The sequence below is a fragment of the Arthrobacter sp. 05T423 genome, assembly GCF_056396245.1.
On sequence record NZ_JBFTLC010000002.1, the window covers coordinates 57,672 to 115,342 of the forward strand.

The following is a 57,671-nucleotide window of genomic DNA, read 5'->3' on the forward strand; positions in this document are numbered from 1 at the left end:
AGCCAGTCGGTGGGGATGGTGGTGATGAAGAACTGTGAACCGTTGGTTCCCTTGCCCATCTGGATGCCGGCGTTGGCCATGGCCAGCTTGTACGGCGCGTTGAAGCTCAGTTCGGGGTGGATCTCGTCGTCGAAGCGGTAGCCCGGTCCGCCGGTGCCGCGGCCCAGGGGGTCGCCGGCCTGGATCATGAAGTCTTTGATGATGCGGTGGAAGATGGTGCCGTCGTAGAGCGGCGTACCGGTCTTGTCCTCGCCGGTCTCCGGGTGGGTCCAGGCCTGCTCACCGGTGGCCAGACCGACGAAGTTCTTAACAGTCTTGGGCGCGTGGTTGCCGAAGAGGTTCACAACGATGTCGCCGAGGCTAGTGTGGATGGTTGCTTTTGCAGTTGCTGTGGCAGTCATACGGTCATTCTTTCACGGCGGGTCAACGCGACCCGGGGCGTAAAAGACAGTTCCGCGCTCGGTGAAATCCACCGTGAATCCGCCGGAACGATAGCAGCCCGGCCATTCGTACCCGTAGGCTAACAACAGAACCGTCACATTAATCGGGAGGTAGTTGTGAAGAAATCGGATCGTATTGCCCGCGAACTGGAGTTGTCGGTCAGTTCTGCAGTGGAGAACGCAAAAGACCGCATGGAGGCAGCAGTGGACTGGGCAGTTCCCCGCCTGCAGCAAGGCCTCGACACCGCTTCCCCCAAGATCCAGGAGGGGCTCAAGGTGGCGGCCCACAATCTTGCTGACGGAGTCGCCACGGTTACGCCCCGGATCCAGGACGGCCTTGCCACCCTTGCCCCGAAGATCCACGACGTCGTGGAAGGTGCCACGCCGCGCATGCACGATGCCCTGGACCGGGCCACGCCGGTGATTGCCCAGGCCCGCGACCGCGTGGTGGTGGAGTACCTGCCCCGGCTCTCCGACCAGATCGGAACCGCTTCGGAGGTGGTGCACCGCACGCTCGAGGGCACCCCGGCCCGCGTTGACGCGGTAGCCCAGAAGCTCGGTGACGTCGGCATCATCCACACCATCCAGGAGCAGGCACAGGTGGCTGGTGGCCACCTGAAGTCAGCCGCCAACGAGGCCAGCCGTGCAGTGGCGGGCAAGGCGCTGGTGGTGGAGCCGCAGAAGCCGAAGAGGCGCGGTCTCCTGATTATTGGTGTGATCACTGCGGCCGTGGCCGCGGGCGTCGCGGCGTGGAAGGCTTCAAAGCCGGTCGAGGACCCGTGGAAGACCCCGGCCCCGGTAACGCCGGCACCGTCCACGCCGGCTGCAAGCACCCCGGCAGCGCCCGCCGGTGCTGAATCGGCCGCAATGCCGGCTCCGGTTCCGGCCGCCCCGGCCAGCAGCTCTGCCCCCGCTACCGCTGATACACCGCTGGATGCTGCCTTTGCTCTGGCTGCCGAGGACGAAGCCGACGCTTCCGCTGAAGATTCCGCCGACAAGGCAAAGCACGTTGCCGAGGACTCGGATTCCGACGCCGGTGAAGGTGCCACCGATGCCAAGGCCGGGGTGAAGAACATCGCGTCCGACATCGAGAACGGTGCGGACAAGAAGGCTTAGGCACATGCCCGCAAGGGCTTTGGCAGGAGGGGTTCCGCAACAGCGGGGCCCCTCTTTCCGTCTGAGGGAGGGTTGCATCAGGGGCAGCACACCTCGCCGCCTGGCAGGCGCTGTTCCGCCTTGATGGAAAGCATCGGTGCTAAGTTTGTGGAGATGTCACCCGATAGATCCGACGAGGATGCCTTGACTGACACTGAGCTGCGCGTATCAATTGTTATTCCGGCCTACAACGAGGAAAGCGTCATCCGCCAGTGCCTCATCGCGGCTGTGTACCAGTCAGTTCCGGCACACGAGATCATCGTGGTGGACAACATGTCCAAGGACCGTACGGCGTCGATCGTCACGCAGATGCAGCAGGAGTATCCGGAGAGCCCCATCATTCTGCTCCGCCAGGACCGCGAGCAGGGACTTATCCCCACGCGCAACTTCGGCCTGGACAATGCCACCGGTGACATCCTGGGCCGGATCGATGCAGATTCCGTGGTGGAGCCCGACTGGGTTGAGCAGGTGCAGAAGGCCTTCGAGGAGCCGTCCACGTCCGCCGCCACCGGCCCCGTGGTCTACTACGACATGCCAATGCGCCGCTTCGGCCTCAAGGCGGATGACAAGATGCGCCAGCTGATGCTGAAGCTGGCCAAGCACCAGTACCACTTCCTGTTCGGTTCCAACATGGCTCTGCGCCGGTCCGCCTGGGAGACCATCCGCAGCGAGACCTGCCTGGATGAACGGGATGAGATGCACGAGGACATCGATCTGTCCCTGCATCTGGCAGAGCACGACCTCAAGGTCCAGTACTGGCCGCAGATGGTTTCCGGGATGTCAGCCCGCCGGCTGGAGGACTCGCCCCGCGATTACCGGTACTACGTGACCCGCTTCGACCGGACCTACAAGGCCCACAACGTGAAGAAGATGGCCCTCAAGGCACCGATGGTGGTGTTCTTCTCCGTGTATTTCCCTGCCAAGCTGCTGCGCGCCATCCACACCGTCAATACCAGCCAGCCGGTGCGCCGCGGCGGACAGTAGCTCCTACCGGAAGGGCCCGGACGCGGGGAGCCTGAAGGGCAGTGCCGGCGTCAGTCGGCTCCCAGCTCCGCCAGCGGGCGTTCGTCCCGCGGCTTGCCCCGTCCGGCTTTGCCGTTCCGTTGGCCGGCGACGACGACGACGAGGCCCACGAGAATGAGCATCAGCCCGGCATAGGTGCCGGCAGGCAGGGTCTCGTGCAGGAACACGGCCGCCAGCAGGGCTGCACCGGGTATTTCGAGCAGGATGATCATGGACACCAGCAGCGGGCTCATGGTGGCCAGCAGGTAGTTGAAGGCCGTGTGCCCCACGAGCTGGGCGCACAGCGTGATCGCCAGAATGCCCACCCAACCGCCGGCGTCGAACCCGGTAAGGGGCTGGTTCGTGAAGAGCGCCAGCACCGCCACCAGCACTGCGCACATGCCATAGCAAAGGGTGGTGTAGGTTCCGGTGGTCATCCTCTGGCGGGCCCGGCCTCCGGCCAGGGTGTAGATTCCCGCGAGGAGTCCGCCGGCCATGGCCAGGATGTCGCCCAGCAGAGCGTCGGGGGAGGTACCCATGTCGAAACCGGTGATGGCCACTACGCCGCCGAAGGAGATACCCAGACCCACCAGGACCTGCCAGCGGTGCCGGACGCCGCGGAAAAGCTGGATGATGGCAATCCAGGCCGACTGCAGGCAGACGAGCGCGGTAGCGGCGGCTACGGACGTCAGCTGCAGGGACGTGATGAAGCAGGCGAAGTGCAGGGCCAGGGCCACCGCCGCAACCAGCGACCAGCGGAACTCGTAACGCCCGATGAGACCGAACTGGCGTGGTTCCCTGACCAGTGCGGGTGCGGCCATGACCGCTGCTGCGATGGCGTTGCGCCAGAAGGCGATGGCCAGGGCCGTAACAGTGGTGGCGCCCAGCGTGGCGGCGATGAGGGGACCTGACGAAGCCACGCCCATGACACCCAAGGCGGCAAAGAAGAAGTTCACGCTTCCACAGTAGTGCGCCCGCTTGTTGAGCCTGTCGAAACCAAGGACGGCCGTCTAACACGGAAAGTAAAAGGTCCCGGTCGTTTCCGACCGGGACCTTCTCTTATGGTGGAGGCACGGGGACTCGAACCCCGAACCCCCTGCTTGCAAAGCAGGTGCGCTACCAATTGCGCCATGCCCCCATAAGAAGCAACCCGTCAATCATACCCTAGTTCCGGAGTCCGGCTGACCAGCCTCCGCACCGGGATCCGGGCTATTCAACCTTGTCGGTTGATTCGCTCCAGACTGTTTTCCGGGCTTCGGATTCCTGCACTTTTTTCTTGTACAAGAGGACGCCTGCGACTGCAGCTGCAATAACCAGCAACTTCTTCACACGCATCCCCGTTCCGGCATGATTCCTGGGAATCCCGCCTAAACTCGACTTGAACCTGTGCAGGTTCCGTGGGCGTACCAGGACTTGAACCTGGGACCTCTTCGTTATCAGCGAAGCGCTCTAACCGCCTGAGCTATACGCCCCGATGCCTCATCGGGCCGAGACATGACTCTACAGCACATCCCGGCCCGATCTCAAATCGAGGCATTCCACCGGAGTTTTTCCGCGGAAATACAGGGTTTTAGTCGTCGGTGAGGGTCACGCCGATGCCGCCGACAAGCGTTGCCGAGATGTTGTACAGCACGGCCGACAGCATGGACAGCGCGGTCAGCAGAACCACATTCACGACGGCGATGATGGTCGCGAAGGATGCCACCTGGCCGAGCGACGCGACCTTCTTCAGCTCGAAGCCGCCGCCCTCGGAACCTGCCAGGGTTCCCAGCAGGCTGTCCACCTGGTCGAAGATTCCGGTCAGGTCCAGCACTGTCCACAGCACAATCGCGGCCACCACCGTAACTATGCCGAGTGCGACGGACAGCAAGAACGCCATTTTCAGGACGGACCAAGGGTCGACCTTGCTGACCAGCAGCCGCGCGCGGCGCACCTTGGCCTTCGGCGCCGGCTTGACCAGCCCCGCAGCACCCGGCGCGCCCTGGGGGCGCTGTCCGGGGGCCGGGCGCTGTGCCGGCGCAGCCGGCCGCTGGCCCTGTCCTGCGGGGGCCGGGCGCTGTCCCGGAGCGCCCGACGGCGTGGCCGGGCTCTGCTGGGGACGCACCGGGGCATTCACCCTGGGAGCGGATGCCGGCTGACGCATCCCGCCGGGACCATTACTGCTCGGCTTGGGAAATGAGTCGGAATTGCTCACTCGTTACCTCCGGTGTTGTCTTCGTTCGCCTCAGCATCGCCGGACGTTCCTTCTGCTTCATCGGCCAGTGCTGAAGCCGCTTCTGCGGATTCCTCGCCTGGTCCGGCATCTTCAGCCAACGTTACGTCATCAGCGGCGATAGCCAAGATTTCTGACGCACTCGGTTCATCGGTGTGGTCGGCTTCGGACTCCCGCTCGGCGCTGGCTTCAACTTCCTCTTCGAGGCCGCGCTCGGTGTTGCGGGCCACCTCGATGATGCGGTCATTCTTGTCCGGCTTTGCGAAGATGACGCCCATCGTGTCGCGGCCCTTGGCCGGGACGCCGGTCACGGAGGAACGGACAACCTTGCCGCCGCCCATGACCACCAGCACTTCGTCTTCCTCCTGGACAACCAGGGCGCCCACCAGATCGCCGCGCTCTTCAGCAAGCTTGGCCACCTTGATGCCCAGGCCGCCACGGCCCTGCAGCCGGTATTCCTCGACCGCGGTGCGCTTTGCGTAGCCGCCTTCGGTCACCACGAACACGTAGGAGCCCTCGGCCACTACGTTCATGGCGAGCAGCTCGTCATCCTCCCGGAACTTCATGCCTGTCACACCCGACGTGGCACGGCCCATGGGGCGGAGCGCGTCATCCGTGGCCGTGAAGCGGATTGACTGGCCCTTGCGCGAAACCAGCATGAGGTCGTCCGTCTCGGAAACCAGCTGGGCGGAGACCAGTTCGTCCTCCTCCCGGAGGTTGATGGCAATAACACCGGCGGACCGGTTCGTATCGTAGTCCTCAAGCCGCGTCTTCTTGACCAGGCCGCGCTTGGTGGCGAGCACCAGGTACGGTGCGTGCTGGTAGTCCTTCAGGTCCAGCACCTGGGCGATGTGTTCGTCCGGCTGGAAGGCCAGCAGGTTGGCCACATGCTGGCCCTTGGTGTCGCGGCCGCCCTCGGCAAGTTCGTATGCCTTGGCCCGGTAAACGCGCCCGAAGTTGGTGAAGAAGAGCAGCCAGTGGTGGGTGGTGGTGACAAAGAAGTGCTCCACCACGTCGTCGCCCCGCAGCTGGGCACCCTTGATGCCCTTGCCGCCGCGCTGCTGCGAACGGTAGTTGTCGCTCCGCGTGCGCTTGACGTAACCGCCGCGGGTGATGGTGACCACCACTTCCTCTTCGGGAATGAGGTCTTCCATGGACATGTCGCCGTCGTAGCCCATGAGGATCTGGGTGCGGCGGTCGTCACCGTGCTTGGCCACGATCTCGGCGAGTTCCTCGCTGATGATCGAGCGCTGGCGTTCCTCCGAGGCGAGGATTGCGTTGAATTCGGCAATCATTGCTTCAAGTTCGGTGTGGCGGTCCTGGATCTTCTGGCGTTCCAAGGCAGCGAGCCGGCGGAGCTGCATGTCGAGGATGGCGCGGGCCTGGACCTCATCAATGTCCAGCAACTCCATAAGTCCGTCGCGCGCGGCTTCCGTGGTGCTGGACGCACGGATAAGGGCGATGACCTCATCCAGCATGTCCAGGGCCTTGAGGAGGGCACGCAGGATGTGCGCTTCCTCCTCGGCCTTGCGCAGTCGGTAGCGGGTACGCCGGGCGATGACATCCATCTGGTGCGTGACCCAGTGGCGAATGAAGGCATCGAGGCTGAGGGTGCGCGGCACCCCGTCCACGATGGCCAGCATGTTCGCGCCGAAATTCTCCTGCAGCTGGGTGTGCTTGTAGAGGTTGTTCAGCACCACCTTGGCCACGGCGTCGCGCTTCAGCACGATGACCAGCCGCTGGCCGGTGCGGCCTGAGGTCTCATCACGGAGGTCGGCGATGCCCTGGACTTTGCCGTCCTTGACCAGTTCCGCGATCTTGATGGCCAGGTTGTCCGGGTTGGCCTGGTAGGGCAGCTCGGTGACGACGAGGCAGGTCCGGCCCTGCAGCTCCTCGACGTTGACCACAGCCCGCATGGTGATGGAGCCGCGGCCGGTGCGGTAGGCGTCCTCGATGCCCTTGTGGCCCAGGATGGTGGCGCCGGTGGGGAAATCGGGTCCCTTGATGCGCTTGAGCAGTTCTTCCAGGAGCTGCTCGCGGCTGGCGGTCGGATTGGCCAGGTACCACTGGACACCGTCCGCCACCTCCCGGAGGTTATGCGGCGGGATGTTGGTGGCCATGCCGACGGCGATGCCGGAGGACCCGTTGACCAGCAGGTTGGGGAACCGGGCCGGGAGGATGGTGGGTTCCTGGTTCTTGCCGTCGTAGTTGTCCTGGAAATCGACGGTCTCCTCGTCGATGTCACGGACCATTTCCATGGCCAGCGGTGCCATCTTCGTTTCCGTGTAACGGGGTGCCGCGGCGCCGTCGTTACCGGGTGAACCGAAGTTTCCCTGGCCCAGCGCCAGCGGGTAACGCATGGTCCAGTCCTGGATCAGGCGCACCAGCGCATCGTAGATCGCCGTGTCACCGTGCGGGTGGTACTGGCCCATGACCTCGCCCACCACGCGGGCACACTTGTTGAAGGCACGGTCCGGGCGGTATCCACCGTCGAACATCGCGTACAGCACGCGGCGGTGGACCGGCTTCAGGCCGTCCCGGACGTCGGGCAGCGCACGGCCGACGATGACGGCCATGGCGTAGTCGAGGTAGGAGCGCTGCATCTCCGTCTGGAGGTCCACCTGCTCCACGCGGTCGACCAGAACATCGCCCTCAAGCACCGGCTCGGTGGCGTCCGGAGACTCGGCCGGGACCTCAGGTGTTTCGTCACTCATAGTCTGTATTTTCCGTTTCAGGTATATGTCGGTTCTGGAATATCAGCCGGGGGAACGGCTAGATATCGAGGAACCTGACGTCCTTGGCGTTCTGCTGGATGAAGTTGCGGCGGGACTCGACGTCCTCGCCCATCAGCACGGCGAAAATCTGGTCGGCGGCGGCGGCGTCATCCATGGTCACCTGCAGGAGCGTGCGCCGGTCCGGGTCCATGGTGGTGTCCCAGAGTTCGGTGTAGTCCATTTCGCCCAGACCCTTGTAGCGCTGGATGCCGTTTTCTTTCGGAATGCGGCGGCCGGCGGCCTGTCCGGAGACCAGGACGGCGTCGCGCTCACGGTCGCTGTAGACGTAGTCGTGCGGAGCATTGGACCACTTGATCCGGTATAGCGGCGGCTGCGCGAGATAGACGTAGCCGTTCTCGATCAGCGGGCGCATGTAACGGAACAGCAGGGTCATCAGCAGCGTGGTGATGTGCTGGCCGTCCACGTCGGCATCAGCCATCAGCACGATCTTGTGATACCGCAGCTTGCTGAGGTCGAAGTCCTCGCCAATGCCGGTGCCGAAGGCGGTGATCATGGACTGGACCTCGTTGTTGCCCAGCGCCTTGTCCAGGCGTGCCCGCTCCACGTTCAGGATCTTGCCCCGGAGCGGAAGGATGGCCTGCGTTTCCGGGTTGCGCCCGCGCTTGGCCGAACCGCCTGCCGAGTCACCCTCCACCAGGTAGACCTCGCACTTGGAGGGGTCCTTCGAGGAGCAGTCGGAGAGCTTGCCCGGCATGCCGAAAGACTCCAGCGGGCTCTTTCGGCGCGCATTGTCGCGGGCCTTGCGCGCGGCCATGCGGGCCTGCGCGGCGGAAATGGCCTTGCGGATCACGTCGCGAGCGGGGCCGGGGTTGCGCTCCAGCCAGTCACCGAGCTGGTCGGTCACGACGCGCTGGACGAAGCCTTTGACCTCGGAGTTGCCGAGTTTCGTCTTGGTCTGGCCCTCGAACTGGGGCTCGGACAGTTTCACGGAGATGACGGCCGTCAGGCCTTCGCGAATGTCGTCGCCGGTGAGGTTCTCTTCTTTTTCCTTGATGATGCTCTTGTCCCGCGCGTAGCGGTTGATGAGCGATGTCATCGCGGCACGGAACCCCTCTTCGTGGGTACCGCCCTCGTGGGTGTTGATGGTGTTGGCGTAAGTGTGGACGCTTTCGGAGTAAGCCGTGGTCCACTGCATGGCCATCTCGACGGCGATGTGCCGCTCGGTGTCCTCGGTCTCGAAGGCGATGACGTCCTCGTGGACAACATCCACCTTCTTGCTCGAGTTCAGGTGCTTGACGTAGTCGAGGAGACCGTCATCGTACTGATAGACCACCGTCCGGTGCTCGGCGAGAACCTCGCCCTCGGTCAGCACGCCGTCGAGGTCCAAATCGCCGGCTTCATCAGTGCCGGATGCTGCTTGGCGCTCGTCCGTCAGCGTGATGCGCAGACCCTTATTAAGGAAGGCCATCTGCTGGAACCGGGCCCGGAGTGTTTCGAAGTCGAATTCCACGGATTCGAAGATGCTGGGATCCGGGTAGAAGGTCTGGGTGGTTCCGGTTTCGGTTGTCTCCTCGCCCTCGATCAGGGCGCCCTGGGGCTTGCCGCCGTCGGCAAAGGACATGCGCCAGACGTGGCCCTGCCGGCGGACCTCGGTGTTGACGCGGGAAGAGAGTGCGTTGACCACGGAGATACCTACGCCGTGGAGGCCACCGGACACCGCGTAGCCGCCACCCCCGAACTTTCCGCCAGCGTGCAGGATGGTCATAACGACTTCAACGGTGGGCTTGCCCTCGGTGGGGTGGATATCCACCGGGATACCGCGGCCGTCATCGGTTACCTTGACGCCGCCGTCCGCCTGCAGAACAATTTCGATGTGCGTGCAGTAACCTGCCAGGGCCTCATCAACTGAGTTGTCCACCACTTCGTACACCAGGTGGTGCAGGCCGCGCAGGCCGGTGGAGCCGATGTACATGCCGGGCCGTTTCCGTACGGCCTCGAGGCCTTCAAGAACGGTAATGTCGCTGGCGCCGTACTCCCGCGGTGTGGCAGCCTCAGCCGGGGTCCCGGTGCTCGGGGCATCCTCCGTTGCGGGCTCCACTGCCTCGATATCTGTATTGTCGTTAGCCACAGGCGCTTTCGACTCCTCTATGTTCGATGATGGCCGGCCTCCGCCGTCCGCCGAAGCAAAAGGCGTCCGCCAAAAGGCGCGTCACTGCAGCGCCAGCTACTCGTTTGACCTGCGGACCGCTCACGCGCATGAAAAAGCGCGGGAAAACGGACTCAGTCAACGTTTCACCGGCGCCCAGTTATCTAGGGGAATTCTATCGTGAAACGCGGTTGATTCCCGCATTGGCGGGCCGCGGACGCGGCTCAATGTGCCCCTCGCTGGCCATTGGCCCCGCCTGCAAGGCTCCAGCAGTCCCCGTTTTGGGGTCCTATACGGCGGACGGCGGTTTGAGCGCCCTGCACGCCGTTTCCGCTTTGTTCACGGAAGGCACAATCGCCGGGAGCCGTATCCGACAGATTTGGGCAGGGCGAGGGTAGGTGCAGCTGCTATCCGTAAGTGTCCCGGGGTCCGCGGCCGTTGACGGTGCGTCCGCCCTTGCGCCAGTTCGGTGCCGCCGGGCCCAGCACATGGATGCTGGTGACCACGCCGTCACCGAGCTCGGTGCGGAACTTTTCGAGCAGGCTCATGCTCAGCAGCCTGAGCTGCGTTGCCCAGGCCGTGGAGTCGCACCTGACATGGAGCGTGGTGTCGGTGAAGCTTTCCGGGGTGCAGTGCGCAGCGATTTCCGGTCCCACAAGCGCCGGCCACTCCGCCATGACCGAGCCCACGGCCACCGGAGAGGTCCATCCGCGTTCGGCGACCAGCCGCCCCACGACTTTTCCCAGCCCCAGCGGATCGCGTCCGGTGGAGTGGAACTGGCTGAAGCCCCGTGTTCCCCCCGGTGCAGTCCGCGGTTTTTGTCCGGCGCCTGCCCGCGGAACCTTCCGGCGGACCTCCCCGCGGGCGGCCGCCGCCTCACGCATTCTGTTGAGTGCCGCCTGGGGTGCATCAATTTCATCGGGATCGCGGCCTGGCTGCAGGCCACCGTCCTTATCCCTGTTCATCGATTCCTCCCGGAATTACCTTCACCCGCCGGCCCGCCAGCTCGTCCGGAATATCGGCGTCGACGGCGGCGGTTACCAGCACCTGCTCGGCACCGGCAACTATTGCGGCCAGTTTACGCCGGCGATGGACATCAAGTTCGGCGAAAACGTCGTCCAGGATGAGGATCGGCGCTGAACCTCCGGTGCGGGCGTCATCAAGCATGACGTAGTAGGACGCCAGCCGGAGGGACAGGCACATGGACCAGGTTTCGCCGTGCGACGCGTAACCCTTGGCCGGGACCTGCCCGAGCACGAGTTCCAGCTCGTCCCGGTGCGGGCCCACCAGCGAGATGCCCCGTTCCAGTTCTTTGCGGCGGGACGCCGCGAAGGCCTGCACATAGCGTTCGGCGAGCTCCTCTACGGACAGCAGCCGAAGATCTTCGGGCGACTTTCCCGGCTCTGACGGTGCGGCCGCAGCGCCGGCCGGCTCGCCGTCGTCGTCCATCATGTTCTGCAACGTTGAGCGGTAGACCGCATCCGCGGCCTTTGAGCCATCGGTGAGCTGGGCGTAGGCATTGTTGAGGTGCGGACGCAGGCGCTCAACGAGTTCCAGCCGTGCGTGGAGCAGCTCCGCCCCGGCGCGAGCCATGTGCTGGTCCCAGACATCAAGGGTGGCTTCGTGGCCCGCTGTGAATTTGCCGGCGCGCGCCGACTTGAGCAGCGCATTGCGCTGTTTGAGCACGCGGTCATAGTCGCTGCGGGTGGCGGCGTGCCGCGGAACAAGGCTCACCAGGAGCTCGTCCAGGAACCGGCGCCGGTTCGACGGATCGCCCTTGACCAGTGCCAGGTCTTCCGGAGCGAACAGGACTGTGTGGCAGATGCCCAGAAGATCGCGCGCACGGACCGGGTTGCTGCGGTTGATGCGTCCGCGGTTGGCCCGGCCGCCGTTGATTTCGAGCTCCAGGACCGTGGACTGTTCGCCGCGGACCAGCTTCGCCCGGATTAGGGCACGCTCGGTTCCGAAGCGCAGCAGCGGCCCGTCCGCACTGACCCGGTGCGAACTGAGGGTGGCAAGGTAACCGATGGCTTCCATCAGGTTGGTCTTTCCGATGCCGTTTGAGCCGACCAGGACCGTGACGCCCGGCTCAAACCGGAGATCCACCTGGGCGTAACTCCGGAAATCGGTCAGGGACAGGTGCTCTAGGTACACGCGGACTTCAAATTCTCGGGAACCGTCTCTCCGGAATCCGACCGGACCCCAGACAAAGACTTACTTGGCCGGACGGGTGGCATGTCCGCCGAACTGGTGGCGCAGCGCGGACACCATCTTCATGGCCGGCGAGTTGTCCTCGCGGGAGGCGAAGCGGGCAAATAGCGCCGCGGTGATGGCGGGCGCCGGCACCGCATTTGCGATGGCCTCTTCCACGGTCCAGCGGCCTTCGCCGGAGTCCTCAACGTAGTCGTCGATCGAGGCGAGTCCGGGATCCTCGTCCAGGGCCTTCACCATAAGGTCCAGCAGCCAGGACCGGACCACCGTTCCCTTTTGCCAGGCGCGGAACGTTCCAGGCAGGTCCGTGACGATTTCCTTGGCGGCGAGGAGTTCGTAGCCTTCCGCATAAGCCTGCATCAGGCCGTACTCGATGCCGTTGTGCACCATCTTGGCGTAATGGCCCGCGCCGACGCCGCCCACGTGGACGAAGCTGTCCCCGCGCTCACCTTCCGGACGGAGCGCATCGAAGACCGGCAGGGCGAGTTCGATGTCCGACGCCTCACCGCCGGCCATGAGGCCGTAACCGTTCTGCAGTCCCCAGACGCCGCCGGAGACGCCGCAGTCGGCAAAGCGGATTCCCTTTTCGGTCAGGGCTGCAGCATGCTTCTGGTCCTCGGTGAAGCGGGAGTTGCCGCCGTCGATGACCATGTCGCCGGGCTGGAGCTTTGCACCGAGTTCCGTGATGACGGCGTCGGTGACTTCGCCGGCCGGAACCATGACCCAGATGAGGCGTGGCGAAGGAAGCGCGGCGATGAGTTCGTCCGTGGAGGCGACGTCTGTGACGTCGGGATTGCGGTCAAAGCCGGTGACTTCAATCCCGCCCTTGCGCAGCCGTTCGCGCATGTTGAAACCCATTTTTCCAAGGCCGATCAGTCCGATATGCACCGTGGGAACTCTTTTCTGCGCGAAGGGTTGGGCAAGTTGTTTAGTTGGGCAGGCGCACCGGCATCACGAGGTAGCGGTAGTCGTCCTGGTCCTCACCGTCGATGTCGTTCTGCGCGGTGATCATGGCGGGCTTCGGGGCCGTGGTGAAGGAGAAGCGCACAAATTTGGTTTCGATCACGCTGAGGCCCTCAACCAGGTAATGCGGGTTGAACGCCACCGTGATGTCATCGCCGGACAGCTGCGCTTCAAGCTCTTCGGATGCCTGGGCATCCTCGCCGGTGCCGGCGTCGAGGTGCAGCTGGCCCTGTGTAAACGCGAGCCGGACCGGAGTGTTGCGTTCGGCGACGAGGGAGACGCGGCGGACGGCTTCCACCAATTCCTGGGTCTGAACGGTGGCGTGAATTGGCGTGGAATCCGGGAACAGCGAACGGATCTTGGGGTAGTCGCCGTCGACCAGCAGTGAAGTGGTGGTGCGGCCGCCGCTTTCAAAGCCGATGAGTCGGCTGTCGTCCTCGGCGATGGCCAGGTTGATGTCGCCGCTGCCGCCCAAAGTCTTGGCAACCTCGTTCAGGGTTTTGGCTTTGACCAGGGCGCTGGTGGAAATGCCGGGTGTGACGGGCTTCCAGGGAACCTCGCGCATGGCGAGCCGGTAGCGGTCCGTAGCCAGGAGGGTGATGAGGTCGTCCTCGATCTCCATCCGGACTCCGGTGAGGATGGGAAGGGTGTCGTCCTTGCTGGCCGCGATGATCACCTGGGAGACAGCCTGGGCGAAGGCGTCGCCGGCAACAGTACCGGTGATGGTGGGCAGCGCAGGGAGCGGCGGGTACTCGGCTTCGGGCATGGTGGCCAGGTGGAAGCTGCTTCGGCGGCAGGTAAGCGTGACTTTGTTGCCGTCGGTTTCGATATCCACCGGTGCCGACGGAAGGCTGCGGCAGATGTCTGCGAGGAGGCGGCCGGAAACCAGGATGGTGCCTTCGTCCCTGATATCGGCGGGAATCTCAAGCCTCGCGGAGGTCTCGTAATCGAAGCTGGACAGGCTGACGGTTCCGGATTCGGCCTTGAGGAGGAGGCCGGAAAGTACCGGTACTGGGGGCCGCGGAGACAAGGACCGGGCTGTCCATGTGACGGCTTCTGCCAGGACGTCCCGTTCGACTCTGAACTTCACGGAGGGGTGCCGCCTTTCATTGCTGCTGCCATTTTCTGAACGGGAACCCGCAAGGAGCCCACAAGACCGTTGCCCCCAAAGTCCCGGAACCTGCATGGTCCGCGCATGGCCGACCGCAAACAAACCCAGGGATGGGAGCGCTGCAGACAGCTTAGCTGGAATGACAAGGATTTCCCCATCCCCACCGGCGGGGCCGGCTCTGCCGGTGCCCAGATGATCGGTGCTTGGACGTTGGGGTGGAGGTCCGGGAACGAGATTGTTATTTGAGGGATTTCAATTTTTTGGGATTAGTAGTGTTAATAACTGCTGTGGAAACTGTGGATAACCCGGTTTCACGGCTGGGATCCGCGGTTAAGCCCTGTTCATGGACTGTGGGTTCGGCACGTTTTAAACAGGGTGTGGATGGGGATAAGATTTTGGCCTGTCGTGGTGATCCACAGACGCCTTAAGGGTTTTAAGCCCATTAACCGCGGTTGTCCCCTTAACTGTCCACAGGGTTATCCACACGCCCCTGTTAATAAGGTTGGGAACCTTGGATCAGGAGTCGCGCTGCTGCTGCTTGATCCGGTTGGTGAGCTCGGTGACCTGGTTGTAAATCACACGGCGCTCGGCCATGAGTTCACGGATCTTGCGGTCTGCGTGGATCACGGTGGTGTGGTCCCGGCCGCCGAGCTCCTGGCCGATCTTGGGCAGTGACATGTCGGTCAGCTCCCGGCACAGGTACATGGCGATCTGGCGTGCGGTCACCAGGGTTCGGGTCCGTGACTTGCTGCAGAGCTCCTCCATGCTGAGCTTGAAGTAGTCAGCGGTCTGCTGCAGGATCTGGCCGGATGTGATTTCCTGTGCGCCGTCGTCGGTGATGAGGTCCTTGAGAACCATCTCCGCCAGTGCGACGTCCACCGGCTGGCGATTGAGGCTGGCGAATGCCGTGACACGGATGAGGGCGCCTTCGAGTTCGCGGATGTTGCTGGCGATCTTCGAAGCGATGTACTCCAGTGCATCGTCCGGGGCGGAGAGGCCTTCACTGAGGGCCTTCTTCCGGAGGATGGCGATGCGGGTTTCGAGTTCGGGCGGCTGGATGTCCGTCAGCAGGCCCCACTCGAAGCGGGATTTCATCCGGTCCTCGAAACCTGCCAGCAGCTTGGGAGGCTGGTCCGAGGTGATGACCACCTGCTTGTTGTTGTTGTGCAGCGAGTTGAACGTATGGAAGAACTCCTCCAGCGTCCGGTCTTTGCCGGCCAGGAACTGGATGTCGTCGATCAGCAGGACGTCGACGTTGCGGTACGTCGTCTTGAAGCTGGCGCCTTCGTCGTCGCGGATCGAGTTGATGAAGTCGTTGGTGAATTCCTCGGAGTTGACGTACCGGACGCGGATGCCGCTGTACAGGCGCCGCGCGTAGTGGCCGATGGCGTGCAGCAGGTGCGTCTTGCCCAGGCCCGAGTCGCCGTAGATGAACAGCGGGTTGTAGGCCTTCGCCGGAGCTTCCGCCACAGCGACGGCCGCGGCGTGGGCAAAGCGGTTGGAGGATCCGATCACGAACGTGTCGAAAACGTATTTGGGATTGAGCCGGCCGAACTCATGCGAAGTGCTCGGCAGCATGGGCTGCGGCTTCTGTTCGACGGACAGATCGTTTGCAAGGGAAAGCTCGACGGCGGGTTCCGGCTCTTCGTGGATGGGCACCAGATCGGTGTCCACGTCAATGGCGCAGCGAATGTCGTCCGAGAAAACGTTGCGGAGCGCGTCATCGAGCGCGTCCTTGACCTGTGTCTGCAGCACTTCCCTGGTCAGTTCGTTCGGGACAGCGACGAGAAGAGTGGAACCGATGAGGCCCTGGGCCTGCGCGAGGATGACAAAGCCGCGTTGCCGCGGCGAGACGCGGTCGTCCTGTTCGAGAAGATTCACCACGCGCCGCCAGGAACTTCCGACAGTGTTGGCGTGGTTTGCTTCGTCTACTGTCATCAAATTTGGTTCCTCAAAGCTTGCTGCCTGCATTACATGCAGCCGCAAGCCCGAAACCAGGGTGCTGGCCCGGCTTAATCCACAGGGTTATGCACAGTCCGTGGATAATCGGCTACTGAGACACTCTAGGGGATGAAAAGCCTAGAAGATAGCTGGGAAGTGCCTTGTGGATAATTACACGGTTGTGGTTCGAAAACGATGATTGTGAGCCGCTTCATCCACAGGTGCGGTGCCCGGTTAGCCACAGCTGGGGAAACACGCCAGACAGCCTGCTGGTTTGACTCGCCGCCGCGTTTTGCCCTAACGTTGTGGAGTCCTTTGTGCCTGCTTTCTGAACCCATTTTGGACTTCCGGACGCCCCGCGTTCCGGGAACTCAGGGGAAGCAGACACATACAAAACTTAGCGTCGGCCAGTTCTTCCCCTTACTGATCGGGTGGGCGCACCTTTGATCCACTGGAGTAACTAACGTGAGCAAGCGGACTTTTCAGCCGAATAACCGCCGTCGGGCCAAGAAGCACGGCTTCCGCCTTCGTATGCGCACCCGTGCCGGCCGTGCCATTCTGGCCGCCCGCCGTGGCAAGGGCCGCACCGAACTGTCGGCCTAAATACTGACTTGTCGGTCTTCTTCCTTCTGCGAGATTAGCGGTGCTTGCCACCCGGAACCGCGTGAGGACTTCAACCGATTTTTCAATAACTGTACGTTCCGGCGTCCGCAACGGACGCCGGAACGTAGTGTTATATACGGCAACTATTGGAGCCGATGAGCCCAGCCGCATCGGGTTCATCGTTTCCAAAGCTGTCGGGAACGCTGTTGCCAGGAACCTCGTTAAGAGGAGACTGAGAGAAGCTGGCGCTGTCTCGTTGCGCGAGTACGGCACCGGATTCGCTATTGTGGTGCGTGCTTTGCCCGCCTCCGCAACAGCCAGCTGGGATGAACTCCTGGCGGATTACAACGCCGCCCTGGACAACACCATGAGACGGCTGGCTGGCCGCCTTCCGGCGGCGACCGGAAACCGGCCGGCTGGAACGCAACCGGACGCAACAACACAGGAAGGGACACAGCGTGCTTGACCCGACTGCCGCCGTCGTCCGTTTCCCCAAGCGTTCCTCCAAGTCCGCAGCAGCGGCTGCGGGCAGCTTCATCTGGAACCTGCCCCGCAATATCCTCATTCTTCTGCTTCTGGCCTACCGCAAGGTGGTTTCGCCCTTGTACGGCCAGGTCTGCCGATTCTTTCCCTCCTGCTCGGCCTATGCGCTTGAAGCGATCACCGTCCACGGCGCTGTCAAAGGCAGTTGGCTCGCGGCCAGGCGTCTGGCGCGCTGCCACCCGTGGAACGCCGGTGGCGTGGACCATGTCCCCGCCGGCCACCGGGAATGGCCTGAAAACCAGACCCCCACAATTGTTGTGCTGAACAATCCGGACAAGTACCTGGCTGCTCAGACTGATGGAGAAGGCCGCACTGCGGCCTGACGAATAGGGATAACGTATGGACATCTTTGGAACAGTACTGGCCCCCTTCAAGTGGCTAGTGTCGGCGATCATGATCGGCTTCCATGACGGATTGAGCTTCATTGGCCTGCCGGCGGCGAACGGCTGGACCTGGACGCTGTCCATCATCGGGCTGGTGCTTGTCATCCGCGCCGCCCTGATCCCTGTGTTCGTCAAGCAGATCAAGGCCCAGCGGGGCATGCAGCTGCTGCAGCCGGACCTGAAGAAGATGCAGAACAAGTACAAGGGCAAGACGGACCAGCTTTCCCGCCAGGCCATGGCGCAGGAGCAGATGGCCCTGTACAAGAAGCACGGCACCAACCCGTTCTCTGCATGCCTCCCGATGCTGATCCAGATGCCATTCTTCTTTGCGCTGTTCCAGGTTCTCTCCGGCATTAGCTCGGCCAAGGCGGGCGGCCAGGGCATCGGTGCCATGAGCGTTGAGCAGGTCAAGCAGTTCGACGAGTCGAGCATCTTCGGCGCTCCGCTCTCCGCTACCCTCCTTCACGGCACCCCCGCCGGCGGCAACGTGGTGGCGGTGTGGATCCTCTCGATCGTGATGATCCTCGCCATGACGGCCTCGCAGTTCATCACGCAGAAGCAGATCATGGCCAAGAACATGTCCGAAGAGGCCATGGCCAGCCCGTTCATGCGGCAGCAGAAAATGATGCTGTACATCCTGCCCGTCGTCTTCGGTGTGGGCGGCATCAACTTCCCCATCGGTGTCCTGATCTACTGGACCACCACCAACCTGTGGACCATGGGCCAGCAGTTCTTTGTCATCCGCCGCATGCCGACGCCGGGGTCCCCCGCCGCAAAGGCCCTCGCCGAGCGGCGTGCCGCCAGGGGCCTTCCGGCCCTTCCCCTCCTGGGCGGCAAGAAGGCCGACCCCGAAGCGGAAGCAGCGACGGCCGCTGCGCTTGCGGAGGCCCGTACGCAGCGCACTCAGCCACAACGTAAGAACAGGAAGAAGAAGTAATGTCTGTTGAGAGCTCTGAACACGCACTTTCCGCTGAAGCCGGCGAAGACCAGGACTCTGTTGCCGGTAGCGTAAGCGCAGTCAAGGGCACGTCGGCAAGCCGCTTGGAAGAAGAGGGCGACGTAGCCGCCGACTACCTCGAGGAACTTCTCGACATTGCCGACATCGACGGCGACATTGACATCGAGGTCCGCAACGGACGCACCTACATCTCGATCGTGACCGAGGAAGAATCCGCCGGGCTGGAGAGCCTCGTGGGGCGCGACGGCGAAGTCCTGGAAGCCCTTCAGGAACTGACCAGGCTCTCCGTTCTCTCCGCGACGGAAAACCGCTCACGCCTGGTGCTCGACATCAACGGCTACCGGAAGGAACGCGCGGGCCACCTGCAGAAGATCGCAGAGGACGCCGTCGCCACGGTCAAGGAAACCGGCGACTCCGTAGCGCTGGAGCCCATGAGCGCCTACGAACGGAAGATCGTCCACGACGCCGTCGCCGACCTTGGATTCGTCAGCGAGTCCGAGGGCGAGGGTGCAGGCCGGCACATCGTCGTTTCCGCCGACTGAACCGTTGGCTGGCTTACTGATGGTTGAAATTACGGCAGCCGAGCGCGAGGCGGCTGAGAAGATCTTCGGCGACCGGCTGGGCCTGGCTGAGCGCTATGTAGAACACCTGGCGACGTCAGGGACCGAGCGCGGACTCATCGGCCCGCGGGAAGTCCCCAGGCTCTGGGGACGCCACGTCCTGAACTGCGCGGTAATCGAAAGTGAGATTGCCCAAGGCAGCCATGTGGCCGACGTCGGGAGCGGTGCGGGCCTGCCGGGCCTATGCCTGGCGATCGCCCGTCCTGACCTCGAACTGACCCTCATCGAACCGCTGGAACGCCGGGTCATCTGGTTGCAGGAAGTGGTTGACGATCTCGGATTGAGCAATGTCACCGTGATGCGCACGCGTGCCGAACTGGCCGTCGGGATGGTGACGGCCGACGTCGTTACCGCCCGGGCCGTATCCGCCCTGAGCAACCTCGCAGGCCTGACTATTCCGCTGCTGGGCGGCGAGGGCGAAGTCGTCGCGATCAAGGGTCGCAGCGCCGCCGAGGAGATCGAAAAGGCGGCCAAAACGATCCGCAAGCTCGGCGGCGTGGAGACATCAGTGGTCACTGTGGGCCAGAACTTGCTCGAAGAACCCACCACTGTGGTGCGGATCGTAGTTAAGAAGACCCAAAAGCGCGCCTAGCCCCGCAAGGTGCCGCGGGTCCTTTGGGTGTAGCGGTTAGGCTAGAGAACGGCAGTGAAAGCCGAACGAGAGTGAGTGTGTCCCAGTGACCAGTAGCGAAACCTCCACGCAGCGGATCCCCCCGTTTGTGTCCCTGGGGTCGGCGCGTGCGTTTGGCGTATCACCGGTCGCTACAACTGCAAATCAGTTCAATCCGGTTGCAGGCACCACCGCCGCCAAGGTTTCACGTGAAACGGCAGGCAGGGGCAATGTGCTGGATACCCTGGATGACTCAAGCCCCATCGCCCGGGAGCTCGCCCACGAGAACAAGCGGCGGGAACGCCTCCTCGGCCGCAACCTGCCGAAGCCGGAGAAGACACGAATCTTCACGGTTTCAAACCAAAAGGGTGGAGTGGGAAAGACCACCACCACGGTCAACATCGCAGCGGCTCTGGCGGCGGCCGGGCTGAACGTCCTGGTCATCGACATTGACCCGCAAGGCAATGCATCCACAGCGCTGGGCATCGAACACCACGCGGACGTCGACAGCATCTACGACGTCCTGATCAACGATCTGCCGCTCGAGGATGTAGTGGCACAGTGCCCGGACATCAGCAACCTCATCTGCGCTCCGGCCACCATTCACTTGGCCGGGGCCGAGATCGAACTCGTCTCGCTGGTGGCACGGGAACAACGCCTCCGCCGCGCCATCGACGTCTATGCCAAGTCCCGGCAGAAGAAGGGCGAGCAGCGGCTCGACTACATTTTCATTGACTGCCCGCCCAGCCTGGGCCTGCTGACGGTCAATGCCTTCTGCGCAGCCGGCGAGGTGCTTATCCCTATTCAGTGCGAGTACTACGCACTCGAGGGTCTGAGTCAGCTGCTGAAGAACATCGAGATGATCCAGAAGCACCTGAATGCAGACCTGGAGGTTTCCACTATTCTTTTGACCATGTACGACGGACGTACAAACCTGGCCGCCCAGGTGGCAGCTGAAGTCCGGCAGCACTTCCCGGACCAGGTGCTCGGCGCCGTCGTGCCGCGCTCCGTGCGGATATCCGAAGCGCCGAGCTACCAACAGACCGTCATGACCTACGATCCATCCTCCAGCGGCGCGTTGTCCTACCTGGAAGCCGCAGCGGAAATCGCTGAGCGTTAGAATTTTCCAAACACAGCAACAGCCGGAGCCCGGCATAGCCGGGCTCTTCCGATGGAGGGAATCATCCATGAGCGATAAGCGACGCGGGCTCGGTCGCGGTCTTGGCGCACTCATTCCAAGTTCCGCTTCCGCAGGCGCTTCGGGTAACGGAGCAGCTCCGTCGCGCCCTGTGGATCTCTTCTTCCCTGAGGCACGCAAGACGGCTGAACCCGTTCCCGCCGCCGAATCCGACTCGAAGGAACCTTCCGACTCTCTGGACACTTCGGACGCCGTGAAGCCCTCCCCTGCAAAGTCCACGTCGAAGTCCGCCGGTTCCCGGGGCGGCGCTTCGGGTGCAGCGAAGACCGCCAGCTCGGCCGAGGCCGCCGATGATGCCGTGCAGGTTGAATCCCCCCGCGGGGATGCGTCCGTAGCGGATGTGAACGACGTCGAACTGGTCGAGGTGCCCGGCGTCCGCTTTGCCGAGATCTCCGTCACCGATATCCATCCCAACCGGAAACAGCCGCGTACCGTCTTCGATGAGGACGACATGGCTGAGCTGGTGCACTCGGTTCGCGAAATAGGCGTCCTCCAGCCAATTGTGGTGCGTACTTCAACCGAACAGGGTGGAGAACCGTACGAGCTGGTGATGGGCGAACGTCGGTGGCGTGCAGTGCAGGCCGCTGGCCTCCCCACTATCCCCGCTATTGTCCGTGACACCACGGATGATGACCTGCTTCGTGATGCACTCCTGGAGAACCTTCACCGCAGCCAGCTCAATCCGCTCGAAGAGGCTGCCGCCTACCAGCAGCTGCTGGAGGATTTTGGCACGACGCATGAGCAGCTGGCTGACCGCATCGGACGCTCGCGCCCGCAGGTCTCCAACACCCTGCGGCTCCTGAAGCTTCCGCCCTTGGTGCAACGTCGTGTTGCGGCCAATGTGCTCTCTGCAGGCCATGCCCGTGCCCTGCTCTCGCTGCCCGACGCTGCGTCCATGGAACGCCTCGCCCAAAAGATTGTGGCCGAAGGCATGTCGGTGCGTGCCACGGAGGAGGCGGTCACCCTGCACCGCGAACCAGCGACCCCGGGCAAGAACAACATTCCCCGTCCTGGGGCACGACACGAGCGGCTGGACTACCTGGCCTCGTCCCTCTCGGACAGGCTCGACACCAACGTGAAGATCTCCCTTGGCGCGCGTAAGGGACGCGTGAGTATCGAGTTCGCGAGCGTCGAGGACTTGAACCGCATCATGGATGTCCTGGCGCCGGGCTCCGATAACTAAAGCAACTGCGTAAGATCAGGGCCCGTTGGCATTGACGGGCCCTTTTCCGTTGCTGTCGGACGTCCCTGCCAACATGCTCCTTGGTGCTCCCTGGTTTGTTTAGTGGTTGGTCTATTGATCGTGCAGCCCGAATAGCTTGCGCATGCGGTTTACGTTTGCGCTGCCGGTCTATATGGGTACCTGAGCGGAAATTGGACTGCGCACTTTTCTGCTTTGGTCCACATGCGGCGGGCTTGGCTTCCATTAGGGTGTCGTATCTATGAGGGCCGAGCGTTTTGGCCGATGCGCTCCCTCTGCGGTTGGTTCCACGTGGCTAGGTCTGCTGCCTTTTGGACGGAAGACTGCCATCGGGCTGCTCGATGGTGCTGTTAACTCCCTCTGGCGCCGTTCGGCGCCACTCGGTGGATCGAATTGAGGCCAGGGGGCTTGCAGGGTCATGGAAGCCAATGCGCGCGTTCGGGCCCGCATATGGGCCGGACGACACGGCACGCGGATCCTTTTCGACCCTAGATGTGGAGATCTTCCGGAAAGGGCCTCTGGGGCCTAGGTGGATGCGGGCAATACCTGGATGGCGAGCTCCCGTTACTGCTTTCTTGTCCTGTATTGTGTTTTCTAGTGAAGGCGAAAGCTGCACGTATGTCGACTGCCGCTCTTCGGCCCGCTGGGGATTGGCCGGCTGGAGGCATCCTGCGTCGTCTATTGTTCCCCTATTACCCTGTTACCCGTCGCTGTTTCACGTGAAACGGCGACGTTATCCAATTCCTAGTTGTACTCCTGCCCTCACGTGCGTCTGCTTGTGCCGCGTCGCATTGGCTGTTGGTTGCCTCAAGCCAGGGCTGTTGTGCTGCGCCGGAAAGGAAATACGGTGAAGCGCATCTTGGTCGATCCATCGTTACTGTACGTCCACCCCGGCACTGTGAACTCCTTCCGGTGGTTCAGGGTGTGCACATGCTAGCGAGGGTGTCAGCTCCCCGCCGAAGTGGGTTCGCTTATGGATGCACGAAAAGGCAGGCCTTTTCCGTGATCCTCTGCGCTGGTAGGCCCGGCAGCCTGAAACCTCATCGTCTTGGGGGCTTGTGGCTCCCCCCGAGGTCACCGTTGTCCAAGACTCAAATTCAGTGAGCGGGAGCGCAGCCTTGGAACGGCCGCACGTTGTAGGTGAAACACAACGGTTTGCAGCATTGGAATCCAGGCAGTTGCCCCATCTGTTGGTAACCCACTTGCACATGGCGTATGTTTCACGTGAAACAAGAATCCACCACAGGGGCAATCGACCGGTCGGTGCACGATGAGACCTCGCTTTTGGGAGTGAGAACCTGCTTTGCCCAAGCCTGAGGTCCGCATGCACAGTATCGGAGCCGTCGGGACGGGGCGGTGTGGCTAGGCAGCCGCAAGCGCGCTGCCGGATCTTGGGCGGAGCCTGGAGCCTCATCCTCAGGGTGGCTGCTTCCGTGGGGCCGTCCACTCCTCCACCATCTCGCGGTGCGGCTAGGGCGGGCGCCTCGGCCAGCAGGAAGTGTCGAGACTGCGAGACGGTATTTCAGGCGATCGTGCTCCGAGCTCCGACGCGCGCAGATGGACAGCCTAAGTGAGAAGCCCCGTTGAACCGCTGCCAATGCCCGGCCAGTGCTTGCTACGGCTAGGCTGGGGCAAAGCGGGGCCTGGTCGCGATGGCTCGCAAGAGCCTCCGAATGGGTCAGCTCGCCCCTAGGTGGCTTCGCGGCTGATCGTCGCATGGGGCGCAACAGCCGGCCACTCAGGCGGTCCTCCAAGAGCGCCGTTGGCTACTGTGCGATGGACTTAAATCCTTCGGTCTCCTAATCTTCGGCGAAGGCATTGGCCTCGCCCGCCGTCGTCCGTTTCGCGAAGCCGCAGGGAAGGCCACGTTTCACGTGAAACGCCCAACAGCCGGAAGATACCCGGCAGTCGCCGAACGTGAACGGACCGGCCCTGCCATTGGGTCGCTGGGCCATTCCCCTCCCCCCTCGACAGAGCTGAGCGGCCCCCGCACTGAGGTATGGTCTCAGCTGGGACCCTCAGTGCGTACTGAGGAGGAGGCCGCTGCGTCTCAGGTAACGGAGGCCGTATGCCCTGCGGCGCAAGCTGAAGTCCGCTCGTCTAGCTGCCGGCAGTACGGGCGTCTAGCCGCGCACAGCCGGACCCGCTACTGCAGACAAAGTTGAAACCAACTACCTCGTGTTTGCGTTCATCGATGTATGTGGGACCGGACTGTTGGTACTCGAATGTGGCCCATGCTGTCGAAATCGGTGCTCCGCTAACGAGTCAAAGTGAGCCAGCTGGGCGATGTCCGGACGTTCCACCGGCGCGACCGCTCTGGAATCCCTCCGCTGATACTGGTTCCCGCAAACGGAGATAAGGGCCCCGCGACCTGACCCCCGGTCCCCCGCTGGGCGGCAGCGCACGGTGCCGCGGACACTGCGTCAGAGGCACTTCCGGACCCCCATCACCCGCTCCAGAGGTGGTAGCGGCGCGGTGGATAAGCCTGTGGATAACGCTGTGGGTAAGACTGGGGATATGACACGCGCCACGGCCCACCTGACTGCCTCGACGCGTCTGACATCCTGGGCTCATAGATTCGGCGCCGCGGTCTAGTGTGACGCGTTTCACGTGAAACTCAGGCGTCAAGCCTGTCTGCAGTCAGTCGGGCAGGCTCAGGGCCTTTTTTGTTGCTTCCCTGCGTATGAAATGGGTTTTTTAACGATTGAACCGACGCGAAACACTCGCTGGCGTTTCTGTGTCCGGACGCATGAAGCCCCGGAGGTGACTGCGCGCCGCAGCCGATGCCACTCCCGGGCGTACTGGGACGGGCACTTTCCGTGCCTGCATCCATCCACAGGCGGCACGCTCTCCCTGTGGATAAGCATGTGGATTCAGCTGTGGATAAGACTGTGAATAATGTCATGGTGCGACTCAGTAAAGCCGCGCGTGACGTCGCCCTGGCGTGGCCCCTTCGCTGAACTTTTTTGACTCTAAGTGTCGCCTGACCCGCGGTGGGACACGAGTCAGGGGACGTACTCACGTCCAAGACGCCTCCGGTGACCCGTGGTCCGTCGCAGCCTAACCCGGTCGGCGCCAGGAAGCGATTGTCCACTAGTAGTTGGATGGAGCTGCCGCAGGGATTGTGGTGGCGTCCGATCGTTGGTTCGTGACATCCTGCAAACGCGGGTTGGCGCTGTGGTCCACGAAGCGCTCGCGCCACATTTGACCCCGGCATGGGCACGTAAACAACCGGTGCTGAAATGTGGGCGGCCACCGCGTCCGCGTCGGCACGCAATCCATTCCCGGGCTTAGACCTCACGGCAGAAGTTCAGGCAGGGCTTGCTTTTACGGTTACTGACGCGCATTGCCGGTTCTCGCTTTGCGTCCATGCTCCGAGCCCGATGTAGCGCCGTGCCGGTGGTTGCTTCGACTTCCATCGGTGTGAGGGCGACGACGACGCTGCCGGCGTCGTTGTTCTTCCACGTCGAGCAGTACCCGAAGACCGCCCTCGGCTAGATGCCCCTCCGGTTCTTGCGCCGCGTCTCTGACCCAGGGTCCAGCCGGCAAACACACGGCAGAGGCCTGTGCAAGGGAGGCGGTCTGGTCGAGCCACAAGGATGGGAGGCGACCGAACGATTCGGCTTAGACCTCACCCGGAACGACCGCCCTTAGGAATCCTGCAGGCCCGAGCGTGTGGTTCCATTCCAGCTTCCTATTCCTTGACGATGGCTTGACGACTATGCGCAGGCCGTGCGGGGCTAGCGCCGCGGCCTGCGGCGACGGAACGAGCCTGTACATCCGCTTAGCGCTCGGCCCTGCTGGTCGCTGCCGTGCGTGGGTGATGGAAGTCAGTTCATTGCTAACGGCCGTTTCACGTGAAACGAAGAGCGTGGACTACCCCTCTACTTGGAACTTGAGTGGCTTTTCTCTACAGCAGCGAAAGCAGCTTTGCCTTCAGCTAACCCATTGTCCGTGGCACGGGTCTATTGCCCTCACAGGGCTGTGCCAACGGTTGCAAGGTGCGGTGGGCCTTGGTCGCGAACCGAACAGCGTATGGCTCGCACGCTCGGCTAGTGCAGTCCCTACCTGAGCTCCTGCGGGTCTGCGGGTCAGGCTGGTCTATTTCCTGCCTATGGTCGAGAGCAAGTTACGGAAGGCGCAAACACTTCGTGGCTAGCGAAGACACGCAGGGTCCGGCGATCGGACCTGAATCATTGTTGCCACGGCTCAATCGTCCGGGCGCCGCTTCGCTAAGACGTTTCACGTGAAACCCAACCACACGCTGTACCGCGGCCCGAACCTCCATCCCGGGCTGCATGTGAAATGCAAGGCTGTGAATTGCATTCCAGCTAATGCTGCGGGAGGTGGCGGAGGGCCGAGGGCGCGGCCTGCTGCGCTTGCCGTGTCAGGGATCGTCGCATTCGTAGATGCCGCAGGGTGTAATGTCCCTTTCCGTCCTCAGGACCCCCGAGGCGTGCAACCCCCCGGCTGCGGCTTAGTCCTTATTCCTTCTGCGCCTGGTGCGGGGACCCGGTGCTGCCTGTTGCCAGTAGATGTTGCAAATGTTCCGGGCCGCCGCGTCTGGCTGCTGTTGGGCAGGATGCTGCCTGCGAATATCGGTCCCCTCCAATAGCGCTACAGCACCTCGTCCGAATCTCAGTCTCCCCTGTGCTGCAGCTCCAGATTCGGACAGGCAAACGCCCGTTACGGTCGCGAAACCGCCGCAGCGTAGTCGGTGTAAATCGCGACCTAGAACGTAGGGTCATCCAAGGTGGCAACCCGCCGCACGACCGCGATGCGAGTCCGCAAGCATTCATTCCTTTTCGCCGGAGGACAGCCCCGGCTGTCCACTCGGGCTTAGCCCCAGTGTTCGCCAGTCGGCAGTTCCGTGGTTTCCTGGCTGGCTAGCATGCGGGGGCACCCTGTGGACCTGGTGCAGTTGCCCTTGCGGGATGTCTCTTCGGAATCGACTCGGGCACGTCGAGTAAGGATGACGTGCAAAGGGACTCGAATGCGGCAGGTGGATGGCTTTTCCCTGGCTGTGGCTGTTGTGCGGCGGCTTCACAGGCGTGAAGCTGATGATGTGCATGTGGCGCCAAGAAGCACGCTGCTTGCAAGAAAGCGACTTTTTCCAGTTGATATCAGGAGCTCGTTCCGGGCTTTCAGGGGAGCCGGCGACATTGCTTCAGCACTCAGAAGGCGGCAGGGGCTCCGGACCTCTGTTCCAAGGGCCCTGCGGCTGCCCGGTACTTCTTCCTGGACCCATGTGCTCGGATTCACTGGCCCGACGGATCACGATTAAGGAGGCCAGCTTCTCGGCAGCAGTGCAGGGAGAGACGCTGTATTCCGGGCTGTTCGGCGTCGGATACGCGCGAGTGAACACAAGCTACCTGTTACTGGTTTCTCCCATGCGCATTCGTGACAGTGATGCCGCGCAGGTACAACGCCCCCCACGGGGGACCAGCTGGGACTCTCCATACCGATTGATCGAGCAGAATGGCGAGCCAGGGCCGGTGTCTCGAATAGGTCGCGGCCCTGCATGTTTCACGTGAAACGCTGGGCGGCGGAGCCGACTCGGCAATCCGATGGTCCTTCAGGGCGCCCGTAGGGCGGAGAAATATCCGACGGCACGGCGGCAGCGTCTGCGGACCCGCTGTAGCTGAAGCGACTGTCCCTTCCGAGTCCCGCGGGAGTCAAGCTTGCTGGCATAACTGCTTGGGAACTTCGGCAAGCGGCCTGGACATGACCTGTTGCACGCTGGGCGTGTGATTTGGTCCAAACTGGCGTGACTCTCCGCACGAGCTTCCGGCGGTGCGTCTCCCGCGCCAGTGTAGGAACGGTGCGGGGTGCCGATGATGGCACCGCGTGCTTCCCTGCCGGTGATGCGGCGTGCATGTATGGAGGCGTGCGCGGAAGATGCCGCGGTCTTGGGAACGCGAGTACTCACCTGCTGCCGTGACAGTCCTGGCCCAGCTCTGGAGCTTTGTCGGATACCGTGCGGGATGGTCCTGTCCGTGGTGATGGAAGACTCCGTGGAGATCTTGGCTCCACGTCATTGAGGGACTGCCCTACCCGGTTACGAGCATCGGCTTCGACAATTGCGGGGCATTCCATCAACAATCAGATTGCTGATTAGGCCACCGAACAGCAGATCCCGCTCACCCGGGCCCACCTGTACCAGCACAACGACATCGTTCATCAGTGCAATCCGGAACAAGCTCATTGTCAGCGCAAGCTCCGCTCCAGACCGGGCACCAGCATTAGGCGAGCAATTAAGCACAGGCGCCCGTCCGCGTCACGCGCGGACCTCTACATGAGGCACCGCGGAGCAGAGCCAGGCGGCGGCGGAATCTGAGTGCGCGCATCTGGTGACAGACAGGCTCCCCTCGTTTCACGTGAAACATTGGCTGCACATGTCCTCATGCCATGCCGCTAATCCCTAGGACATGCCGTGGCACGAAAGGCCGAAGCTTTCCACTGCCCACCGCTCACGGATTACCGCTTCTCATACCAGCCGACGCCAGATCGATTCCAGGCGCAGATGCAATCGATACGAAACCAAGGAAGGTTCAGCTCGGGCGATTGCGGTGGCTCAGCGAAGGGTGGCAGTAACAACACTAAGGGCTCGCGGACTAAAAATTGGCGGCGGGCGAGAGGAAGATACTCCCGAAGATGGGCAGATGCAATTATTGAGAATTCGGCACCCGCACCGGGCACGCACTCCCCCGGAAGCAGAGAGAAAATCACCTGAATCTTGAAGACCCATGCCAAGCGCACATCGCTCGACACAGCAATGTCTCGACACAGCAATGTAAGGAACCTCCGATGCAAGCGCAGGGACGTCGCATCCGCCGAGGAAGTCCGTCGTCGCCGAGATCCGGCAACGAACCTAAAAGGCGGCCACCACTCCGCTGGAGTGATGGCCACCTCTATGCGTCTGATGCCCGCCGGGCTGTCAGTCTCCTGGCAGCATGTCCGGTGCTAGGACAGAACGTCGGCGAATTCCTTCTCGAAGAACTGCTTCGGCTTGGCACCGATGACAGTGCTCTTCACTTCGCCGCCCTGGAAGAGGTACACAGCAGGAATGGAGGTGATGCCGTACTCGGCGGCGATGGCCGGGTTGTCGTCGACATTCACCTTGACGACGCTGACCTTCTCGCCGTACTCCACCGAGATCTCATCCAGGATGGGACCCAGTTTCCGGCACGGACCGCACCATTCAGCCCAGAAGTCGACAATTACCGGCTTGTCGGCGGCGAGTACGTCAGTGCTGAAGCTTGCGTCAGTTACGTCTTTTGCGTTGCTCATAACCCTTGTCTCTCTCTTCGAATGAATTTCAGCGCCGGTCAGGCGTGAAGGTCTGCGAGGTAGTGCTCAACGTCGATCGCCGCAACGCAGCCCGAGCCGGAAGCAGTGATCGCCTGGCGGTAGGTCGGATCCACGACGTCGCCGGCGGCGAAGACGCCCTTGATGCTGGTGCGGGAGCTGCGGCCCTCGACGGCGATGGTTCCGGCGTCCGTGATCTTAAGGCTGTCCTTAACGAGATCGGTGCGGGGATCGTTGCCGATGGCCACAAAGACTCCGGTCACGGCAAGCTCGGATTCGGTGCTGTCGACCAGGTTCTTCAGCTTCAGGCCGGTGACCTTGTCACCGCCGAGGACGTCCTCCACGGCAGAGCTCCACACGAAGTTGATTTTTTCGTGGGCCTGGGCGCGGTCACCCATAATCTTGGAAGCCTTCAGAGTATCGCGGCGGTGCACCACGGTCACGGACTTGGCGAACTTGGTGAGAAACAGCGCTTCCTCCATGGCAGAGTCGCCGCCGCCGATCACAGCGATGTCCTGGTCCTTGAAGAAGAAACCGTCGCAGGTTGCACACCAGCTCACACCGTGGCCGGAGAGGCGCTTTTCGTTGGCCAGACCAAGCTCGCGGTAGGCCGAGCCGGTGGACAGGATGACGGCCCGGGCGCGGAAGGCCTCCCCCGTTGCGATCGTGACAGTCTTGATGTCGCCGTCGAGATCCAGGGCGGTGACGTCCTCAAACTGGATCTCGGTGCCGAAGCGGGCAGCCTGCTTCTCGAAGTTTTCCATGAGGTCCGGACCCATGATGCCCTCGGGGAAACCCGGGTAATTCTCGACGTCGGTGGTGTTCATGAGCTCACCGCCCGCAGTGACGGAGCCAGCCAGAAGCAGCGGCTTCAGGTTGGCGCGGGCCGTGTACACGGCGGCCGTGTAGCCCGCGGGGCCGGAGCCGACGATGATGACATCACGTACTTCTGACGCGCTGTTTTCTGCGGTGCTCACTGAACGGTGAACCTCTTCCTTTGTCGATGCGCCAGCCTTCCGGCCGGCCACATGGCACAACTGATTGGCAGTGTGGAATATTCCACTCGTCTTTGGGGGCAGGCGGGAACGCCCGCGCCTGCACGGACACACCGCCACGGGACTTTCCACAAGGTTACCGCCTCCGGCAACCTCAGGGCATGCCGGTTACGCCCGGGGGGGAATGTGGCTGCTGGACAGCAGCCTCCCTACTGGCAGTGTCTCCTACTGGACCTTGATCTCCGCGAGCCGCAGGCCGTACCCAAAGCGGGTCTTCGGGGCCGCGAGCTTGGGCAGGTTCTTGATCGAGATGATGACGTACTGCGCCGTCACCGGTTCGGGCAGCGGCATGGTGAGGTCGGGCGAGGTGAAGCTGTTGGTTCCCACCTGCTTTGCACCATCGAGCGAGGGACGATCGTTGGTGAAGACCGTGATGCTGCCGCCCGAGGCACCCAACTGGTTCAGGGTGATCGAAGAGACCTGGGACGGGCTCTTGAGCTTCACCACCAGCGGGACACCATCGGGAGCCAAACCGCCCCAGTCCTCAGTGGCAAACTCCATGTCTGACCAGTAGCTCGCCGCGTTTCCGTCGAACGCCTTGCCGAGGTCATCGTCATAAGTCGCAGCGAAATCAAAGTTGCCCTGGCGGGTGATCCCCTCGATGGCCGGCGGCCCTGCCACCGGCGCCGTGCTCTTGGTGGGCGTCCCGGTGGGTTGGGTGGCGGCCGACGGCGGCGCCGTGCTTACGGGGGCGGCTCCCGTTTGGGGTGCACTCTTGAAAAGGCTGCCGAGGTTGGTCACCGCAAAGATGAGTCCGACGATCAGGACGGCTGCGAGCAGGCCACCCACAAGCCACCGCATGGAACGCGGTTCCTTCTGCGGCTCGTCGTCTTCATCGTCGTAATAATCGGCTGCGGGAGCGGTCCCCGTACGGGCCGCACCGGGGAAATTGCCTGCACGGCGGTCCTGCTCGTGCGCGTCACTACCCTCGTCGTCGTACTCGTCCTCCGGGACGTAGTCATAGTCGTTCTCGGACCACAGCGACACCTTGGATGAGTTGTGGCCGTCGCCGGATGCGGCAGCCGCTGCACCGGCGGACGCAGCACCCGCGCCCGCATCGGCGGCACCGCGTGCGCCGTTTCCGGAGCGGCCGGTGTCGCGCTGCAGGAGTGCCTGCTCAACGTTGTCGTGCTGGACGGTCTCCCGGACGGCGTCCTGTTCATAGCCCTTATCCGCCTGGATCGGCTGCGGCGCCGTGGTCTCCGGGACGGCCTGCTGCCGGTTGCCCCGGGAATTGGCCGACCCGGCCAGGCCAGCGGCACCAGCGGCGGCCCCGCCTGCAGCAGCGCGGCCGGCTGCCGGACGCCCCGCGGGGCGTCCGGCGGGAAGCGGCGGCACGACCGGAGCCTTACGCACCGGTGCAGTGGGCGCCTGCTGGGCGGGTGCCTGCTGCCCGAGCCCCTGCGGAGTCGCGGCTCCGTGAGTGGGGGCGCCGTGGACCGAGCGGCTGGCGGCCGGGCTCGGAGCGGTGGCAGGATACTCTGCGTCCTGCCCGGACTGGCCTTCGCCGTAGCTGATGTACCCGGCTTCAACCTCGTCGTCTTCGTCGTAGGTTTCGGGTTCGTGGGAGCGCGCCTGGCCGAAGATCTCGCTGCCCAGGGTGTCCGTGAAAAACGGCTCCACGTAGGGCGGGTTGGAGGCCACCACAAGGTCCAGCAGGTCCGCAGCGGAAGTGTGGTTGGTGATCAGGTATGTCGTGGCATCGCTGACGCCAAGGTCCAGGATCTGCACATTCCCGGGGCGTTCGCCGGTGGCCACTTCGCGGGCGCTTTGTGCCACCTGTTCGGCGTTGTACGGGCCGGCCACCAGGATGCTGACCGGGCGGTTCAGCACCTGGTCCACACCGTCCAGCACCAGATCCTGGTCATGCGAACTCAGCACTGTGGCCGTGACCTTGTAGCGGCCGCCAAGTACTGATCCGACATCGATCGGGTGGGACACGTGTTCCTCCTAGCCTGTCCGGGAATTGCTTCTGGCCCTGGCGATGCATCGCCAGGATGGCCTCCGGCACGCCGGCTGACCGCTTGGTCTGCAACTACCCTTGTTCCCCTCGATCCTAGCCGATGCTGTGCAACGGCCGCGGAAGACGGGGCTGGCCGACTGCCGTCCGGACTACTTTTTCTTCCTCCGCCGCGAGGGGAAATGCGGGTTCTGGCCAGGGGTGCCCTGGTAGGTCCGTCGGCCCGGAAGCGGGATCTCCCCGCGTAGGGCGTTCCCCCGTGCCGTCCCGGGGACGTCCTCCTCCGGAAGGTAAGTGGCGCCGTCGTAATCTTCCGGTTCCGGCTGGGGAGCGGGCCCGGCGCGGAAGGAGGCAGAGTCGAACTCGCCGGAAATCCTGGGAATCAGGCCGGTGTCCGAAGAGACTGTGGCGCGTTGCGCCGTCGGACGCCGCCGCATGGCAGTGCCAGCGGATGCTGCGGCAGCCGAAGCCCCGGCGGTTGCGGCGGCCGTGGGAGCAGCCGGGGCGCCGGAACTGCGGCCCAGCCGCCCCAGCAGCGGCCGCAGCAGGTCACGCAGTTCTGTGACCCGGAGAAGCTTCAGCAGCAGCAGGTACACGGCCAGCATGACAGGCCCGACGACGACGATGGTCACCAAAGCGGCTGGACGGCTGCTCCAGGCAAAACCGAGCGGGCTGTAGCTGCCCAGAAGCCACAGCGCACCCACGCCCGCTACCGCCGAACCGAGGGCCGCGTAGCCCATGCGGATGTACGAGTTGATGATCCGCGGGCCGTCCAGGTGCCCCAGCAGCCGGCGGAGGAAGAACGCCGAGACGATTACCGAGAGGATGTTTCCCGCGGTGTAAAGGACGGCGATGGCGAAAATGATCCGGTCGAACGGCAGGAACTGAATGAAGAACGCGGCCACCACGTTCACCAGGGCCAGCACCAGCTGGATGTAGAAGGGCGTGCGTGCGTCCTCGTTGGCGTAGAAGACCCGGGACATCATGAAGTTGGCGCTCATGAACGGGGTGCTGAGCGCCAGGATGGTGAGGGTCTGCGCCAGCATCACGCCATCGGTACGCAGACCGCCCGAGAAGAACATGCCCAGCGGGCCAGCCAGGGCGAACAGCGCCAGGGCGCCGAACACCGTGGCCACTGCCATGGTCCGCAGTCCCTGCGACAGGGCCTCCCGAAGCGCCGCGCGGTTGCCGTCCTGCGAGGCGCGGGTCATGCGGTTGAACAGCACGGTGGCCAGCGAGAGCGCGATGATGGAGTGCGGCAGCAGGTACAGCTGGCTGGCCACTTCCAGCACGGCGTTGCCGGGAAGCATGGCGGCAGCGGGGTCGCCGGCCTCCTGCAGCCGGAGCCGTTCGGCGCCGGGAATGGTGGCGATACGCATGACGTACAGGAACGCCAGCTGCCCGACGGCTGCAGTCATGAGCGTCCACACGCTCAGCTTCGCGGCCTGGCCGAGCCCGACGCCGCGCCAGCCGAAGCGCGGGCGCAGCCCCAGCCTCAGCCGCAGCACTGGGATCAGGAGGATGGCCGTCTGGGAGATGACGCCGATGGTGGAGAACCCCGCGACGAAGAACGTCTGGGACGCCCCCCAGTTATCCAGAGAATGCGGGTTGACCACATTGGCGCCGAAGATCCAGATGAACATGCCAAGGCCGGCAATGGCCACGATGTTGTTCAGGATGGGCGCCCACATGGCCGGGCCGAAGGCCCCGTTGGCATTGAGGACCTGCGTCAGCAGTGCGTACAGCCCATAGAAGAAGATCTGCGGCAGGCACCAGAAGGCGAAGGCGACCGCGACGGCCCGCTGCTGCGCCGAGTAGCCTTGCGTGGTGAGCTCAATGACGGCCGGTGCAAACAGTGTGACCAGCAGGGTCAAGGACAGGAGCACCAGCACCGCGAGCGTGAGCAGCCTGCTGATGTAGTCCGCTCCCCTGTCCGGGGCTTTGCTGGCTTTGATGATCTGCGGCACCAGCACGGCATTGAAGACGCCGCCGGCCACCAGCAGGAAGATCAGGTTGGGCAGGTTGTTGGCGTTGATGAACGTGTCATTGACCGTGGAGCCCAGGCCCAGCGCTGCGCCCAGCATCCAGGTCTTGCCGAATCCGAGCACACGGGACACCAGCGTTCCGGCGGCCATGATGGCGCTGGAGCGGGCCTCGCCGGGCTGCGCGGCACCGGCAGGGGCCTCGCCGGGCTGCACACTGGAAGCGGCCTCGCCTGCGGGCGTCACACCGGGCGGTGTCTCGCCTGGCTGTGCGGGCTGATCGGAGGGCGTATTGACTGCTGACATTGTCTTCATCGTCTCACCCGCGTGCTGATATTGCGGCACGCCGGGGGCTCCCGGCCGGCATTGCCCGGCGGTCAGAGGTGCTCGGGGAGGACTTCGCGTGCCAGGTCGGCGATGCGGCGTTCATTCGGAAACGACAGCTTGCGGGCAAGCTCGTTGATGGGAACCCAGGCAACGTCAACGGCTTCCTTGTCAGGATCGTTTTCGACGGTGAGCTCACCGCCGGTGGCGCGCAGCAGATAGTGGTGCACGGTCTTGTGCACGCGGTGCCCGCTGACGGTAAACCAGTAATCGATGCTGCCCAGCGGGGCCAGAATCTTCCCGTCGATGCCGGTTTCCTCGGCAATCTCACGGACTGCGGCTTCCTCGTTGTTTTCCCGGCCCTCCGGGTGGCCCTTGGGCAGGCACCACTCCAGCCGTCCGCCCCTATTAAGGCGGGCGATAATCGCCACCCTTAGTTCGTCGTCGGACGTGTCCACCACGACGCCGCCGGCGGAGATCTCCTCAACGGTGGGAAGCGAGGCCGGGGCCGAGTGCGGTGCAGGCGCGACGTGTGCACCGATTGCCGACGGCAACGGTGGGTTCGTCCTCCTGCCGGGAGCGCTCGGTACTGGATGGGCCATGCAGTCCACTCTAACGACTCTTGCCCCGCCGTGATGACCGGGACATGGCTTCCAGGTGGACTGCATGTGACGGGCTTTGCCGGCGCCGTCGCACAATGACGGGATTTGGTGCGGTAGGGCTTGGTTTTCTGACAAGCTTAAGTAACTATGGCGCACGCACATCAAAAGACTGATCTTCACACCGTTGACTTCCAGGTGGACCCGGTGGTCCTGGAGCTTGGCCAGCGGTTCGTGAACGCCGGTCATGAGCTGTCGCTCGTCGGCGGCCCGGTCCGGGACCTCTTCCTGGGCCGCACCTCCCCCGACCTCGATTTCACGACCGACGCGACGCCGGACCAGACCGTGGCGCTGATTAAAAAGTGGGCGGACAACTTCTGGGAGATCGGCCGCGCGTTCGGAACGATCGGCATGCGCAAGGCCGGCTTCCAGATCGAAATCACCACCTACCGCGCCGAAGCCTACGACCCCGAGTCCCGGAAGCCTGTGGTGGCCTTCGGGTCCTCCCTCACGGACGACCTCCTGCGCCGCGACTTCACCATTAACGCCATGGCCCTGCGGCTGCCGTCGCTGGAACTGGTGGATCCATTTGGCGGAGTCCGCGACCTGCACGCGTCCGTGCTGGCCACTCCCGGTGCCCCCGAGGCGTCCTTTTCCGATGATCCCCTGCGGATGATGCGGGCGGCGCGGTTTGCTTCCCAGCTGGGCGTGTCCGTGCGCGAGGACGTCAGCGTTGCCATGACCCGGATGGCCGAGCGCATCAGCATCATCTCGGCCGAGCGCGTCCGCGATGAACTGGTCAAACTCGTCTGCGGGCAGCACCCGCGCGCAGGCATCGACCTGCTCGTGGACACCGGCCTCGCCGAGTTCGTGCTGCCCGAAGTGTCCGCGCTCCGGCTGGAATCGGACGAACACCACCGCCACAAGGACGTCTACCAGCACTCCCTCCAGGTGCTGGAGCAGGCGGCCGCTCTGGAAACTGATTCAGACGGTGCCGTCCCCGGCCCCGACTTTGTCCTGCGGTTTGGCGCACTGATGCACGACGTCGGGAAGCCGGCCACGCGCCGGTTCGAACCGGGCGGCGCGGTCAGCTTCCGCCACCACGACATGGTGGGGTCCAAGCTGACCACGAAGCGGATGAAGAACCTGCGCTTCGACAACGACACCATCAAGGCGGTGGCCCGCCTCGTGGAACTTCACATGCGCTTCTACGGCTACGGGGACGCCGGATGGACGGATTCGGCCGTGCGCCGCTACGTCACCGATGCCGGTCCCCTCCTGGAGCGACTGCACCGGCTGACCCGTTCCGACGTCACCACACGCAACCAGCGCAAGGCCGAGCGGCTGTCCTTCGCGTACGACGACCTCGAGTCCCGGATCGCGGCCCTCCGCGAGCAGGAATCCCTGGACGCAGTCCGTCCGGACCTGAACGGCGCCGAGATTATGGCCCTGCTGGACCTCAAGCCCGGGCCCGTCGTGGGCAGGGCGTACAAGTTCCTGCTGGAGGAGCGGATGGAAAACGGCCCGCTCGACCCTGCCGACGCCGAGGCCCGGCTCCGGACCTGGTGGGCGGGGCAGCCCGAAGCCGCTGCTCCTGCTCCTGCCGGCCTACCTGCTTCCAGCGCTTCTCCCGTCCTTCCCGCCGACGTCGAATCTTCCCCAACCGAGGAGTACAAGTGAACGCCGCCAATATCGCCCGCCCCCAGCTCTGGATCCTGCGGCACGGCGAAACCGAATGGTCCAAGAGCGGCCAGTACACCGGGCTGACGGACCTGCCCCTGACGGTGGAGGGCGAGCAGCAGGCGGTCGAGGCGCGCAGGATTCTGGACACCGTCGATTTCGACCTAGTTCTGACCTCACCACTGCGCCGCGCCCGGCGCACCGCAGAACTCGCCGGTTTTCCTGATGCCGTCCACGAACCGCTCGCGGTGGAATGGGACTACGGCGACTACGAGGGCATCAGCTCCGACCTGATCCGCAAGGACAACCCCGACTACCTCATCTGGACGCATGGGGTTCCCAACGGGGAAAAGCTGCACGACGTCGCTGCCCGCGCAGACAAGATCGTGGCCCGTGTCCTGGAGTCCGGGCTGGATAACGTCCTGATCGTGGCCCACGGCCATTTTTCCCGCATTCTCACCGCACGATGGCTCGAACTTGAACCTGAGGAGGGCAGGCACTTTATTCTGGGCACGGCGAAAGTCTGCACCCTCGGCTGGGATAAAAGAACGCCCGCGATTGTCCGCTGGGGTCTGTAATAGCACCTTTGTGGATTTATTTTCCGTACTTTTGAAAAAATAGGTAGTCCCCGCCGTCATTCCTGGTGTACTTTTATTGCTGACCCCAGAGCGACCAGCCAGGGTCATGGCGCACGTTGCCCGGCCAGTCAGCCGGCCAGCGGCAGAGCAGAAAAGGAGGTTGGGAAAATGATTACTTTGACTAGCGGATGGAAGATGACCATCACCGCGTTTCCGGCCTTCGTTGCTGCCGCGCGCCCTCTTCACGGACTCGCCCGAGCCTAATTCTGACTCCCCCGTGAGCCTCCTCCGCATAGTGGGTGCGCAGGCGGGATACCGGCAGATCATTCTGCCTCGTTCTCAGGAACTCTGATCCCGGCGGTCTGATGTAGCGGAACCACGCGGTTGCGCAGCTCCCCCATAATTCCGAACCCTGCTTCTTGTTGGGATTGCCGCACTGCCGCCCCGCGGACCATTTACCGCCTTTTGCGGATTCCTTTTTCTTCGCGGGCATTTCTTCGCCCTTTTCCGGACATTCTTTTGCGTGTCCAAATGGCCTTAATTGCCGTGCCCGGATTCTTTCGCCATTCCCGAAAGGAGGTGAAAATCAATGCTCCGCAAACTCCAGGAGGTCTTCTCCGGCCCTGTTTCCGGCGATACTGCCGGCCTTTCCGGCTCTGAGGCGCCAGCAGGCCAGCCGTCCCAGTTCGACGGCGAGCTGCTGGACCAGAAACGGGAGGACGTCTACGTGCTCATGCATCAGCAGATGAGCAGCCTGCGCTGATCCACCGGCCCTTCGCAGTTTTCGATCCAACCCTTCGATCCGATCAGGAGGATCTGATGGGCCGCATCGGTCAGCAATTTCCGCAGGGAGCCCGCGCGGCTACGCGCGGGCTCTCCCCAGATAAGTGGTGTCTCAAAGGTAAGCTCGAGACCATGCAGGAGACCCAGCCGCCGCCCGATCGAAAGCTCGCGCGACTGGTGGTGCCGAGCCGCAGCGACCGGCTCTTGCGGAACTTCACCGAGCTCATCGGCGGACCCTTGGGCCAGCGGTCCGCCCCGGGAGTGGTCTCCCCGGGCTTTTTCACGGTGGAACGCGTGTTGATCATCCTCACGGTGCTCGCCGCCCTCGCTGCCATCACCATCAAGGACTACTGCCGCGTTAACGGGTGGGAGACGCCGTCGCAGTTCTACGCGACCTGCTATTCGGACTTCCCTGAGCTGTTCCGCAACCGGGGCCTGGGAGACGGAGCCTTTCCGTTCTTCACGCCCGGTGCCCTTTTCGAGTATCCGGTCCTGATGGGCCTGATTGCCGGCGTTACCGCCCGCCTGGTGCCCGGCACGGGAGTCACGGACGCCCGGGTCCTCGGCTACTTTGACGTCAATGCCACCCTGATCGCCGCCGTCTGGATTGTCACTGTGCTGGCCACCGCAAGGATGACCCGACGCCGGCCCTGGGACGCGGCCATGGTGGCCCTGGCGCCCGGCATCGTCCTCTCCGGCGTTATCAACTGGGACATGTGGGCCGTGGCCATGCTGGCCCTCGGCATGTACTTCCTGTCCCGGGACCGGCTGGTTCTGGCCGGTGTTCTGATCGGTCTGGGCACCGCCACCAAGCTGTATCCGGTCCTGGTGTTCGGTGCCATCTTCCTGCTGGCCCTGCGCACCGGGAAACTCCGTTCCTTCCTGGTCCCGGCAGCATCAGCCGCCGGGGCCTGGCTCGCCATCAATGTGCCCATTGCCGCGCACGATCCGGCTGGCTGGAAGTACTTTTTCGACTTCACCCAGGACCGTCCCGCCGGTTACAGCTCGCCCTGGTTCGCCTACAATCTCGTGGCCGGGCGCGTGCGCTGGACGCTCCTCACTCCGGAGGCCATCAACACGCTGGCTCTGAATGTGTTCGTGCTGGCCTGTGTCCTCATCGCGGTACTGGCCCTGACCGCACCCCAGCGGCCGCGAATTGCGCAGCTGACCTTCCTGATCGTCGCTGCCTTCATCCTCACCAATAAGGTCTACTCGCCGCAGTTCGTCCTGTGGCTCGTGCCGCTGCTGGCCCTCGCCCGGCCGAAGTGGCGCGACTTCCTGATCTGGCAAGGGATCGAGGGGCTGCACTGGGCGGCCATCTGGATGTATCTTGGCCAAGTGACCAGCGGCGGCGTCTCACAGCACAACATCGACATGCCCTACTACGTCCTGGCCGTCGCCGCACATATGCTTGCTACTGCATATCTTATGCTGCGGGTCGCGTGGGACATCTGGGACCCCCGCTACGATCCCATCCGGCGGCATGCCATGGACGATCCGCATGGCGGTCCCTTCAACAACGCCCCGGACTGGCTGCGGATTGATCCCCTTCGTCCCTCAGCGTCCCTGGTCCCCTGGCGGACGGTGGCCCGCGATGCCTGATGTCGCCGTCGTTGGTTCCGGGCCCAACGGACTTGCCGCCGCCGTCGTCATGGCGCGGGCCGGACTCAAGGTGCACGTGTACGAGGCCGCTGACCAGCTCGGCGGCGGAACCCGGACGTCCGAGGTCATCGAAGAAGGGCATTGGCACGACGTCTGCTCGGCCGTGCATCCCATGGCCCTGGCTTCACCGTTTTTCCGGGCCTTCGAACTTCCCCGCCGGGTGGACCTGCAGCTTCCGGCAGTTCAGTTCGGTTCCCCGTTGGACGGCGGCCGGTCAGCCCTGGCATACCGGTCACTCGACCGGACTGCCGACGAGCTGGGCCGCGACGGTCGTGCCTACCGCAGGCTCCTCGCTCCGCTGGTGCGGCACATTGACGGCGTCGTGAAAACCACGTCCGACCAGTTGCTGCGGGTGCCCGGCGACCCACTGGCCGCCGCCGTTCTGGGACTGCGGACCTTTGAGCAGGGCTCGCGGCTGTGGAACCTGCGCTTCCGGCAGGAGCTGGCGCCCGCCCTGGTAAGCGGTGTGGCCGCCCACGTCGTGGGGCGCCTGCCGTCCCTGTCCGGGGCGGGAGCCGGCCTGCTGCTCAACGCCTTGGCGCACAGCGGGGGATGGCCCATTCCGGTAGGCGGATCGTCCGCGATCGCCGATGCGATGGCCAAGGACGTCGAAGCCCATGGCGGCGTACTGCAGACAGGATTCCGGGTCACGTCGCTGGCCGAGCTGGAGCCGGCGAAGGCAGTGCTGCTGGACGTTGCGCCTCCGGCCCTGTCCCGCATCGCCGGTAGCCGCTTGCCCGCCTCCTACCGCAACGCACTGGAGTCCTTCCGGTTCGGCAACGGCGCATGCAAGGTTGACTTCATCCTGTCCGGGCCCGTGCCGTGGACCGCTGCGGGACTGGCAGGGGCCGGAACCGTGCACGTGGGTGGCACGCGCGCGGAGATGGCTGAGGCGGAGAACGCCGTGTCCCAGGGCCGGCACCCGGAGCGGCCGTACGTCCTGGTTTCACAGCCGTCCGTGGTTGATCCCGGCCGCGCACCGGACGGCAGGCACATCCTCTGGGCTTACTGCCACGTTCCTTCCGGGTCCACGGTGGATATGGGCCACGCCGTCATGGACCAGCTGGAGCGCTTCGCGCCCGGCTTTCGTGACCTCGTGGTGCGGCACAAGGTCACGACGGCGGCCGAGCTGGCCGCCTACAACGAAAACTATGTCGGGGGCGACTTCAGCGCCGGCCTCCTGGACGCCCGGGGTCTGCTGCAGCGGCCGGTGGTCTCACCCGTGCCGTGGCGAACACCCGCCCGCGGGGTTTACCTGTGCTCCTCCTCAACTCCGCCGGGGCCCGGTGTTACCGGTATGCCAGGGTTCCACGCCGCCAAATATGCACTCAAGGACATATTCGGCCTGGACGTGCCGGCACTCGGCCTTTAGCGCGCGCCCGTCCCTTGGCTGTGGCGCGGCAGTGATGTGGCTGGCGCCCGGCTGCCGCCGGGGGATAATAGCGCCGTGGGGAACACCAAAAAACTTTCACTTGTCCTTGCTGGTCTCATACTCAGCGGTTCGCTTTCGGCGTGCGACGACGGCCGCGGCGGCGCGGAGGCCGCGGCGAAGCAGTTGGCCTCCGCCGTAGCCGCCCTGGATATCCGCCCTGTGGCCTTTGACGGCCGCGACTCAACCGTGGCCAACGACCAGCTCAACCAGGTCTTCAAGGCGCTGGCGCCGGCCAAGCCCTCCGTTGAAGCGGGCGAGCTGACGCTCGACGGCGACACCGCCCGGATCCCGCTGAACTACAGCTGGAAGGTCTCCACCGGCGAGTGGAAGTACACCGTCTCGGCTGACCTGCGGAAGTCCGGCGACAAGTGGCTTACCGTCTGGTCGCCAGGGATACTGGTCCCGAACCTTGCCGAAGGGGAGATCCTCAGCAAGGCCACGCAGTCGTCTCCGCGCGCGGACATCCTCGGTGCCGGCAACCAGAAGCTGGTCACGTTGCGTCCGGTGGTCAACGTGGGAATTGATAAGCCGCAGCTGGGCGGCGCCGATGCCGCCGACTCCGCCACCAAGCTGGCCAAGCTGGTGGGCGTGGATCCCGCGGCCTACGTGCAGCAGGTGCAGGCGTCAGGTGCGGAGGCGTTCGTTCCCGCCATCACCCTGCGCAACACCAGCGACCGTGCCGTGACCGACGCCCAGATCGAGGCGGTTCCGGGTGGCCGGGCGATCCCGGGCGAACTGCCGCTGGCACCGACGCGGAATTTTGCCCGGGCCGTCCTTGGCACGGTAGGCGAAGCCAGCGCCGAGCAGATTGAAAAGTCGAAAGGCACGCTGACTGCCGGCGACGTCATCGGCACGGGCGGGCTCCAGCAGCAGTACGACGCCCAGCTCCGCGGCACTGACGGCACCGTTGTCCGCGTGCAGCGCGCGGACCTGACCAGGGAAGAGATCCAGGCCGCTCCGACGGACCCGCGGCGCACCGTCTTCGAAGTGAAGGCGGTTCCCGGCACGCCGCTGCAGATCACCCTCGACACGAAGCTGCAGCAGCTCGCCGAGGACACCCTGGCCGACGTCAAGTCCCCGTCTGCCATCGTGGCTATCCGCCCCTCAACGGGAGCGGTCCTGGCCGCAGCCTCGGGGCCAGGAAGCAACGGCTACAACACCGCTATGCTGGGCGAGTACGCCCCGGGATCCACCTTTAAGGTGGTGGATTCCCTCGCCCTGCTGCGGAACGGTTTCACGCCCGATTCAACAGTCCAGTGCACGCCGACGCTGACGGTGGATGGCCGGAAATTCAAGAATGCAGAAGGCTATCCCGCCGACGCCCTCGGGTCAGTGCCTCTGCGGGAAGCTTTCGCCCACTCTTGCAACACCGCCTTCATCGGCGCCCGGGACAAGGTCACCCAGGCCCAGCTGGAGTCCGCGGCTACGTCCCTTGGGGTGGCCGTTGAGGCACCGAAGCTGGGTGCCGACGCGTTCATGGGTTCCGTCCCCGGTGAGGCGGAGGGCACGGAACATGCAGCAGCCATGATCGGCCAGGGCCGGATCCTGCTGTCGCCCCTTGCAGGCGCCGTGATGGCCGGATCGGTGGCAAAGGGTGCGCCCGTGTCCCCGGTTCTGGTCGAGGAGAGCGCCACGTCGCCATCCGCGTCGGCGAGCCCGGCTGGCGGCACGCCGACGGCGCAAGGGTCTGCACCGTCGTCGACCGTCACGGCTGAAGCCCCCGCTAAGTCTGCCCAGAACCCCATCAACAAGACTGAAGCCGCCGCCCTCGCTGACATGATGCGCGCGGTGGTGACCTCGGGCCACGCCGGGTACCTGGCAGAGGTACCCGGCGCCCCCGTAGGGGCCAAGACCGGTACAGCGGAGTACGGCAACGCCACGCCGCCCAAGACCCATGCATGGATCATCGCGGTGCACGGCGACCTGTCCGTGGCGGTGTTCGTGGAGGACGGCGGATTCGGGGCCACCACTTCGGGCCCGCTGCTGAAAAAGTTCCTGACGGCAGCCGGCTGACACCCCACCCCGCGGGAGTTTTTGTCCACTTGTCGCGACTTTAGGGCGCATTTGGGGACGATATCTGGACAAAAACTCCGGGGTGCGGGGCGTGGGAGAATTGGCCGGTGGCCCATATTGACGTTTCCGGCATCGACTACTTCCTCTCCGACGGCACCCAGTTGCTTAACGGGGTGACCTTCAAGGTCCCGGACGGCACCAAGACGGCGCTCATCGGGCCGAACGGCACAGGCAAGACCACGCTGTTCCGGATCATCTCCGGTGATCTGACCGCGGATGAAGGCGTGATCGGCCGCTCCGGCAACATGGGCATCATGCGCCAGTTCGTGGGCCAGGTCCGGGACGACTCCACGGTCCGCGACCTGCTGGTATCCGCCGCCCCGCCGGCGCTGGCGGACGCCGCCCGCGCCGTGGATGAGGCGGAGCTGGCCATGCTGGAGCACGACGACGAGCCCACCCAAATGCGCTACGCCCAGGCAATCGTGGACTGGGGAGACGCCGGAGGGTACGACGTCGAAACCGTCTGGGACGAGGTGTGCATGGCCGCGCTGGGGCTGCCCTTTGACCGCGCCCAGCACCGCCGCGCGTCGACGCTGTCCGGCGGCGAGCAGAAGCGCCTGGTGCTCGAGGCACTCTTTGCCGGCCCCGACGAACTGCTGCTCCTCGACGAACCGGACAACTACCTCGACGTTCCGGGCAAGCGCTGGCTCGAGGAAAAGCTCAACGAATCACGGAAAACGGTCTTCTTCATCAGCCACGACCGGGAACTGCTGAACAACGCCGCCGGCCGCATCGTGACCCTTGAACCGGGCATCAACGGGGCCGGCGCCTGGATCCACGGTGGCGGCTTCGGCTCCTACGTCGACGCCAGGGCCGACCGGAACGCGCGCTTCGAGGAGCTTCGCAAGCGCTGGGACGAGGAGCACGCGAAGCTCAAGGAACTCGTCAACATGTACAAGAACAAGGCAGCCTTCCGCTCGGACATGGCCAACCGGTACCATGCGGCCCAGACCCGGCTGGCCAAGTTCCTCGAGGCCGGGCCGCCGGAAGCCCTTCCGATCGAGCAGAACGTCCAGATGAGGCTCAAGGGCGGCCGCACCGCCAAGCGTGCCATCGTGGCCGAAAAGCTGGAGCTGACCGGGCTGATGAAGCCCTTCTCCACCGAGATCTGGTTCGGTGACCGGGTGGGCGTGCTCGGCTCCAACGGCTCGGGCAAGAGCCACTTCCTGCGGCTGCTCGCCACCGGGGGCACGGATCCGGAGCGGGAACACCTTCCGGTGTCCGACGTCGAAATCGCCGAAGTGCCCCACGAGGGCACCGTGAAACTCGGCGCCCGCATCCGCCCCGGGTTCTTTGCGCAGACCCACGTCCGGCCGGACCTGCTGGGCAAGACCCTGCTGGAGATCCTGCACCGCGGCGATGAGCACCGCTCCGGCCTGGGCCGCGAAGCCGCTGCGGGCGCGCTCGACGGCTACGGACTGGCGGGCCAGTCGGAGCAGAAGTACGAGTCGCTGTCCGGCGGCCAGCAGGCACGGTTCCAGATCCTGCTGCTGCAGCTCTCCGGCGCAACCTTGCTCCTGCTCGACGAGCCCACCGACAACCTGGACCTGCACTCGGCCGAGGCACTCGAGCGGGCCATCGACCACTTCGAGGGCACGGTCCTTGCGGTCACGCACGACCGCTGGTTCGCCCGGACCTTCGACCGCTTCCTGGTCTTCGGCTCCGACGGCAAGGTCTACGAGTCCGCTGAACCGGTCTGGGACGAGAAGCGGGTTGAGCGCGCCCGCTGACGCCGGACGCTCTCTCATTTCCTGCACGTTTTGCGGCGACGCTCTCGCATCCGGTGAGAGCGCGTCGCTCGATTTGCTGCAGGAAGTGAGAGAGCGTCGCTCGATTTGCTGCAGGAAGTGAGAGAGCGTCGCTCGATTTGCTGCAGGAAGTGAGAGAGCGTTGGTGGTTGGCTAGAGTTGTCGGATGACCTCAACCCAGCAGCTTGCCGGCCGGCAGGTCTCCGCCGCCGCCTTGGCCACGTTCATCATTTTCGGCGCCAACGGACTGGTCTTCGCGAGCTGGGCGGCCCGCATTCCGGCGGTCACGGAGATCCTGGGGATCTCGTCCGGGCAGATGGGAACCCTGCTGCTGTGCACCGCCGTCGGATCGCTGATCGCGCTTCCCACCGCCGGGCACATCATCACCCGCATTGGCACGGCCAACAGCGTTCGCGCCAGCGGCATGCTGGCCGCGCTGGCGAGTGCGGGCATCTCGGCATCGCTGCTCGCTGAATCGGTGCCCGGCACCGCGGTCTCGCTCTTCTTCTTCGGCATGGGCGTCGGGCTGTGGGACGTGTCCCAGAATGTTGAGGGGGCCGACGTCGAGCACCGGCTCCGCAAGACCGTGATGCCCAAGTTCCACGCGGCCTTCAGCGGCGGGGCCTTCGTAGGTGCGCTGATCGGCGCGGGCGTGTCAGGACTGGGCGTTGGCCTGCCGCAACACCTGCTGGTCATCGCCGCTTCGGTGGCAGGGCTGACGTTCGTGGCTCCCCGGTACTTCCTCCCCCACACCGCGCCGGAACAGCCGGCCGACGGCGAAGCCAAGGCGTCGCGTGGACCCTCGGCATGGCGGGACGGCCGCACCCTGCTGATCGGCGTCGTGGTTCTCGGGGCCACCCTGACCGAGGGGGCAGGCAACGACTGGATCGCCAAGGCGTCCGTGGACGGGCTGGGAACCTCCGAATCAACCGGCGCCTTGCTCTTCGCGCTGTTCGTCCTGGCGATGACCACCGTGCGCTTCTTTGGCGGCGCCGCTATCGACAAGTACGGCCGGGTGGCAGTACTCCGGGGAAGCATGGCGGCCGCTGCCGCAGGCCTGGCCCTGTTCGTGTTCGCCGGAAACCTGTGGCTGGCTGCTATTGGCGCCGCGCTGTGGGGAGTGGGGGCCGCCTTGGCCTTCCCCATGGGAATGTCGGCAGCGGCGGACGATCCGCGGCACGCTGCGGCGAGGGTGTCGGTGGTTTCCACTATTGGCTACGTCGCTTTCCTGGCCGGCCCCCCGCTGCTGGGCTACCTGGGAGACCTGACCGGAATCCACATGGCACTGCTGGCCATCGGTGTGCCGATCGTGGTTGCCCTGGTGCTCGCTGGCGCCGCCAAGCCGCTTCCCGTCCGGGAATGACCCGCACCGAATAGGACTTTGTAGACCGGGAACGCCCCGGTACCGGGCGGTAGGGTGGGGAAATGCGACACATGCTGCGCCGGGGACCCGGCTGGGTTGCCGCCATGGACCGGACGTTGATGCGGGCCGTCTCGGGCTTTCCGGGCGGGCACCATGACACTTTTTTCCGGCGGCTTTCGGCCTCGGCGAACCAGGGGAAGCTGTGGTTTGGCGTCGCGGCCGTGGCTGCCGCCATCCCGGGACGCACCAGGCGCGCGGCCGTCCACGGGCTGCTGGCCCAGGGCGTGGCTTCCGCCGTGACCAACCTGGTTTTCAAGACCCTGCTACCCCGCGCTCGGCCGCTGCCGGAGCATCTGCCGGTGTTCCGCTTCGTCCACCCGCAGCCCACCAGTTCGTCCATGCCGTCGGGCCACTCAGCCTCCGCCGTGGCGTTCGCCGTCGGCACCGGACTGGTGCAGCCGGCTCTGGGAGCGGTGGTGGCCCCCGTGGCGGCCGCCGTTGCGTACTCCAGGGTGCATACGGGCGCGCACTGGCCCTCGGACGTGCTGTTCGGTTCGGCGATCGGCGCCGGCGCAGCCCTGGTGACCAGGAAATGGTGGCCGGTCCGTCCGCCCATGCCTGCCACGTCAAGACGGCAGGTGGAGGCGGCCAGGGTTCCCCACGGCGATGGCCTGAGCATCGCCGTGAACACGCTGGGTGGATCTTTCACCGAGGAAACCGCAGCCGCCCTGAAGGAAGTATTCCCACTGGCCCATATTGCTCTGATCGCACCGGAGGACGACGTTGCCCAGCGGATGGAAGAGGTGGCCACCCTGCCCGGCATCCGCGCACTCGGGGTGTGGGGCGGAGACGGCACGGTGGGCACTGCCGCGGCTGCCGCCGTCGAACATGACCTTCCCCTGCTGGTGCTCGCCGGCGGGACCCTCAACCACTTTGCCCGGGACGCCGGCACTCCGTCCCTGGTGGAAGCGGTGGCCGCAGCAGAAAATGGTGAAGCGGCGCTGGCTGATGTGGGCGCAGTCGCCGTCGAACGCGGCCTCGCGGACGATCCCGAAAGGGCGGAAATGATCATGCTCAACACCGCGAGCATCGGACTGTACCCGAACCTGGTACGCCGCCGCGAACAGCTGCAGCCGGCCCTGGGGAAGCCATTGGCCGGCGTCGTGGCAATGTTCCGGACGTTCGCCGTGGAGAAGCCGATCACCCTGATCGTCGACGGCGTCCGGCACAGGCTGTGGATCATGTACCTGGGCCGCGGCCGCTACTACCCGAGGGACCACGCCCCGCTCTTCCGCCCAGTGCTGGACGACGGCGTGCTCGACGTCAGAATGATGACGGCCGACGAGTCCTTCGCCCGGCTGCGCATGCTCTGGTCCGTACTGACGGGGACGGTGGCGACGTCCAAAATCACGCATCTTACCGAAGCCACCCGGGTCCGCGTGGAGTGCGGCACCGCGCCGATGGTGCTTGCCGTGGACGGAGAGACCATGCCGGGCGTCCGGGCTGCCGAGTTCACCCTGAAGCGCGCCGCGCTCCGCTACTACTCGCCGCGGCAGCACAGCTGACGGCCTGCCGCTCATCCCACCGGATGATGCGCCGAACCCTGATTCGCCCCTGAATCATCCCTGAGACCGGCGAATTCGGCCGTCGGCGTCGGTAGCGTGGAACGTGCACACCAGACAGCACGCCCGCAGCTATGCAAAGGAACGCTTCCATGATTGAGGCAGAAGGCCTGACGAAGGTCTACGGCGACAAAACCGCCGTTGGCGGCGTCAGTTTCACCGTCCGAGCCGGCCAGGTCACCGGCTTCCTGGGACCCAACGGGGCCGGCAAGTCGACCACCATGCGCATGATCATGGGCCTGGATACCCCGACGGCGGGCACCGTCACCGTCAACGGTGTCCCGTTTGCCCGGCACACGGCACCATTGCGTGAAATCGGGGCGCTGCTGGACGCGAAGGCGGTCCACACGAGCCGCTCCGCGTACAACCACCTGCTGGCCATGGCGGCCACGCACAGTATTCCGCGGAAGCGGGTGCATGAGGTCATCGACATGACCGGCCTCGCGGACGTGGCCCGGAAGAAGGTCAAGGGCTTCTCCTTGGGCATGGGCCAGCGGCTGGGCATCGCCGCCGCACTCCTGGGCGATCCGCAGACCATCATCCTGGATGAACCCGTCAACGGCCTCGATCCGGAGGGCGTGGTCTGGGTGCGCAACCTGGTGAAGTATCTGGCCTCCGAGGGGCGCACAGTGTTCCTTTCCAGCCACCTCATGAGCGAGATGGCCCTGACCGCCGACCACCTGATTGTGATCGGCCGCGGAAAGATCATTGCCGACGCCGCCATCAAGGACATCATCGCCGGCAAGGGCCAGAGCCGGACGCGGGTACGCTCGGACCAGCCCGACCGGCTCATGCACGCCCTCGCCGGAACCGGTGTCTCCGTTGAGCTGCAGGACCACGAACTTCTCGAGGTCACCGGCCTGGATCCCCGGCAGATTGCCCGGAGCGCGCTGGACAACCGGGTGCTGATCTATGAGCTCACCCCGCTCCAGGCGAGCCTCGAGGAGGCCTACATGGAGCTGACCAAGGATGAGGTCGAATACCATTCGCTGATCACCACGGGAGCCCCGGTTCCCGCCCGGTCCGGAGGCAACTGACGCCATGAGCACACCGACTTTCACCCAGCCTGCCGCCGGTCCAGGCCGCGCCGCCATCCGCAACGCAGCAAGCCCGGGGCCCGGGCCGAGCTTCTTCCGGGTCCTGAATTCCGAATTCATCAAGTTCCGCACCCTCCTGTCCACGCTGATCCTGCTCGCCTCGACGGCCGCTGTCATGGTTGGCTTTGGCGCGCTGTCCGCATGGGGAACAGGTCAGTTCGCGGACCGGGCCAGCTCCGATCCCGGGGCAGCGGCAGCCATCGCGGCACAGGGCGGCGACCTCGCGGTCACCGTCCCCACCTCCGGGGTATCCTTCGCGCAACTGATCCTGGGCTCACTGGGCGTCCTGCTCATGAGTTCCGAGTTCACGACCGGCATGGCCCGCTCGACCTTTGCGGCCGTGCCCAAGCGGCTTGCCGCGTTCATTGCCAAGCTGGTCGTGGTCATCGTCAGCGCCTTTGTCCTGACGGCGGTATCCGCTTTCATCGCCGGGCTGGCTGCGGTGCCGATCCTGGACAACTTCGGCCTCAAGCTGGACCTCGCCAGCGCGCAGTCCGTCAAGCTGCTGCTCGTCACCAGCGCCTATGTGGCCGCGGTGGCCGCGATCGGCATGGCGCTCGGCACGGCGCTGCGGAATTCAGCGGGCGGCATCATGGCTCTTGTGGGCCTGTTCTTTGTGGCACCCATCGCGTTCCAGCTCATTCCCGGTGACTTCTTCGAGCAGGCCCGCAAGTATCTCCCCGGAAACACGATCGCCCCGATGACCGCCGTGGCGCACGTCCCGGACACACTCGAAGCCTGGCAGGCGGCCCTCGTGCTGGGAGCCTGGGTGGTGGTGCCGGTGGTCCTGGCCATGATCCTGCTGAAGAAACGGGACGTCTAGCCGCACCCAGGTTCTGCCCATGACTCATGCTGTTTCCGTGAAGGACGCGCCAGCCACGCCGGCTGACGCGTCCTTCGCCGAGCTTGCTGCCCGACGGCGGGGCCGGCTGCGGCGTTACCTGCACCGGCGTCCGCGGGTCATGGATGCCGTGGTTGTGGCCTGCTATGCGGTGCTGGTGGTGCCCACGGTGATCGACGCCGTGAATGCGGGCCGGTGGGCCGCGGTGGGGCTGCTCGCCGCCGTCGCGCTGTCCCTGTTCCTGCGCCGCCGGCGTCCGGTGGCTCTGGTGGTGTTCATTGCGATGGCCGAAATTGGCGTGTCCTTGGTCCACCCGTGGGGATCCAACGTCTCGGCAGGGCTGTGGTTCTCCCTTTACGCGGTTGCCGTGGTGCACACTCGCCGTTTTGCCCTGGTGACGATGGCCGTGGCCACGGCGCCGCTGGCCCTGCTGTACTTCCTGGCCGCGGTGGGGCCGCTGGAGCGGGAGCTGCCAAACCGTCCCGTCTCGCCCGAGGAGTTCCACCTGGTGACGAGCATTGCGGCCGGCACCAGCATCGCGTTCTCCAACATCATTGCCACCGGCATCGGCATTTCTGTCCGGCAGCGGCGTGGGCACGAGCAGGAAATCGCAGCGTGGGCGGCCCAGGCCGCCCGGCTGGGGTCTGTCAACGAACGCAACAGGATTGCCCGCGAGATGCACGACGTCGTGGCCCACTCGCTGACCGTCATGGTCGCCCTGTCCGACGGGGCCGCCGTCGTGATCTGCAGGGATCCGGACCGCGCCGCAGAAGTCCTGGCGGAACTGTCCCGCACCGGCCGCACCGCGCTGGCCGACATGCGCCGGGTGCTCGGGGTGCTGCGGGATGACGCGTCCGCCGGCCAGGCGCCCCGGGAGCCGCTCGCGGACGGCGCCAGCCTCGGTAAGTTGCTGGACGGCTTCCGGACGGCGGGCCTCCCGGTCCATTACTCGCACACCGGCCCGGCGCTGCCGGAGGACGTGGCCCTCCAGCTGACCGTGTACCGGATCGTGCAGGAATCGCTGACCAACGTGCTGCGCTACGGCCGTGCCCTGAGCCGGGTGGACGTACTGGTGGTGCACGGGGATTCCACCGTCACCATTGACGTGCTCGACGACGGGCGGGGAACCGTCGACGCCGTCGCCCCCGGAGGGACGGGACAGGGCCTGACCGGGATGCGGGAACGGGCCGGAATCTACGGCGGTACGGTGGAGGCAGGCCCGGCCGCCGGCGGCGGCTGGCGCGTGCGTGCGGTCCTCACGCTGAACGGCAACGCGCGGTACGGCAACACGCTGAACGACAGCACGCTGAACGACAGCGTGGAAATCGGCAAATGGGGGAATGAATGAACGAGTCCGGACGCCTCCGGGTCCTGCTGGCGGATGACCAGCCGCTGCTGCGGATGGGCTTCCGGCTCATCCTTGAGGGTGAGGAGGGCCTCGATGTGGTGGGCGAGGCCTCCGACGGGGCCGACGCCGTCCGTCAGGTGGGCCACCTCGATCCCGATGTGGTGCTCATGGACATCCGGATGCCCCTGCTCGACGGGATCGAGGCCACGCGGGCCATCACCACTTCGGGCTCGCGGGCAAGGATCATCATCCTGACCACCTTCGACCTGGACGAGTACGCCTTCGCCGGGCTGCAGGCCGGTGCCTCCGCCTTTCTGCTGAAGGATGTGGCGCCCGCGGAGCTTGTCCAGGCCGTGCGGGTGGTGGCGAGCGGCGACGCCGTTGTGGCGCCGAGGGTCACCCAGCGGCTCCTGGAAACCTATGTCCGCGGCGGCAGCCCGGTTCCGGCAGCCCCGGCACCTGCTCCCCGCGACCCGCTGCTGGAGGACCTGACGCCGCGGGAAACCGAGATGCTCGAAGCGATGTCCGAGGGGCTGTCCAATGCGGAGATCGCACACCGGTATTTCCTGTCGGAGGCTACCGTGAAGACCCACGTGCGGCGGATCCTGACCAAGCTGCACCTGCGGGACCGCGTGCAGGCCGTGGTCTATGCCTACGAAACGGGCCTGGTGACCCCGAGCAACCCCGACTACTGATCAGACCATCTCCGGTTCCGTCTCCGGCGGCTCTACGGCAGGCCTCGACGTCACCCTCCAGGGCGACGCTAGACTCGGAGCCATGCCTCTCCATGCCTCTGCCGCAGACCACATCCGGGACCTGGGTGACTACGTCAGCGCCTCGCCGTCGAGCTTTCACGCCGCCCATGAGGGCGCCCGGCGCCTGGCGGAGGCCGGCTTCACGGGCCTGCACGAGATGCAGCCCTGGGATGCCCCGGCAGGCAAGTTCTACGTGGTGCGGGACGGTGCGCTCATCGCCTGGGTCACGCCCGAAGATGCCGGGCCCACCACCGGCTTCAATATTTTGGGTGCCCACACGGATTCGCCCTCGTTCAAGCTCAAGCCCAAGCCGACGACGGGGCGGTTCGGCTGGCTCCAGGCCGGCGTGGAGGTCTACGGCGGACCGCTGCTGAACTCGTGGCTGGACCGGGAACTGCAGCTGGCCGGGCGCCTGGTGATGCTCGACGGCACGCAGCACCTGACCGCCACCGGGCCGCTGCTGCGCTTTCCACAGCTGGCCATCCACCTGGACCGCGCCGTGAACGAGGGCCTCACCCTCGACAAGCAGCAGCACATGAACCCGGTGTTCGGCCTCGGCGAACCGGCCGGCGAGGATCTGCTGGCGGTACTGGCCGAGCGGGTGTCCGGCGGGGGCAGCGGCGGCGGCACGCCGGTTGATCCGGAGCAGATCGGCGGGTACGACATCGTTATCGCCGACACGCAGCCGCCCGCGGTTTTCGGCGTCAGGGGTGAATTCTTCGCCTCCGGGCGGCTGGACAACCTTTCCGCAACGCACGCCGGGATCACGGCGCTGATTGCTCATTCTGATGCGTCCGACGGCGGCCCTGCCGCTTCCGGTGAAACCGCACCCATTGCGGTTCTCGCCGCCTTCGACCACGAGGAAATCGGTTCGGCGTCCAGGTCCGGGGCATGCGGGCCGGTCCTGGAAGACATTCTGGTCAGGATTTCGGACGGGCTGGGCGCGTCGGCGAGCCAGCGGCGGCAGGCCTTTGCGGCGTCGTTCTGTGTTTCCGCCGACGCTGGCCACGCCGTCCACCCCAACTATGCCGAACGGCATGACCCCGTGAACCGTCCCGTCGTCAATGGCGGGCCGCTGCTGAAGATCAACGCCAACCAGCGGTACGCCACCGATGCGCCCGGTGCCGCGCTCTGGGCACGGCTGTGCGGCGAGGCTGGAATTCCTTTTCAGGAGTTTGTCTCCAATAACGTGATGCCGTGCGGTTCCACCATCGGGCCTCTGACCGCCACGCGGCTGGGCATCAGGACCGTGGACGTGGGCGTCCCGCTGCTGTCCATGCACTCGGCGAGGGAGCTCTGCGGCGTCGAGGATCCGCACCTGCTGGCCCGGGTGACCGAGCTGTTCTTTGGGGCCGCGGCGACGCCCTAAGCCCTGAAGGATACGTTTCCGCCCGGTTACGAAAGTGCCCCACAGGCAACGCTTGTTTCCTTCGAAGCGCTGCTGCTGGGGAGGTGCCTGTTTTTGCCTGCCGTTAACTGTGCCTTTGCACAGCCCGGACTGGCCCCCGGCTCCCTTAGTGTGAAACGCACAGTGTGGTCTCCGGCACAGACGTTGCCGCCCGGCCACCGCCCAAAACCTGCAATCAAAACGAGGATGGCGCAGCCATGCACGCAGACCAACAACTGTCGAAATCCCTGAAGCCCCGGCACCTGTCGATGATCGCCATTGCTGGCGTCATCGGCGCCGGCCTGTTCGTCGGCTCCGGCGCGGCCATCCAGCAGGCCGGCCCCGGCATCCTGCTGGCCTACATGGCCGCGGGCATCGTGGTCATCCTGGTCATGCGGATGCTTGGTGAGATGGCGGCCGCGAACCCCGAAACCGGATCCTTCTCCACTTACGCGGACAAGGCGCTGGGCCGCTGGGCGGGCTTCAGCATCGGCTGGCTCTACGCCTGGTTCTGGATCATCGTGCTGGGCATCGAAGCCACGGCGGGCGCGGCGATTATGCACCGCTGGGTGCCCGGCATCGACCAGTGGGTCTGGGCGCTGGCCCTCATGGTCCTGCTCACGCTGACCAATCTCGGCTCGGTAAAATCGTACGGCGAGTTCGAATTCTGGTTCGCGTCCATCAAGGTCACGGCCATCGTCCTGTTCCTCCTTTTCGGTGTGGCAGCGATCCTCGGGCTGGTTCCCGGGGTTCCGGCGCCGGGATTGAGCAACCTGACCGGCAAGGGCGGCTTCCTGCCCAACGGCCCGGGTGCTGTCCTGGCCGGAATCCTCGTGGTGGTCTTTGCCTTCTTCGGGGCGGAAATCGCCACCATCGCCGCCGGTGAATCCGAAAACCCGGTTGAGGCGGTCAAGAAGGCCGTGAAGTCCACCGTCTGGCGCATCCTGGTCTTCTACATCGGCTCCATCGCGATTGTTGTCACGCTGCTCCCCTGGAACTCCGCCAACGTGGCCAAGAGCCCCTACGTCGCTGTCATCGAGCTTTTCGGCATCCCCGGCGCGGGAACCATCATGGACGTCGTGGTGCTTACCTCGGTGCTGTCCTGCCTGAACTCCGGCCTCTACACGGCCAGCCGCATGCTCTTCTCACTCTCGCAGCGCGGCGACGCCCCGAAGTCCTGGACCCGCATCTCCAAGCGCGGAGTGCCTGCCGCAGCCGTGCTGGCCTCGACGGTGGTCGGCTTCATCACCGTGGGACTGAACTTTATCGCCCCGGACACCGTCTTCCTGTTCCTGGTGAACACCTCCGGCGCCATCGCGCTGTTCGTCTGGCTGGTCATCGCCGCGTCCCAGTTGGTCCTGCGCCGCCGGATGGGGGCCGCAGCCCAGGACCTGTCGCTGAAGATGTGGTTCTTCCCCTATCTCACCTGGCTGGCGATCGGGAGCATCGTGGCGCTGATCATCGGCATGGTGATCCTGGATTCCACCCGCGAATCGCTCCTGCTTTCGGTGGCCCTGGCCGCCGTTGTGGTCGGCATCGGTGTGTGGCGCTACCGCAAGGGCGGTCCGGGCCGTGCTGACATGGCGGCAGCCCCTGGCGCTTCCGCCGAAACCGCGGATGCAGGCGTTGGCTCCGGCCCGGCGTCGTAATCACGTCTCCAGTCCCGTCGCCTGAAGCATTCTTATAGAACCATCCGCCCGGTTGGCGCCGTTACGGCCAACCGGGCGGATGGCTTTGTAGTGGGCATCAGCCCTGTCGGGGCGCGAACATGATGACCGCGACGCCGACGAGGCACACGGCGGCACCGATAAGGTCCCAGCGGTCGGGCCGGAAGCCGTCCAGCAGCATGCCCCACGCCAGGGAGCCAACGATGAAGACCCCGCCGTAGGCTGCCAGCACCCGCCCGAAATGGGCATCCGGCTGGAAGGCAGCAACGAAACCGTAGAACCCCAGCGCCACGATCCCCAGGCCGGCCCACCACCAGGCCTTGTCCTCGCGGACCGCCTGCCAGATCAGCCAGGCACCGCCGATCTCCGCCACTGCAGCAAGGGCGAAAAGGAGCGCGGATTTCAGAATCGTCATGACTCCAGTATTCCCCGAGGGGTTTTCCACATAGCCCGGCCGCTGCCTCGGGCTCATTATCAGAGCCAGTAGCCTTGGAGCTGTCCGAATCGCGGAAATCCTCCACGATGCACTAAGATAGTGAAGTCTGTGCTGCGCCCCGGTCCATTTTTTGGGGACGGGCGTGCACGGCATCGCAAATGAACCTCCTGTTACGGAAATACCGTAACCGCTTAGCCCAAAGGAGGTGGGTTCACATATGCGTCCTTACGAATTGATGGTAATCATCGACCCCGAGGTCGAAGAGCGTACCGTAGAGCCGTCGCTTCAGAAGTTCCTGAACGTCATCACGAACGATGGTGGAACCATCGAAAAGGTTGACATCTGGGGCCGTCGCCGTCTGGCTTACGACATCAAGAAGAAGTCCGAAGGTATCTACGCCGTGGTGAACTTCACCGCGACGCCGGCTACCGCCAAGGAACTTGACCGCCAGCTGAGTCTCAACGAGACCATCATGCGCACCAAGATCACTCGCCCCGAAGAGCAGAAGGTTGTTGCTGAGTAATTTCAGCTCCCAGCTTTCATTCTTTACCCCGCAGGAACGAACAAGGAGGCAGTAGATGGCAGGCGAAACCACTATTACGGTCATCGGTAATCTCACCAGTGACCCCGAACTCAGGTTCACACCGTCAGGTTCGGCAGTAGCGAACTTCACCATCGCGTCCACGCCTCGCACCTTCGACCGCCAGTCCAATGAGTGGAAGGACGGGGAAACCCTGTTCCTCCGCGCTTCGGTCTGGCGGGAGGCCGCAGAGAACGTCGCCGAGTCCCTCACCAAGGGCACCCGCGTGATTGTTTCCGGCCGCCTGAAGAGCCGTTCCTACGAAACAAAAGAAGGCGAGAAGCGCACCGTTATCGAGCTCGAAGTCGACGAAATCGGCCCGAGCCTGCGTTACGCCAATGCCAAAGTCAACCGCACCCAGCGCTCCGGCGGCCAGGGCGGTTTCGGCGGCGGCAACAGCGGTGGATTCGGTGGCGGCCAGGGTGGAAACCAGGGCGGCAACACCGGAGGAAGCTGGGGCGGCAACCAGCCCGCAGCGCAGGAAGACCCCTGGGCCACACCCGGAGTCAGCAATGCGGGCGGCGGCTGGGGCAACGGCCCGGATTCCGAACCTCCCTTCTAAACAACAAAACAAAGGTCCGGCGCAGCATCCGCCAAAGCGTTCCATACGGCACGTTGCGGGCATGCCGCGGTCGGACCACCACCATCCCGTGGATCACGATTCACGGGCTCCCTAGAATAGGAGCTCCACGATGGCTAAGGCTGAACTCCGTAAGCCCAAACCAAAGTCCAACCCCTTGAAGGCCGCTGACATCACTGTCATCGACTACAAGGACGTAGCATTGCTGCGCAAGTTCATCTCCGACCGCGGAAAGATCCGCGCCCGTCGCGTCACTGGCGTAACGGTGCAGGAGCAGCGCAAGATCGCCCAGGCAATCAAGAACGCCCGCGAAGTTGCCCTGCTGCCCTACTCCGGCGCTGGCCGGGGCTAAGGAAAGGGATTAACTAACATGGCAAAGCTCATTCTGACCCACGAAGTAACCGGTCTCGGTGCTGCTGGCGACGTTGTCGAGGTCAAGGACGGTTACGCACGTAACTACCTGCTGCCCCGCGGTTTCGCCCTGACCTGGTCGAAGGGTGGCGAGAAGCAGGTTGAGTCCATCAAGGCTGCCCGCGTCGCCCGCGAGCACGCTTCCCTGGAAGATGCTCAGAAGCAGGCCGCCGCTCTGTCCGCCAAGCCGGTCAAGCTGGTTGTCAAGGCTGGCGAAAGCGGCCGTCTGTTCGGCACGGTCAAGCAGGCCGACGTCGCCGCCGCTGTTGAGGCCGCCGGCCTGGGCAGCATCGACAAGCGCAAGGTTGAACTGCCGGCTCACATCAAGTCGGTCGGTTCCTACCAGGCCAACGTCCGTCTGCACGACG

At 64.6% G+C, this 57,671-nt stretch carries 45 protein-coding genes, 2 tRNA genes and 1 pseudogene (2 of these 48 cut by a window edge); 29 read left to right on the forward strand and 19 right to left on the reverse strand.

Annotated features, from left to right (window positions below; translation table 11 throughout):
• On the reverse strand, positions 1–401 hold the 5' portion of the coding sequence (locus AC1DFE_RS02945; protein WP_476904421.1) for a peptidylprolyl isomerase. It extends 145 nt beyond the left edge of the window; only the first 401 of its 546 coding nucleotides appear in the window; its start codon is at positions 399–401; the stop codon falls past the left edge of the window.
• A gap of 156 nt (positions 402–557) precedes the next feature.
• Here AC1DFE_RS02945 and AC1DFE_RS02950 point away from each other — a divergent pair, with 156 nt between their 5' ends.
• Both AC1DFE_RS02950 and AC1DFE_RS02955 read left to right on the forward strand, forming a co-directional pair.
• Positions 558–1,556, forward strand: a complete 999-nt coding sequence (locus AC1DFE_RS02950; protein WP_476904422.1) for a hypothetical protein — start codon at positions 558–560, stop codon at positions 1,554–1,556.
• Positions 1,557–1,709: 153 nt separating this feature from the next.
• Positions 1,710–2,579: a glycosyltransferase family 2 protein gene (locus AC1DFE_RS02955; RefSeq protein WP_476904423.1), complete on the forward strand. Its 870-nt coding sequence runs from the start codon at positions 1,710–1,712 to the stop codon at positions 2,577–2,579.
• 50 nt (positions 2,580–2,629) lie between these two features.
• On the opposite strand, the gene AC1DFE_RS02960 is transcribed toward AC1DFE_RS02955, so the two are convergent.
• The 12 genes and pseudogenes from AC1DFE_RS02960 to dnaA all read right to left on the reverse strand — a co-directional run bounded on the left by AC1DFE_RS02960 (position 2,630) and on the right by dnaA (position 15,913).
• Complete coding sequence (locus AC1DFE_RS02960; RefSeq protein WP_476904424.1) at positions 2,630–3,553, reverse strand: DMT family transporter; 924 nt, start codon at positions 3,551–3,553, stop codon at positions 2,630–2,632.
• Positions 3,554–3,659: 106 nt separating this feature from the next.
• A tRNA-Ala gene (locus tag AC1DFE_RS02965) sits at positions 3,660–3,735 on the reverse strand.
• A gap of 71 nt (positions 3,736–3,806) precedes the next feature.
• Positions 3,807–3,932: a DLW-39 family protein gene (locus tag AC1DFE_RS02970; RefSeq protein WP_377994843.1), complete on the reverse strand. Its 126-nt coding sequence runs from the start codon at positions 3,930–3,932 to the stop codon at positions 3,807–3,809.
• A 63-nt stretch (positions 3,933–3,995) separates the two neighbouring features.
• Positions 3,996–4,069 (reverse strand) — tRNA-Ile (locus AC1DFE_RS02975).
• 98 nt (positions 4,070–4,167) lie between these two features.
• The gene (locus AC1DFE_RS02980; protein ID WP_476904425.1) at positions 4,168–4,791 is read right to left on the reverse strand and encodes a DUF3566 domain-containing protein; all 624 of its coding nucleotides are present in this window, start codon (positions 4,789–4,791) and stop codon (positions 4,168–4,170) included.
• Positions 4,788–7,523: a DNA gyrase subunit A gene (gene gyrA / locus AC1DFE_RS02985; RefSeq protein ID WP_476904426.1), complete on the reverse strand. Its 2,736-nt coding sequence runs from the start codon at positions 7,521–7,523 to the stop codon at positions 4,788–4,790. The genes AC1DFE_RS02980 and gyrA overlap by 4 nt, the downstream gene beginning before the upstream one ends.
• Before the next feature lie 58 nt (positions 7,524–7,581).
• Positions 7,582–9,672 (reverse strand): DNA topoisomerase (ATP-hydrolyzing) subunit B, encoded by a 2,091-nt coding sequence (gyrB, locus tag AC1DFE_RS02990; RefSeq protein ID WP_476904427.1) that lies wholly within the window; start codon positions 9,670–9,672, stop codon positions 7,582–7,584.
• A gap of 425 nt (positions 9,673–10,097) precedes the next feature.
• A complete protein-coding gene (locus AC1DFE_RS02995) occupies positions 10,098–10,655 on the reverse strand; it encodes a DciA family protein (RefSeq protein WP_476904428.1) in 558 nt (185 codons plus the stop codon).
• A complete protein-coding gene (gene recF, locus AC1DFE_RS03000) occupies positions 10,642–11,844 on the reverse strand; it encodes a DNA replication/repair protein RecF (protein ID WP_476904429.1) in 1,203 nt (400 codons plus the stop codon). Before recF ends, AC1DFE_RS02995 begins: the two co-directional genes overlap by 14 nt.
• A gap of 60 nt (positions 11,845–11,904) precedes the next feature.
• Positions 11,905–12,816, reverse strand: a pseudogene (gnd, locus tag AC1DFE_RS03005) (phosphogluconate dehydrogenase (NAD(+)-dependent, decarboxylating)); the annotation flags it as partial.
• Positions 12,817–12,829: 13 nt separating this feature from the next.
• Positions 12,830–13,954: a DNA polymerase III subunit beta gene (gene dnaN / locus AC1DFE_RS03010; RefSeq protein ID WP_476904430.1), complete on the reverse strand. Its 1,125-nt coding sequence runs from the start codon at positions 13,952–13,954 to the stop codon at positions 12,830–12,832.
• A gap of 537 nt (positions 13,955–14,491) precedes the next feature.
• Positions 14,492–15,913 (reverse strand): chromosomal replication initiator protein DnaA, encoded by a 1,422-nt coding sequence (gene dnaA / locus AC1DFE_RS03015; RefSeq protein ID WP_476904431.1) that lies wholly within the window; start codon positions 15,911–15,913, stop codon positions 14,492–14,494.
• Positions 15,914–16,381: 468 nt separating this feature from the next.
• On the opposite strand from dnaA, the gene rpmH reads away from it, so the two are divergent.
• From rpmH to AC1DFE_RS03055, 8 genes are all read left to right on the forward strand, one after another.
• Positions 16,382–16,519: a 50S ribosomal protein L34 gene (gene rpmH, locus AC1DFE_RS03020; protein WP_003800212.1), complete on the forward strand. Its 138-nt coding sequence runs from the start codon at positions 16,382–16,384 to the stop codon at positions 16,517–16,519.
• Positions 16,520–16,559: 40 nt separating this feature from the next.
• Positions 16,560–16,985: a ribonuclease P protein component gene (gene rnpA / locus AC1DFE_RS03025; RefSeq protein ID WP_476904432.1), complete on the forward strand. Its 426-nt coding sequence runs from the start codon at positions 16,560–16,562 to the stop codon at positions 16,983–16,985.
• Positions 16,978–17,385 (forward strand): membrane protein insertion efficiency factor YidD, encoded by a 408-nt coding sequence (yidD, locus tag AC1DFE_RS03030; protein WP_476904433.1) that lies wholly within the window; start codon positions 16,978–16,980, stop codon positions 17,383–17,385. The genes rnpA and yidD overlap by 8 nt, the downstream gene beginning before the upstream one ends.
• Before the next feature lie 16 nt (positions 17,386–17,401).
• Positions 17,402–18,382: a membrane protein insertase YidC gene (gene yidC / locus AC1DFE_RS03035; protein ID WP_476904434.1), complete on the forward strand. Its 981-nt coding sequence runs from the start codon at positions 17,402–17,404 to the stop codon at positions 18,380–18,382.
• Positions 18,382–18,945 (forward strand): Jag family protein, encoded by a 564-nt coding sequence (locus AC1DFE_RS03040; protein WP_476904435.1) that lies wholly within the window; start codon positions 18,382–18,384, stop codon positions 18,943–18,945. Before yidC ends, AC1DFE_RS03040 begins: the two co-directional genes overlap by 1 nt.
• A 19-nt stretch (positions 18,946–18,964) precedes the next feature.
• Entirely contained in the window at positions 18,965–19,615 is a 651-nt protein-coding gene (rsmG, locus tag AC1DFE_RS03045; RefSeq protein WP_476904436.1) for a 16S rRNA (guanine(527)-N(7))-methyltransferase RsmG, read from the forward strand.
• Positions 19,616–19,700: 85 nt separating this feature from the next.
• On the forward strand, positions 19,701–20,753 hold the full coding sequence (locus AC1DFE_RS03050) for a ParA family protein (protein WP_476904437.1): 1,053 nt from the start codon (positions 19,701–19,703) through the stop codon (positions 20,751–20,753).
• 67 nt (positions 20,754–20,820) lie between these two features.
• The gene (locus AC1DFE_RS03055; protein ID WP_476904438.1) at positions 20,821–22,014 is read left to right on the forward strand and encodes a ParB/RepB/Spo0J family partition protein; all 1,194 of its coding nucleotides are present in this window, start codon (positions 20,821–20,823) and stop codon (positions 22,012–22,014) included.
• A 6,981-nt stretch (positions 22,015–28,995) separates the two neighbouring features.
• On the opposite strand, the gene trxA is transcribed toward AC1DFE_RS03055, so the two are convergent.
• The 5 genes from trxA to AC1DFE_RS03080 form a co-directional block, all read right to left on the reverse strand.
• Positions 28,996–29,322, reverse strand: a complete 327-nt coding sequence (gene trxA, locus AC1DFE_RS03060; protein ID WP_476904439.1) for a thioredoxin — start codon at positions 29,320–29,322, stop codon at positions 28,996–28,998.
• 38 nt (positions 29,323–29,360) lie between these two features.
• On the reverse strand, positions 29,361–30,317 hold the full coding sequence (gene trxB, locus AC1DFE_RS03065) for a thioredoxin-disulfide reductase (protein WP_476904440.1): 957 nt from the start codon (positions 30,315–30,317) through the stop codon (positions 29,361–29,363).
• Positions 30,318–30,560: 243 nt separating this feature from the next.
• Positions 30,561–32,336: an ABC transporter substrate-binding protein gene (locus AC1DFE_RS03070; RefSeq protein ID WP_476904441.1), complete on the reverse strand. Its 1,776-nt coding sequence runs from the start codon at positions 32,334–32,336 to the stop codon at positions 30,561–30,563.
• Between the two features lie 171 nt (positions 32,337–32,507).
• Positions 32,508–34,643: a murein biosynthesis integral membrane protein MurJ gene (murJ, locus tag AC1DFE_RS03075; protein WP_476904442.1), complete on the reverse strand. Its 2,136-nt coding sequence runs from the start codon at positions 34,641–34,643 to the stop codon at positions 32,508–32,510.
• A gap of 71 nt (positions 34,644–34,714) precedes the next feature.
• Complete coding sequence (locus AC1DFE_RS03080) at positions 34,715–35,215, reverse strand: NUDIX hydrolase (RefSeq protein WP_476904575.1); 501 nt, start codon at positions 35,213–35,215, stop codon at positions 34,715–34,717.
• 195 nt (positions 35,216–35,410) lie between these two features.
• Here AC1DFE_RS03080 and AC1DFE_RS03085 point away from each other — a divergent pair, with 195 nt between their 5' ends.
• From AC1DFE_RS03085 to AC1DFE_RS03155, 15 genes are all read left to right on the forward strand, one after another.
• The gene (locus AC1DFE_RS03085) at positions 35,411–36,940 is read left to right on the forward strand and encodes a CCA tRNA nucleotidyltransferase (RefSeq protein WP_476904443.1); all 1,530 of its coding nucleotides are present in this window, start codon (positions 35,411–35,413) and stop codon (positions 36,938–36,940) included.
• The gene (locus tag AC1DFE_RS03090) at positions 36,937–37,518 is read left to right on the forward strand and encodes a histidine phosphatase family protein (protein ID WP_306920110.1); all 582 of its coding nucleotides are present in this window, start codon (positions 36,937–36,939) and stop codon (positions 37,516–37,518) included. The genes AC1DFE_RS03085 and AC1DFE_RS03090 overlap by 4 nt, the downstream gene beginning before the upstream one ends.
• Positions 37,519–38,107: 589 nt before the next feature.
• Entirely contained in the window at positions 38,108–38,281 is a 174-nt protein-coding gene (locus AC1DFE_RS03095; RefSeq protein ID WP_476904444.1) for a hypothetical protein, read from the forward strand.
• Between the two features lie 152 nt (positions 38,282–38,433).
• Positions 38,434–39,903, forward strand: coding sequence for a glycosyltransferase family 87 protein (locus tag AC1DFE_RS03100; protein ID WP_476904445.1), 1,470 nt, complete (start codon positions 38,434–38,436; stop codon positions 39,901–39,903).
• The gene (locus AC1DFE_RS03105) at positions 39,896–41,335 is read left to right on the forward strand and encodes a phytoene desaturase family protein (RefSeq protein WP_476904446.1); all 1,440 of its coding nucleotides are present in this window, start codon (positions 39,896–39,898) and stop codon (positions 41,333–41,335) included. The genes AC1DFE_RS03100 and AC1DFE_RS03105 overlap by 8 nt, the downstream gene beginning before the upstream one ends.
• A 75-nt stretch (positions 41,336–41,410) precedes the next feature.
• Positions 41,411–43,408 (forward strand): penicillin-binding transpeptidase domain-containing protein, encoded by a 1,998-nt coding sequence (locus AC1DFE_RS03110; protein WP_476904447.1) that lies wholly within the window; start codon positions 41,411–41,413, stop codon positions 43,406–43,408.
• A gap of 107 nt (positions 43,409–43,515) precedes the next feature.
• Positions 43,516–45,198 carry an ABC-F family ATP-binding cassette domain-containing protein gene (locus tag AC1DFE_RS03115; RefSeq protein WP_476904448.1) on the forward strand — a complete coding sequence of 561 codons (1,683 nt, stop codon included), beginning with the start codon at positions 43,516–43,518 and terminating at the stop codon, positions 45,196–45,198.
• 184 nt (positions 45,199–45,382) lie between these two features.
• A complete protein-coding gene (locus tag AC1DFE_RS03120) occupies positions 45,383–46,579 on the forward strand; it encodes an MFS transporter (protein ID WP_476904449.1) in 1,197 nt (398 codons plus the stop codon).
• 62 nt (positions 46,580–46,641) lie between these two features.
• Complete coding sequence (locus tag AC1DFE_RS03125; protein WP_476904450.1) at positions 46,642–48,144, forward strand: phosphatase PAP2 family protein; 1,503 nt, start codon at positions 46,642–46,644, stop codon at positions 48,142–48,144.
• Positions 48,145–48,293: 149 nt separating this feature from the next.
• Positions 48,294–49,238 (forward strand): ABC transporter ATP-binding protein, encoded by a 945-nt coding sequence (locus AC1DFE_RS03130; RefSeq protein WP_476904451.1) that lies wholly within the window; start codon positions 48,294–48,296, stop codon positions 49,236–49,238.
• Positions 49,239–49,242: 4 nt separating this feature from the next.
• The gene (locus tag AC1DFE_RS03135) at positions 49,243–50,121 is read left to right on the forward strand and encodes an ABC transporter permease (protein WP_476904452.1); all 879 of its coding nucleotides are present in this window, start codon (positions 49,243–49,245) and stop codon (positions 50,119–50,121) included.
• A 19-nt stretch (positions 50,122–50,140) separates the two neighbouring features.
• The gene (locus AC1DFE_RS03140; protein ID WP_476904453.1) at positions 50,141–51,487 is read left to right on the forward strand and encodes a sensor histidine kinase; all 1,347 of its coding nucleotides are present in this window, start codon (positions 50,141–50,143) and stop codon (positions 51,485–51,487) included.
• Positions 51,484–52,182 (forward strand): response regulator, encoded by a 699-nt coding sequence (locus AC1DFE_RS03145; protein WP_476904454.1) that lies wholly within the window; start codon positions 51,484–51,486, stop codon positions 52,180–52,182. Before AC1DFE_RS03140 ends, AC1DFE_RS03145 begins: the two co-directional genes overlap by 4 nt.
• A gap of 82 nt (positions 52,183–52,264) precedes the next feature.
• Positions 52,265–53,611, forward strand: coding sequence for a M18 family aminopeptidase (locus tag AC1DFE_RS03150; RefSeq protein ID WP_476904455.1), 1,347 nt, complete (start codon positions 52,265–52,267; stop codon positions 53,609–53,611).
• A gap of 236 nt (positions 53,612–53,847) precedes the next feature.
• The gene (locus tag AC1DFE_RS03155) at positions 53,848–55,278 is read left to right on the forward strand and encodes an amino acid permease (RefSeq protein WP_476904456.1); all 1,431 of its coding nucleotides are present in this window, start codon (positions 53,848–53,850) and stop codon (positions 55,276–55,278) included.
• A gap of 97 nt (positions 55,279–55,375) precedes the next feature.
• Here AC1DFE_RS03155 and AC1DFE_RS03160 read toward each other — a convergent pair whose 3' ends face one another.
• Positions 55,376–55,711: a YnfA family protein gene (locus AC1DFE_RS03160; protein WP_476904457.1), complete on the reverse strand. Its 336-nt coding sequence runs from the start codon at positions 55,709–55,711 to the stop codon at positions 55,376–55,378.
• 238 nt (positions 55,712–55,949) lie between these two features.
• Here AC1DFE_RS03160 and rpsF point away from each other — a divergent pair, with 238 nt between their 5' ends.
• From rpsF to rplI, 4 genes are all read left to right on the forward strand, one after another.
• Complete coding sequence (gene rpsF / locus AC1DFE_RS03165; RefSeq protein WP_058269239.1) at positions 55,950–56,255, forward strand: 30S ribosomal protein S6; 306 nt, start codon at positions 55,950–55,952, stop codon at positions 56,253–56,255.
• Positions 56,256–56,310: 55 nt separating this feature from the next.
• Positions 56,311–56,874: a single-stranded DNA-binding protein gene (locus AC1DFE_RS03170; protein ID WP_476904458.1), complete on the forward strand. Its 564-nt coding sequence runs from the start codon at positions 56,311–56,313 to the stop codon at positions 56,872–56,874.
• Between the two features lie 130 nt (positions 56,875–57,004).
• Positions 57,005–57,244, forward strand: coding sequence for a 30S ribosomal protein S18 (rpsR, locus tag AC1DFE_RS03175; RefSeq protein WP_003800144.1), 240 nt, complete (start codon positions 57,005–57,007; stop codon positions 57,242–57,244).
• A gap of 18 nt (positions 57,245–57,262) precedes the next feature.
• Positions 57,263–57,671: the 5' portion of a 50S ribosomal protein L9 gene (gene rplI / locus AC1DFE_RS03180; protein WP_377960305.1), read on the forward strand. The gene runs 44 nt beyond the window's last position; 409 of the gene's 453 nt are visible here — the first part of the coding sequence; it begins with the start codon at positions 57,263–57,265; its stop codon lies off the right edge, out of view.

Excerpts from the sequence above, each read along its gene's own strand:
- gyrA (WP_476904426.1), bottom strand. The coding sequence starts at position 7,523 with ATGAGTGACGAAACACCTGAGGTCCCGGCCGAGTCTCCGGACGCCACC.
- AC1DFE_RS03125 (WP_476904450.1), top strand. The coding sequence starts at position 46,642 with ATGCGACACATGCTGCGCCGGGGACCCGGCTGGGTTGCCGCCATGGAC.
- yidC (WP_476904434.1), top strand. The coding sequence starts at position 17,402 with ATGGACATCTTTGGAACAGTACTGGCCCCCTTCAAGTGGCTAGTGTCG.
- AC1DFE_RS03140 (WP_476904453.1), top strand. The coding sequence starts at position 50,141 with ATGACTCATGCTGTTTCCGTGAAGGACGCGCCAGCCACGCCGGCTGAC.
- AC1DFE_RS02970 (WP_377994843.1), bottom strand. The coding sequence starts at position 3,932 with ATGCGTGTGAAGAAGTTGCTGGTTATTGCAGCTGCAGTCGCAGGCGTC.
- AC1DFE_RS03130 (WP_476904451.1), top strand. The coding sequence starts at position 48,294 with ATGATTGAGGCAGAAGGCCTGACGAAGGTCTACGGCGACAAAACCGCC.
- trxA (WP_476904439.1), bottom strand. The coding sequence starts at position 29,322 with ATGAGCAACGCAAAAGACGTAACTGACGCAAGCTTCAGCACTGACGTA.
- AC1DFE_RS03150 (WP_476904455.1), top strand. The coding sequence starts at position 52,265 with ATGCCTCTCCATGCCTCTGCCGCAGACCACATCCGGGACCTGGGTGAC.
- AC1DFE_RS03160 (WP_476904457.1), bottom strand. The coding sequence starts at position 55,711 with ATGACGATTCTGAAATCCGCGCTCCTTTTCGCCCTTGCTGCAGTGGCG.
- rpsF (WP_058269239.1), top strand. The coding sequence starts at position 55,950 with ATGCGTCCTTACGAATTGATGGTAATCATCGACCCCGAGGTCGAAGAG.
- AC1DFE_RS03085 (WP_476904443.1), top strand. The coding sequence starts at position 35,411 with ATGGCGCACGCACATCAAAAGACTGATCTTCACACCGTTGACTTCCAG.
- AC1DFE_RS03155 (WP_476904456.1), top strand. The coding sequence starts at position 53,848 with ATGCACGCAGACCAACAACTGTCGAAATCCCTGAAGCCCCGGCACCTG.
- dnaA (WP_476904431.1), bottom strand. The coding sequence starts at position 15,913 with ATGACAGTAGACGAAGCAAACCACGCCAACACTGTCGGAAGTTCCTGG.
- AC1DFE_RS03055 (WP_476904438.1), top strand. The coding sequence starts at position 20,821 with ATGAGCGATAAGCGACGCGGGCTCGGTCGCGGTCTTGGCGCACTCATT.
- AC1DFE_RS02955 (WP_476904423.1), top strand. The coding sequence starts at position 1,710 with ATGTCACCCGATAGATCCGACGAGGATGCCTTGACTGACACTGAGCTG.
- rpsR (WP_003800144.1), top strand. The coding sequence starts at position 57,005 with ATGGCTAAGGCTGAACTCCGTAAGCCCAAACCAAAGTCCAACCCCTTG.
- AC1DFE_RS02995 (WP_476904428.1), bottom strand. The coding sequence starts at position 10,655 with ATGAACAGGGATAAGGACGGTGGCCTGCAGCCAGGCCGCGATCCCGAT.
- AC1DFE_RS03105 (WP_476904446.1), top strand. The coding sequence starts at position 39,896 with ATGCCTGATGTCGCCGTCGTTGGTTCCGGGCCCAACGGACTTGCCGCC.
- AC1DFE_RS03145 (WP_476904454.1), top strand. The coding sequence starts at position 51,484 with ATGAACGAGTCCGGACGCCTCCGGGTCCTGCTGGCGGATGACCAGCCG.
- AC1DFE_RS03100 (WP_476904445.1), top strand. The coding sequence starts at position 38,434 with ATGCAGGAGACCCAGCCGCCGCCCGATCGAAAGCTCGCGCGACTGGTG.
- murJ (WP_476904442.1), bottom strand. The coding sequence starts at position 34,643 with ATGTCAGCAGTCAATACGCCCTCCGATCAGCCCGCACAGCCAGGCGAG.
- AC1DFE_RS03170 (WP_476904458.1), top strand. The coding sequence starts at position 56,311 with ATGGCAGGCGAAACCACTATTACGGTCATCGGTAATCTCACCAGTGAC.
- AC1DFE_RS03135 (WP_476904452.1), top strand. The coding sequence starts at position 49,243 with ATGAGCACACCGACTTTCACCCAGCCTGCCGCCGGTCCAGGCCGCGCC.
- AC1DFE_RS03040 (WP_476904435.1), top strand. The coding sequence starts at position 18,382 with ATGTCTGTTGAGAGCTCTGAACACGCACTTTCCGCTGAAGCCGGCGAA.
- AC1DFE_RS03120 (WP_476904449.1), top strand. The coding sequence starts at position 45,383 with ATGACCTCAACCCAGCAGCTTGCCGGCCGGCAGGTCTCCGCCGCCGCC.
- AC1DFE_RS03095 (WP_476904444.1), top strand. The coding sequence starts at position 38,108 with ATGCTCCGCAAACTCCAGGAGGTCTTCTCCGGCCCTGTTTCCGGCGAT.
- rsmG (WP_476904436.1), top strand. The coding sequence starts at position 18,965 with ATGGTTGAAATTACGGCAGCCGAGCGCGAGGCGGCTGAGAAGATCTTC.